This window comes from Pseudomonas sp. 86_A, assembly GCF_017491705.1.
Taxonomy (GTDB): domain Bacteria; phylum Pseudomonadota; class Gammaproteobacteria; order Pseudomonadales; family Pseudomonadaceae; genus Aquipseudomonas; species Aquipseudomonas koreensis.
Genome location: NZ_JAFGYS010000011.1, coordinates 111,281 through 168,693, shown reverse-complemented (window position 1 = coordinate 168,693; position 57,413 = coordinate 111,281). Strand labels below are relative to the sequence as shown.

Genomic DNA, 57,413 nt, shown 5'->3' with positions numbered 1-57,413 from the left:
AACGCGTGCTCGACCTCTACAGCTACATCGGTGGCTGGGGCGTGCAAGCGGCAGCGTTTGGCGCCAGTGAAGTGTTCTGCGTCGATGCCTCGGGCTTCGCGCTGGACGGCGTTGAGCGCAACGCTGCGCTGAACGGCTTCGCCGACAAGATGACCTGCATCGAAGGCGACGTCTTCGAAGCCCTGAAAGAACTCAAGGCCAGCGAAGAGCGATTCGACGTGATCGTTGCCGACCCGCCCGCGTTCATCAAGCGCAAGAAAGACATGAAAAACGGTGAAGGCGCCTACCGTCGCCTGAACGAGCAAGCCATGCGCCTGCTCACCAAGGACGGCATCCTGGTCAGCGCGTCGTGCTCGATGCACCTGCCGGAAGATGATCTGCAGAACATCCTGCTGACCAGCGCCCGCCACCTGGATCGCAACATCCAGTTGCTGGAGCGCGGCGGTCAGGGCCCGGACCACCCGGTGCACCCGGCCATCGCCGAAACCCGCTACATCAAGAGCATCACCTGCCGCCTCCTGCCTAACAGCTGATTGGCAGCCAAAAACGGGGAGCTCAAGGGCTCCCCGCTTGCTGTCTGGCGATGCAACGTCGCCGATGATCCGTTCTCCCTGTCTGCCGTCCTACATATAACTTCCTAAACCAGTGCAGGAAATTTCCCTGCACATTTGATTTAACACCCAATAACTTACAAATATGTTCTAGCCGCGCGACCACTCCGACAAAATTACTGGAATTTTCCTACTTAATAATCACTTGCCATAAACTCATTACAAACTATGATTAAGTTGTCACCACGAGGTGGCACTCACTATCACTGAACATGGAGTTCACACTATGAAAGCAATTACTCTGGAAGCTAACAAAATCGCAAACCTGGCTTTTCTGGTTGCCCCTAAAGCCCGTTAAGTAAAGGTGGACGCTGGGGAGTGCCGGCACTCCAGCGTCCTTTCGACTTTATCCAGAGCGAAGAGCCCACATGCACATCAATCCTTATTTATTCATACTGCCGCGCACGCCCGGACTTATTGTCTGGAACTACAAAGAACACATTCAACACGAACTCGATATCGATTATTCATCGAGACTTGCCAAACTAATTCACGACCCCAACCTGTTTGACAGCCACAACATAATAGACACCCAACTATTAAACGCCAAAATACTGACCCCCACTAAAATAGACAGTCCCATATGGGGCTGGGACGAACTATCGAAGATTTACCATATCGGCACACAGAACATTCCCTGTGAACAAGTGCCGCAGAATATCCATGAGTGGTCCCGACAATACTTGGACCACTGCAATGAAGTACTGGCCGCAGAGGCTCCTGAAATGGGACGCCTGGTGCAACATGTCGAGCGGCGCATCATGCTGCCCGCCCCCGTCGCCCTGACTGACAGCAGCCTGGGCGATGCGCTGCTGCAGCGAAAGACCTGTCGCTCCTTCACCGGTGAAGCAATCACCCTCAAGACCGTTGCCACGCTGCTGTATCTCTCCTTGGGTTATCTCGACGAACGCGACCCTGATCGCGACGCCAGCATCGCCCAAGGCTTGGGCGCGCGACGCAGCAGCCCTTCGGGTGGAGGACTCAACGCCTGCGAAGGATTTGTTCTGGCGCAAAACATCAGCGGCCTGGAACCCGGCATTTACGCCTATCACCCGGCCGAGCACGCCTTGAGTCCGGTCGGCCCTCTGCCCGAACCCGCGCTGGGCCACCTGCTGGCCGGGCAACACTTCATCAACAACTTGCCGTTGGGGCTGTTCATCACTGCGCGCTTCGACAAGCTCTGGTGGAAGTACCAACACTCGCGGGCCTATCGCATGGCCTTCGTCGAAGCCGGCCACCTGTCACAGTCATTCCAGCTGGTGGCTACGGCCCTGGGACTCAATACCTGGCTGACAGGGGCCTTCGGCGATCATCAGGTCGAAACCCTGCTCGGAATCGAAGGCAGTGCCGAGCAACCGCTGTTCTTCGTCGGCTGCGGCGCGAGCGACGGCCAGGCAATGTGTCAGGAAATGCAGGATCTGCTCCGGGAGACGCAAGCATGACGGCACCCCTGGCAGATCCGCCCCTGGCGCCCGAGTCCTGGTCACAGCGGTTTACCCTCGGCGACTGGAACAGCCACGCCTCGGTACGCAACAGCCGTCACGACTACCTGTTGCCACCCGATGTACAGGAACAACTGCAAACCCGTTTCTGGTTCCCGCCAGCCTTCCTGCCATACCTGGCGCACCCCGCCATCCAGGCCGCAGGCGCTGCCGTCATGCACCGCCTGACCGCCAATCATCTGGTGCACTTTCTCGACTACACCACCGTACTCGAGCACCGCATCGTCAACCGGGCAGTGGAAACCATCGTCCACGGCGAGTTGCCTGCCTATGTCCCGCCACGGATGAAAACCGCGGCGCTGCAGCTCTATACGGACGAGGGCTACCACGCACTGTTCTCCGATCGGCTCGCCAGTCAGATCGCTGAGTTGCATGGTTTCAACGCACGCCCGGTGATGCCTTTGCGAATCACCCGAATGAACGCCCTGATTGCCCGCACCGCCGAAAACAATCGCCCGCTGGCGTGGTTCCTGCTTGGCTTTGTCTCGGAAACCATCATTGCCCGGGAGCTACTGGAGGTCTGCCGCGAAACGCTGGTCACCAGCGTGAACGACATGCTGCGCGATCACCTGAGCGACGAGGCTCGCCACAGTCGCTACTTTTGCGAGGTGTTCCATTACCTGTGGCTGACCCTTAACAGCCGCCAGCGCACCTTCACCGCCAGAACCCTGCTGGACGTCATTGGCATCTTCTTCGAAGTCGATGAACGCTGGCTGCGGCAGAGCCTGCGAGGCGCCGGCATTGCCGAAACCGACGTGGCGCAGATTATCGGCAGCCTGGCCAACGCCCAGGCCAACCGGCAACGAGCGCGATCAGGCGCCGGCGCGACACTGCAGGCATTGGAGCAGGCAGGTTTCTTTGCGCTGCCCCACCACCGAAAACTTTTTGCCAAGGCAGGACTGATCGATGAATAACGAAGCACACGCAGGCACTGCCCGACAACGACGCGGCGCCGTCAGTCTTCTGCTGGCCATGGTCCTGCTTGGGGTGTTTCCGCTGGACGTGCTGCTGCCCTCGTTTCCCGCACTGGCCGAGCACTTTCGCAGCACCCCCGCGGACATTGCGCTGTCGATCAGCCTGTTCGCCGTAGGGATTGCGTTTGCGCAGTTGTTGATCGGGCCACTCTCCGACGTGATCGGTCGTAAAGGCCTGCTGCTCGCAGGCATGGGGGTGTCGATGCTGGGTGCGCTTGGCTGCGCCATGACCGCCGACTATACGTTCTTTCTGGCCTTCCGGTTGCTGCAGGCAGTGGGTTGCGGATGCTTTGTGCTGTCCCAGGCACTGGTGCAGGATCTGTTCGAGGGCGAGGAGCGCGATCGCTTGCGCATCCTGATGGTGACCGCGACGGGGATCTTCATTTCGGTGTCGCCGCTGGCCGGCACCTTTCTGCAAGCCACCCTCGGCTGGCGTGGCAGTTTCTGGGTGTTCACCGCACTGGCAGCGGTGGTGCTGATCAAGGCCTGGTTTTTTCTGGACAACAGCCGACCGAGCAGCCGAAGCACGCCTTTGACTTTTCTCAATGCCTATCGCCGGGTGATGGGCGATTTCGAATTTGTCGGCTACTGGCTCATTTCTGCGTTTGCGTTTGCCTGCCACTTCTCGTTCATCGTCATCTCACCGCTGATTTTCATGGATCAACTGCACCTGTCGGCCTATGAGTTCTCGCTGATCCTGCTGGTCTACGGTGCGGCCTATATCGTCGGCGGGATTGCCGCCGCGCTGTTGAGTCGGCGTATCAGCTCTGCGCAACAGATCATTGCCGGGTTGAGCCTGATCCTGCTGGCAGGGCTGGTGATGCTGTTCCTGTCGCAGCACTTCGGGCTCTCGCCCGCCACCGTGCTGATTCCGATGCTGATCTGCACCGCCGGCACCACCATTGCGCGCCCGGCGGCCACCTCACGGGCGATGAGCCTGTTCCCGGAGAACGTCGGCACCTCGGCCTCGGCCGGCAGCACGATCATCTTCATCTGCGGCGGCTTGATCAGCGCGTTGATCAGCCTGAGCCCGAGCAACCTGCAAACGACCCTCGGCTACTGTTTTGTCCTGCTCAGTGGCATTGCACTGGCGTTGAACAAGCGAATCGGCCATCGCGCCAGAGTCCTCGACAACAGCGCCATCGCCCCCACCAGCGGCGATTGAGCCTGCCGGTCGTCATGCCACACGCACCGTCGGCACTGGAACAATGCTTTGCGCCATTCCCTCCAGACGCCAGCGGTGTAGAATCGGCTGATTCATCGCCATTCATCCCCCGGCGGGTTTATGAGCTCAGGCTGAGGCAAGCGGCGATCCCGCAAAGTCATCGGCAACATCCAGGACACACGGCCATTTCTGAGTGTTCCAGACGTCAATAGAAGCTCACTTCCCTTTTGATACCTGATTAGCCGCCCGGAGTGCTCCATGCCAGATTACCGCTCGAAAACATCCACCCACGGCCGCAACATGGCCGGCGCCCGCGCACTGTGGCGCGCCACCGGGATGAAAGATGACGACTTCAAGAAGCCGATCATCGCCATTGCCAACTCCTTCACCCAGTTCGTGCCTGGCCACGTGCACCTCAAAGACCTCGGTCAACTGGTGGCCCGTGAAATCGAACGCGCGGGTGGCGTCGCGAAAGAATTCAACACCATCGCCGTGGACGACGGCATCGCCATGGGCCACGACGGCATGCTCTATTCGCTGCCAAGCCGCGAGATCATCGCCGACTCCGTCGAGTACATGGTCAACGCCCACTGTGCCGACGCCATCGTCTGCATCTCCAACTGCGACAAGATCACCCCGGGCATGCTGATGGCGGCCTTGCGCCTGAACATCCCGGTGATCTTCGTGTCCGGCGGCCCGATGGAAGCCGGCAAAACCAAACTCGCGTCCCACGGCCTCGACCTCGTCGACGCCATGGTGATCGCCGCCGACTCCAGCGCTTCTGACGAGAAAGTCGCTGAATACGAGCGCAGCGCCTGCCCGACCTGCGGTTCCTGCTCCGGCATGTTCACCGCCAACTCGATGAACTGCCTGACCGAAGCCCTGGGCCTCGCGCTGCCGGGCAACGGTTCGACCCTCGCTACCCACAGCGACCGCGAACAGCTGTTCCTGCAGGCCGGCCGCACCATCGTCGAACTGTGCAAGCGTTACTATGGCGAAAACGACGAGTCGGTGCTGCCGCGTAACATCGCCAACTTCAAGGCGTTCGAGAACGCGATGATGCTCGACATCGCCATGGGCGGTTCGACCAACACCATCCTGCACTTGCTGGCTGCGGCCCAGGAAGCCGAGATCGATTTCGACCTGCGCGACATCGACCGTCTCTCGCGCAGCGTGCCGCAACTGTGCAAAGTCGCGCCGAACATCCAGAAATACCACATGGAAGACGTGCACCGCGCCGGCGGTATCTTCAGCATCCTCGGTTCGCTGGCCCGTGGCGGTCTGCTGCACACCGACCTGCCGACCGTGCACAGCCGCAGCATGGAAGAAGCGATCGCCAAGTGGGACATCACCCAGACCACCGATGAAGCGGTGCACCACTTCTTCAAGGCCGGTCCTGCCGGTATCCCGACGCAAACGGCGTTCAGCCAGTCGACCCGTTGGGAAACCCTCGACGACGACCGTGAAAACGGCTGCATCCGCAGCTTCGAACACGCCTACTCGCAAGAAGGCGGCCTGGCCGTGTTGTACGGCAACATTGCCCTCGACGGCTGCGTGGTGAAAACCGCCGGTGTCGACGAGTCGATCCACGTCTTCGAAGGCAACGCGAAGATCTTCGAAAGCCAGGACAGCGCGGTGCGCGGCATCCTCGCCGACGAAGTGAAGGAAGGCGACATCGTCATCATTCGCTACGAAGGCCCGAAAGGCGGCCCGGGCATGCAGGAAATGCTTTACCCGACCTCGTACCTGAAATCCAAAGGTCTGGGCAAAGCCTGTGCGCTGCTCACCGATGGCCGCTTCTCCGGCGGCACCTCGGGTCTGTCCATCGGCCACGCTTCGCCAGAGGCTGCGGCCGGTGGCGCGATCGGTCTGGTGCAGGACGGCGACAAAGTGCTGATCGACATTCCGAACCGCTCGATCAATCTGTTGGTCAGCGACGAAGAACTGGCTGCACGCCGGGTCGAGCAGGACAAGAAAGGCTGGAAACCGGTCGAGCAGCGTCCACGCAAAGTGACCACCGCGCTCAAGGCCTACGCCCTGCTGGCGACCAGCGCCGACAAGGGTGCCGTGCGTAACAAGGCGATGCTCGACGGGTTGTAAGTTTTAGCCGCCGAATAAAAATGCCCCGCCAAGTGCGGGGCATTTTTTTGCTTGGCTGAATTGTTGGTGAGTATGAGGACCCCATCGCGAGCAGGCTCACTCCTACAATTGAAATGCGTTCCCCTGTAGGAGTGAGCCTGCTCGCGATGGGAGCGACTCGGTCTTACTGAATCTCTTCAGGCTTGACGATCACCCAGTTCTTGTCCGCCGTCACCGGCAACCCTTCCTTGGCCTGCGCCGCTGCGTGCTTGGCCATCATGCCGTTGAGCTGCGTCATGTATTTGTCCTTGCGGTTGACCCACAAGTGAATACCACCCTTGGCCACATCCACATCGTGGAACAGCATGTAGCCGTCGCTGCTCGGGGTGTCGCCGCCCACCAATACCGGTTTTTTCCACTCGTCGATGTAGGTCAGGATCGCCGCATGCTTGCCGGCCATCCATGTTGCCGGGGTCCACAGGTACGGGGTCAACTCAAGGCCGAGGTTGGCCTTCTCGTCATACTTGCCGGCGGTGATCTGTTTGCGCGCCGTGGTCAGCTCGCCGGTTTCGCGGTTCTTCAGCAACGTGGTCACGCCGATCACGTTCTGCGGTTTGACGTTGTAGCCGTACTTCGGATCGGCCGCGACCATGCGCACCAGCTCTTCGGAGGCGGCGGTCATCACGTAGACCTCGATGCCGTTCTCCATCAGCTTGTTGTACAGCTCGGCCTGGCCGGTGAAGACTTTCGGCGGCTGCACGTCGAGGTTCTTCACCACGTCACCGTCGTAATACGTGGTCGGCACCGGTTTGCCCGAGGCCATCAGCTCATCAACGTAACCTTTGAGTTCCTTGAGAGTGAAGCCGGAAAACACCTGCGCCACCCATGGGTAGCAGACCATGTCGTCGACTTCGCACAGGCGATAGTAGTAACTGAACAGGCTTTCCTTGTGGTCGGCGGTGTCCTTGAACGGCATCAGTTTCAGGGAGGGGTCGAGCTTGTCGCGGGTGATCAGGCCCTTGTTTTCCATGAACGGCAGCAACGACTCCTCGAGGTCGTAGCGGTAACTGGTGTTGTCCATGTCGAACACCGCGTAGTTACCCTTGTTGGCGTTGGCCGCGATCATCGCATCCAGTGCCTTGGCCTGATCTGCCGGCCAGTGTTTAAGATCGGTGGCGAATGCGTGAGCGGCCAACCCCAAACCCAGAACCACAGCGAGCATTTTCGGTGCGAACTTCATCGGCGTTTTCTCCCTGACTGAAAGACATCGACGCTAACAAATAAGTGTGACAGTCCTCGTCTGTCAGCGACCGCTTACGTCTCCTCAACGCCAATTGCATTGCCGAGAGCGACAAGTGCTTATTCCAAAAACGACGGACGACCTGCGATTTCGGTATTAATTCATTGGAAATCAACCTGTTAGGCTTGCCGGTTCGCAGTTGCCCAAGAATGCGACTGGCACAAGTCTTATCGGAGTCTTCATGAATCTGCCGCTGATCCTCAATCTGCTGGTGTTCCTCGTCCTGCTCTTCGGTCTGGCGCAAACCCGCCATACCACTTGGAGCCTGGCGAAAAAAGTCCTGCTCGCGCTGGCTCTGGGCGTGGCGTTCGGTGTCGCCCTGCACAGCATTTACGGTGCCGGCAACCCGGTGCTGAAAGCCTCGATCGGCTGGTTCGATCTGGTCGGCAACGGTTACGTGCAGTTGCTGCAAATGATCGTCATCCCGCTGGTATTTGCCTCGATCCTCAGCGCGGTCGCCCGTCTGCACAACGCGTCGTCGTTGGGCAAGATCAGCTTCCTGACCATCGGCACCTTGCTATTCACCACCGCAATTGCGGCGCTGATCGGTATCGGCCTGACCAACCTGTTCGGCCTCACCGCTGAAGGTCTGGTCGCCGGCACCCAGGAAATGGCCCGTCTGCAAACCATTCAGACCGACTACGCCGGCAAGGTTGCCGACCTGAACGTGCCGCAGCTATTGCTCTCGTTCATTCCGCAGAACCCGTTCGCCGACCTGGCCCGGGCCAAGCCGACCTCGATCATCAGCGTGGTGATTTTCGCCGCGTTCCTGGGGGTTGCCGCACTGCAGCTGCTCAAGGATGACGTGGAAAAAGGTCAGAAAGTGATCAACGCCATCGACACCCTGCAAGCCTGGGTGATGCGTCTGGTGCGTCTGGTGATGAAACTGACCCCGTACGGCGTACTGGCGCTGATGACCAAAGTGGTCGCCGGCTCCAACCTGCAGGACATCATCAAGCTCGGCAGTTTCGTCGTGGTCTCGTACCTCGGCCTGGGCCTGATGTTCGTGGTGCATGGCCTGCTGGTGTCGGCCGCCGGGATCAACCCGCTGCGCTTCTTCCGCAAGATCTGGCCAGTGCTGACGTTCGCGTTCACCAGCCGTTCCAGCGCCGCCAGCATTCCGCTGAGCATTGAAGCGCAGACCCGTCGCCTGGGGATTCCGCAGTCGGTGGCGAGTTTCGCCGCTTCGTTTGGCGCGACTATCGGCCAGAACGGCTGCGCCGGCCTGTACCCGGCAATGCTGGCGGTGATGGTTGCGCCAACGGTGGGCATCAACCCGCTGGATCCGCTGTGGATCGCGACGCTGGTGGCGATTGTGACCCTGAGTTCGGCCGGTGTGGCCGGTGTCGGTGGCGGCGCGACGTTTGCCGCGCTGATCGTGCTGCCGGCGATGGGCTTGCCGGTGTCACTGGTGGCGCTGCTGATTTCGGTGGAGCCGCTGATCGACATGGGCCGTACGGCGTTGAACGTGAGTGGTTCGATCACGGCCGGTGCGATTACCAGTCAGGTGATGCAGCAGACGGATAAAGCACTGCTGGATGCCGATGAGCATGCGGAGCTTGCTCAGGCTTAACCGCAACAAAATCTTGTGGCGAGGGAGCTTGCTCCCGCTGGGTCGCGAAGCGACCCCAACATATTGGGCCTGCTGCGCACGCCGTCGGGAGCAAGCTCCCTCGCCACAATTTAGGCTTTTTCCCAAACTTCGAAGTTGTACGCCGGCTTATCGCCTTCCGCCGGATTCGGCAAATTCGACACCAGCTTCCACTGGTTCAGATCGAACTCCGGAAACCACGCATCGCCGTCCGGGCTCAGCGCCACACGGGTCAGATACAGACGATCGGCCTGCGCCAGCCCTTGCGCATACAACTGCGCCCCGCCAATCAGCATCAACTCATCGACGCCCTGCGCTTTCGCCCACTCCTCGGCGCGAACCACCGCAGCTTCCAGCGACGGATAGACCTCTGCCCCTTCCAGCACCAGATCGGCCTGACGGCTGACCACGATGTTCAACCGGCCCGGCAGCGGACGGCCGAGGGAATCCCAGGTCTTGCGGCCCATGATGATCGGCTTGCCGAGGGTCGTGGCCTTGAAGTATTTGAAGTCCCCCGGCAGGTGCCAGGGCATGCTGTTGTCGACGCCGATCACACGGTTTTCACCGAGGGCTGCGATCAGGCTGAGGGGAAGTGATTTAGTCATGCCGGCGAGGATACCAGAGCCTCGCTTGACCCGATAAGCGCCACAGCGGTTATGCTCACGGCTCAATTGAGCGACGGGATGCCGCGTGACACAACTGACTCCACTGCAAAACCTCTGGCTGACCGAAACCATCCGCCTGCGCGAGGAACACGCAGGTCCCCTGGAGGATCTGGAAGCCAATCGTCTGGCCCGCGCGGCCGGTGGCGATCTGCCGAGCCGCATTCAACGCCGCGCGGCATGGCTGGCCGAGCGCGACGGACTGAGCGCTGCGCTCACTCACTGGCTGCAAGGCGCCCGTCTGGCGCTGGTGCTGCTGATGGTCTTCGCAGTGCTGAGCGGCGCCGGTCTGGCCTTCGCCGCGCTGAGCCAGATACCGGTCAATGTGTTCTGGGCGTTGGGCAGCCTGCTCGGGCTGAACCTGATTCTGCTGCTGAGCTGGGCGCTGGGGCTGATGTTTGCCGGCGAACACGGCGCCACCCTTGGCCGCTTGTGGCTGTGGCTCAGCGAAAAATTCGCCCGGGATGCCAAAGCCGCACAACTGGCGCCGGCCCTGCTGCTGATGCTGCAACGCAAAAAGCTCAATCGCTGGGCGCTCGGCACTCTGGTCAACGGCTTGTGGCTGCTGGCGATGCTCAGCGCGCTGGTGCTGTTGCTGACGCTGATGGCGACGCGGCGCTACGGCTTCGTCTGGGAAACCACCATTCTCAGCGCCGACACGTTTATCAACATGACCCAGGCCCTCGGCGCGCTGCCGGCGCTGCTCGGCTTCAACGTGCCGACCGTGGAGATGATCCGCGCCAGCGGCAATGGCGCGCTGGACATCGAAAGCGCGCGGCAGGCCTGGGCAACCTGGCTGGTCGGTGTGCTGGTGGTTTACGGCGTGTTGCCGCGCCTGCTGCTGGCCGTCTTTTGTTTCTGGCGCTGGCGTCGTGGCAAAGCAGCGCTGAGCCTGGACCTGAACCTGCCCGGCTACGCCCAGTTACGCGAACGGCTGATGCCGACCAGCGAACGCCTCGGCGTCAATGACGCGGCGCCGGAGCAACTGCATCGGGTCGAAAGCCACGTCAGCGCACACGCCAGCGACGGCGCCCTGCTGGTGGCCATCGAACTCGACGACCAGCGCCCGTGGCCACCGGCCCTGCCGAAAACCGTGAGTAACGCCGGCATCCTCGACAGCCGTGAATCGCGGCACAAACTGCTCGAACAACTCAGCCGCTTCCCCCCGGCGCGCCTGCTGATCGCCTGCGATCCACGGCGCTCGCCGGATCGCGGCAGCCTCGCGCTGATCGCCGAACTGGCGCGTAACGCCAGCGCCACCCGCGTCTGGCTGCTGCAGGCGCCACCCGGTGAGGCGCTGGACAGCGCCCGCCTCGGCGACTGGCATGTGGCGCTGCAACAGCTTGAGCTGGAGTTTGCCGATTGCGCACCGTTGAACTGGCTGGAGAGCGGTCATGACTGATGCCCGGAAAGCGCCGCTGAAACTCGCAGTGGTCGGCCACACCAACGTCGGCAAAACCTCGCTGCTGCGCACCCTGACCCGCGACGTCGGTTTCGGCGAAGTCTCGCACCGGCCGAGCACCACCCGGCATGTCGAAGGCGCGCGGTTATCGGTGGACGGCGAGCCGCTGCTCGATCTCTACGACACACCGGGGCTGGAAGACGCCATCGCCCTGCTGGATTTCCTTGAACGTCTGGAACGTCCCGGTGAACGCCTCGACGGCCCGGCGCGGCTGGCGCGGTTTCTCGACGGCAGCGAGGCGCGCCAGCGTTTCGAACAGGAAGCCAAGGTGCTGCGGCAACTGCTCGCCTCCGACGCGGGCCTGTATGTGATCGACGCCCGCGAGCCGGTGCTGGCCAAGTACCGTGACGAACTGGAAGTGCTCGCCAGTTGCGGCAAACCGCTGCTGCCGGTGCTGAATTTTGTCAGCAGCGCCAACCACCGCGAGCCGGACTGGCGTGAGGCGTTGGCGCGGTTGGGTCTGCACGCACTGGTACGTTTCGACAGCGTTGCACCGCCGGAGGATGGCGAGCGGCGGCTGTACGAAAGCCTCGCACTGCTGCTGGAAAACGCCCGGCCGCAACTGGAACGGCTGATCGCCGATCAACAGGCCCAGCGCTTGGCGCGCCAGCAAAGTGCGGCGCGCTTGATCGCCGAGTTACTGATCGATTGCGCCGCGTGTCGGCGCAGTGTGGTCAGCGAGGCCGAGCAGGAACAGCAAGCCATCAGCGAACTGCGCAAAGCCGTGCGTCAGCGTGAGCAGAAATGCGTCGAGGCGCTGCTCAAGCTCTACGCGTTTCGCCCGCAGGATGCGGCGGCCAGTGACTTGCCGTTGCTCGACGGGCGCTGGGGCGATGACTTGTTCAACCCGGAAACCTTGAAGCAACTCGGCGTGCGCGTCGGTGGCGGCATTGCTGCCGGCGCAGCGGCGGGAGCTGGCGTGGATTTGCTGGTGGGTGGGATTACCCTCGGCGCCGCCGCATTGGCCGGTGCGATTGCCGGCGGCGCCCTGCAAACCGCGCGCAGTTATGGCAGTCGCTTGCTGGGCAAGATCAAAGGGCAGCGGGAATTGACGGTGGATGACGGGGTGTTGCGGTTGTTGGCGTTGCGCCAACGGCAATTGCTTCAGGCATTGAATGCTCGCGGGCATGCGGCGATGGACGCGGTTCAGGTCGCAACACCACAGGACAAGACCTGGCGCGAGGGCAAGTTGCCCGAGGCGCTGAGCAAGGCGCGGGCGCATCCGCAGTGGTCTTCGCTCAATCCGCATCCGAAGTTGAATCAGGCGGAGCGGCAGGAGCAGATTGAGTCTTTGGCTGAAGATTTGTAGCGCTTGATCTGGCGCCATCGCGAGTAGGCTCACTCCTACAATGGATCGTGCTCATCTTGTAGGAGTGAGCCTGCTCGCGATAGCCGCAACTCAGTCCAGAGACTCAAACGTTCAGCAGCCGGGCCGCTTTCTCCTTCAGTAGCCCAAGGTCCATCACCGGCACCGCCCTCTCCTTCGCCAACTCATCCCACTGCCGCATCCGCAAACTCACGGCACACAGCGGATCACGCGCAAACGCATCCGCCTCGGCCTCGGTCATCACCCCGCCCTGATACGCCAGGGTCCGGCGACTCGCCTCACTCAAGCGCTCGAAATACCCCGGTTCACGTAGCGTCAGATAGCGCTTGGCCTGCACGTGATATTCCACCAACCGCGCCATGCGCTCGCTGAACCCGGCCTCACGCAAATAATCCGCGCCCAGCCGTTCATGGCTGACCACGCCATAACCGCCCATGTTCTCGGCACCTTCGGCACACAAATGGCCGATGTCGTGGAAAAACGCGGCGAGCACCACTTCATCATCAAAGCCTTCAGTCATCGCCAACTGCGCTGCCTGAGACATGTGTTCGATCTGCGACACCGGCTCGCCGATGTAATCACTGGCACCAAAGCGTTCATACAGCGCAAACACCCGGTCAACGACTTGCGCATGCCCCGCCATCACATTTCCTCCAGCAATTGCGCCACATTGCGTTCAGCCATGGCCGGGCCGACGCTCATGCCGACGCCGGTGTGCATCAGCGCCACACTCAAACCCGGTGCCGGGCGCAGGAACGAAAACGGCCCCGGCCCACGGGCACCGTAGACGCCCTGCCAGCGCTCAAGCACTTGCACTTTGCAGCCCAGCGTCTGCTCGGCCAGTTCCAGCATCCAGTCGTCCACTTGCTCGGCATTGAACGGCGACGGATCGCTGTCGTAATGGTGCGAGTCGCCGATGATCAGCTCGCCGTAAGGGATCGGGCTGATCAGCAGGTGAATGCCGTTGTCATGCAGGTGCGGTTGCTCGCGCAGGATCTGCGCCTGCACCGCTGCCGCTTGCGGTAAATCGGCGAAAGCGCCGTAGTGCACGCAGCTCAAACCGGTGAGCAAGGCGTGTTGCAGATTCAGTTCGATCTGCGGTTTGGCGCGGAGCATCTGCAGGCGGCAGATTTGCGGGTTGAGCGCGGCAATCGGCTCGGCCAGCAAGGTCTGATAATCGTGGCCGGAGCAGACGATGATCTGCTTCGCCGTGAAGCTGCCGGCGGTGCTTTGCAGGCGCCCCGGCTCGACGTCACGCACCAGCGTGGAGAAATGAAACTCCACACCGAGGTCACGGCGCAGGTAGTCGATCAGTGCCGGAATCGCTTCGCGCGAATACAACTGTTGATCGTCCATGCCGTGCAACGCGGCGCGGTGGTGGCTGAACTGGCCGTTGTACAGGTCGCGCAATGCGGCGCCGCGCAGCAAGTCGACGTTATAGCCGTGTTCCACGGCGCGACCGGCGCAGAAGGCTTCCAGCAAGTGCTCTTCAGCTTCGGTGCGGGCGAACAGGTAGGAGCCGTTGCGCTTGATCTGCAGACCGGCGAGTTGCGCCCAGTCACCCCAGATCTCGCGGCTGGCCTTGGCCAGCTCGAGCATCGGGCCGGGTGGCTGGCCGGTGACAAGCGCCTGGCCGAAGTTGCGCACCGAGGCGCCGAGGGGCGTGGCGGTGCGTTCGAAAACGCTGACCTTGAGGCCACGCTTGGCGGCGGCGTAGGCGTGGGACAGGCCGAGGATGCCGGCGCCGACGATGAGCAGGTCTTGGTGTTGTGTCATACAGGCAATCCCGTTTTTGTGGCGAGGGAGCTTGCTCCCGCCCGGCTGCGCAGCAGTCGTTAATTCAGCAGACGCGGAGTGCCTGACCCTACTCGTTTGCAGAATTCGGGACCGCTTCGCGCTCCAGCGGGAGCAAGCTCCCTCGCCACAGGATGTGTGAGTCAGTTATTTCGCGACCACTTTCTCGGACTTGCCGTCATAGCGCTTGCGCCACTCGGTGAGGATCTCGTCGCGGTTCTTCGAGGCCCAGGCGAAGTCGTTCTTGATCAGGCGCTGCTCGTAGTCGGCCGGCAGTTCGGTCTGCGGCTTGGCGATACCCGGCTGGGCGAGGACGGCGAAGTTTTCCTTGTACAGGTCCATCGCCTCGGCGCTGGCGGAGAAGTCCGCGAGTTTCTTCGCCGCGTCTTCATGCGGGGTGCCTTTGATCACGGCAGTGGCTTCGATCTCCCAGCCCAGGCCTTCCTTCGGCAGGATGATGTCCAGCGGCGCGCCCTGGCGTTTGAGCTGTACCGCCGGGTATTCAAAGGAAATGCCGATCGGGAATTCGCCCGCCGCCGCCAGTTTGCACGGCTTGGAGCCGGAGTGAACGTACTGGCCGATGTTCTGGTGCAGACCGTCCATGTAGGCCCAGCCCTGCTTCTCGCCGAAGGTTTGCAGCCAGGCGCTGACGTCGAGGAAACCGGTACCGGACGACGCCGGATTCGGCATGACGATCTTGCCTTTGTACTCAGGCTTGGTCAGGTCCTGCCAACTCACGGGCTTGGTCAAACCCTGCTTCTCGGCTTCCACGGTGTTGAAGCAAATGGTCGCGGCCCACACGTCCATGCCGACCCAGGCTGGCGGGTTGGCGGCGTCGCGGTAGTTGGCGCCGATCTTGCCCAGATCCTTCGGCGCGTAGCTCTGCAGCATGCCTTGCTGGTCGAGGATCGCCAGACTCGAAGCGGCCAGGCCCCACACCGCGTCAGCCTGCGGGCGGGCCTTTTCGGCCAGCAGTTTGGCGGTGATGATCCCGGTGGAATCACGCACCCACTTGATCTCGACGTCCGGATTGGCCTTTTCGAACGCAGCTTTGTAAGCGGTCAGTTGCTCAGCTTCGAGGGCGGTGTACACCGTCAACTCGGTTTTTGCCGCGAAGGCATTCAGGCTGAAAGTCGCGAGCACAGCAGCGGCCAGGGCCATAGGCTTGAACATGATCGTTTTCCTGTCTTTGAGTTGAGGGGCAATTGAAGGGGCAAATCAGTGACCCGGCGCGGTTTGCCGCCAGGCCTGAGAACGGCGCAGCAAGCCGCGCGAAGCCCACGCCAGCAGCAAGGACACGCCCGCCGAGGTGAACAGAATCAGGGTCGACATCGCCGCCGCGCCGCCGACGTTGCCGGCGTCATCCATGTTGAGCACCGCGACCGCCGCGAGGATGGTGTCGGGGCTGTAGAGGAAGATCGCTGCGGAAACCGTGGTCATCGCCGAGACGAACAGGTAGCGCACGATGTCCAGCAACGCCGGCAGGCAGATCGGCACGGTGACGCGCAGGTAATGGCGGTACAGCGGCGCCTTGAGCGACAGCGCGGCGGCTTCGAACTCGGCGTCGAGTTGGCGCAGTGCGGTGGTCGCGGTCATTTGCGCGGTGGTCAAATAGTGAGCAATGGTGCAGACGATCAGCAGCGTCATCGTCCCGTACAGCACGTGCAACGGGTTGCCGGTAAGGTTGAAGAAGAAGACGTAACCCAGACCGAGCACCAGCCCCGGCACCGCCATCGGGATGAAACTGAGCATGCGCAACGTCAGGTTGAGGCCGCGTTGGCTGCGGGTTTTCTCCATCAGGTAAGCGCCGGTGAAGATCAATACGCTGCCGATCAGCGCCGTGCCCAGCGCCATCTTCAAGCTGTTGCTGTAGGCCAGCCAGCCACCGCCGGCGGTTTCGTTGAACTGGTAGTGGTTGAGCGACAACGACAGGTTGTATGGCCAGAACTTCACCAGCGACGAGAACACCGCCATGCCGAACACCAACAACAGCGCCGCGCTGATCAGCAGGACAATCGCCAGGTAGCAGGCATCACGCCGTTTCGACGGTGCTGGTTTGAACACTTGCGCGCGGCCACTCATGGAGTCGCCATGCCGGCGGCGCAACCAGGCATCGACGCCGAAGCTGAACAGCGCCGGCAACAACAGCACCATGCCGATCAACGCCCCGCGACCGAACTGCTGCTGGCCGACCACGGCTTTGTAGGCTTCCAGCGCCAGCACTTGATAGTCGCCACCCACCACCACCGGCACGCCGAAATCGGTGATGGTCAGGGTGAACACCAGACAGAACGCGGCGAACACCGCCTGACGGGTCGCCGGCCAGGTGATGCTGCGGAACGCTTTGGCAGGGCTGGCGCCCATGCTCGATGCGGCATCGAACAGCCGCGCATCGGCCAGAGACAGCGCCGACAGCAGAATCATCAGCGCATGCGGAAAGGTGTAAATCACCTCACCCAGCACAATCCCCCAGAACCCGTAGATGTTGTCCGAGAGCAGCCCGCGCAGCATGCCCTGGTTGCCGAACAGATAGACCAGCGCGATCCCCGGCAGCATCGACGGCGCCATCAGCGGCAGCAGGGAAATCCCGCGCCAGATACCCTTGGCCGGAATCAGCGTGCGTTGCAAGGCGTAGGCAAACAGGTAGGCCAGCGGTACGACGATGGCCGCCACGCTGAGGGAAACTTTCAGGCTGTTGCCGAGCAGCCAGTGGAAATTGTCGCTACTCACCAACTCCTTCGCGGCGAGCCAGCCACCGCCCTGCCCAGCCTCGCTGCTGAAGCCGCGCCAGAAGATCGCCAGCAACGGCAGCAGCACGGCGACGCCAAGCAATACCAGCAGCAGGAGTTTGCCGCCGACCACAAAGATGCGGTCGCCAAGTTCGGCACGGGAAGTCTGCCGCACCTGCTTGTGCGGTAGCGGCAGCGCGAGGTTGCTGTTCATCAGGCAAACACCTGCAGGCTGCGCGGCGGCAAGGCGACCATGATCTGCTGCGCGCCGAGGCGCGGCATGGCTTCCGGCGCCAGTTCGGCGAGCAGTGCGTGGCCCGGCAGTTGATCGAGTTCGAAGCTCATGCGGCAGCGGTTGCCGAGGAAGGTGATCTCGCGAACCTTGGCCGGGAACAGGTTTTCTTCATGCACCACGGGATTGACGTTGATTGCTTCCGGGCGGCAGAACAGTCGGCCCGAGGCGCCGCTGACGCTGCCATCGGCCAGACGCACGTCCATCCCGCCAACCCGGGCGTGACTGGCGCTGCTGCGCTGGAACGGCAGCCAGTTACCCTGCCCGACAAACTCGGCCACGAACGGCGTGGCCGGGCGGTTGTAGATTTCCTGCGGGGTGGCGTACTGCTCGACGCGGCCGTTGTTCATCACGGCGATGCGGTCGGCCATCAGCATAGCTTCGTCCTGATTGTGGGTGACCATCAGGGTGGTGATGCCGAGGTTGCGTTGCAGTTGGCGCAGTTCGGTGCACAGATGCTCGCGCACTCGGGCGTCCAGCGCCGACATCGGCTCATCGAGCAACAGCAGCGACGGTGCCGGGGCCAGAGCTCGCGCCAGTGCCACCCGCTGCTGTTGGCCGCCGGACAATTGGCCGGGGTACTTTTTCTCACTGCCGGTGAGGCCGACCAGTTCCAGCATCTGACCGACGCGGCGGCGCACTTCGTCGCGACCGCTGCCGGCGAGGCCGTAGGCAATGTTCGCTTCGACGGTCAGATTGGGGAACAGCGCGTAGGACTGAAACAGAATGCCGTAGTCCCGGGCCTGCGGCGCCAGGTGCGAGACGTCGCGATCACCGAGGTACAACTCGCCGCTGTCCTGCTTCTCCAGCCCGGCGATGCAGCGCAGCAACGTAGTCTTGCCGCAGCCCGACGGGCCGAGCAGGCACACCAGTTCACCGGCGGCGACATCGAGAGAGACGTTATCCAGCGCGGTGAACGCGCCGAAGCGCTTCTGCACGCCGCGCACTTTCATCGGCGCACCGGGGTTGGTCAGGGCAGTTGCGATGGCAGGATTCATGGGACAGACCTCATCAAGCAGATGGGGTCAATCCTAGAGTTGTAATGCGTCCGTCATGTGGCAGTGAGGCAAAAACTGGTGATAGTGGTATTTGGGGATTTTGGTTGGAGATCAAAAGATCGCAGCCTTCGGCAGCTCCTACATTGGAATGCGTCCCCCTGTAGGAGCTGCCGAAGGCTGCGATCTTTTGATCTTCAAGCCGGGGACATCTCTTGGGCCAACCCCAGGAACGCCGCCGGCAACCGCGCGCCCTTCCTCTCCTTGAGGCAATACAGATACTCGGGAATCTGCGGCGCATTTTCGATGGTCAGCACCCGCAACTGCGGGTCATGCGGCACTTCCTGGCGGGCAATGATGCTGATGCCGATGTTGCGCAACACCGCCTCGCGGATCGACTCGCGGCTGCCGATCTCCAGCAACGGGCCGAAACTGACCCCGGCGCTGGCCAGCAGCTCTTCGGTGAGACGCCGGGTGGTCGAACCGGATTCGCGCATCAGCAAGGTATGCCCGGCCAGTGCGCTCAATGCCACATGCTCCTGCGCCGCCAGCGGATGATTGCGATGCACCGCCAGCACCAGCGGATCAGTGCCCAGCACCCGGCGAATCAGCCGCGAATCCTCAAGCAACTGCGACGAGGCGGCGACGTCCACCCGGTAATCCTCCAGCGCTTCGAGCACTTGCTGCGAGTTGCCGATTTCCACCGACACTTCCACCTGCGGCAGGCGCTCGCGGAAGGTCTTGACCAGATCGAGAATGTAATACGGCGCGGTGGCGGCGATGCGCAGCGTGCCCTGCACCTGACCGCTGTTGCGCAGGAAGAACTCGATGTCGGCCTCCTGCTGCAACAACGCCTTGACCATCGGCAGCAACCGCGCGCCCTCATCGCTGACGCTCAAGCGCCGACCGCCACGGTAGAACAGCTCCACCGAATACTGGCTTTCCAGATTACGGATCTGCGTGGTCACGGTGGGTTGGCTGAGGCCGAGTTTCTTCGCTGCCAGCGTGATGCTGCCCAGGCGGGCGACCATGTAAAACGCTTTCAGCTCGGCACTCAGCACAACCATCCCTCATCGTTTACTTGCGCAGCAGGCGCAAGCCGTTGAACACCACCAACAGGCTCACACCCATGTCAGCGAACACCGCCATCCACATGGTGGCGAGCCCGGCGAAGGTTACCCCAAGAAAGATAGCCTTGATCACCAGCGCCAACGCGATGTTCTGTTTCAGGATGCTGGCGGTGTCGCGCGACAGACTGATGAATGCCGGGATTTTGCGCAGATCGTCGTCCATCAGGGCGACATCGGCGGTTTCAATCGCGGTATCGGTACCGGCCGCCGCCATGGCGAAACCGATCTCGGCGCGGGCCAGTGCCGGGGCGTCGTTGATGCCGTCGCCGACCATGCCGACCCGATGGCCCTTGCCGTAAAGTTCTTCGATGGCCTGGAGTTTGTCAGTTGGCAACAAGTCACCCTTGGCCTGATCGATGCCGACCTGCGCCGCGATGGCCTGCGCGGTGTGCACGTTGTCGCCGGTGAGCATCAGGGTTTTCACGCCCAGCGCGTGCAACTGGCGGATCGCTTCGCGGCTGGTTTCCTTGACCGTGTCGGCCACGGCAAACAGCGCCAACGGGCCGGAGCTGTCGAGCAGCAGCACCACCGACTTGCCCTGCTTCTCCAGCGCGAACAGTTTTTCTTCCAGTTGCGGCGAGCACAGCCCCAGCTCTTCGACCAGACGGTGGTTGCCCAAGTGGTAGGTCTGGCCGTTGACCTGCCCCTTCACACCACGCCCGGCCAGCGCTTCGAAGTTATCCACACTCAGCGCCGCGAGGTTTTGATCCACCGCCGCATTGGCGATCGCCAGCGACACCGGGTGGTCGGAGCGACCGGCCAGCGCGGCGGCAATCGCCGGGGCTGTGGCGTCGGCGGTCGGATCCAGCGACAGGTAATCGGTCTGCACCGGTTTGCCGTGGGTGATGGTGCCGGTCTTGTCCAGCGCCAGGTAGTCGAGCTTGAAACCGCCCTCCAGATAAACGCCGCCCTTGACCAGAATGCCTTTGCGCGCCGCCGCCGCGAGGCCGCTGACGATGGTCACCGGGGTGGAAATCACCAGCGCACACGGGCACGCCACCACCAGCAACACCAGCGCGCGGTAGATCCAGTCGAACCACACCGCGCCCATGAACAGCGGCGGGATGATCGCCACGGCCAGCGCCAGGACGAACACCACTGGGGTATAGATTTTCGAGAATTGATCGACGAAGCGTTGGGTCGGAGCGCGCGCGCCTTGAGCCTGTTCGACGGCGTGAATAATACGCGCCAGGGTCGAGTTATTCGCCGCCGCAGTCACCGTGTATTCCAGCGAGCCGGCCTGGTTGATGGTGCCGGCGAAGACTTTGTCGCCCACCGTTTTTTCCACCGGCAGGCTTTCGCCGGTGATCGGCGCCTGGTCGATGGTCGAACTGCCGCTGACCACTTCGCCGTCCAGCGCAATGCGCTCACCGGGTTTTACCCGCACGCGGGCACCCAGTTCGACGCTTTTAACCTCCTGTTCGACCCAGTTGCCGTCGGCCTGCTGTACGGTGGCCTGTTCCGGCGTCATCTGCATCAGACCGCTGATGGCGTTGCGCGCACGATCCAGCGAGCGCGCTTCGATCAACTCAGCCACGGTGAACAGGAACATCACCATCGCCGCTTCCGGCCACTGGCCGATGAGGATGGCACCGGTCACGGCGATGCTCATCAGCGCGTTGATGTTGAGATTGAGGTTCTTCAGGGCGATCCAGCCCTTTTTGTAAGTGGTCAGGCCGCCGCTGAGAATCGACACCAGCGCAATGATCGCCACCACCCAGGTCGGCGCGGCGTTGGTGAAATGGATGACTTCGGCAGCCAGCGCACCGACACCGGACAGCGCCAATGGCCACCAGTGTTTTTTCACTGGCGCCGGGGCTGGCGCTTCGACGCCTGCCTCCAAAGGCTCGGCGTGCATGCCCAAGGACGTGATCGCCTCAGTGATCGGCGCGGTGTTCGACAGCGTGTGGGTCACGCCGAGCACGCGGTTGATCAGGTTGAATTCCAGCTGCTCCACGCCGGCCAGTTTGCTGAGCTTGTTCTGGATCAGCGTCTGCTCGGTCGGGCAGTCCATCGCCTCGATGCGGAAGCTGCTCAGCCGGGCGTCGGCGCTTTGCGCCTCGCTCAGTTGCACCCGTGCTGGTGCCGCAGCTTTCGATGCGCAGCAGGCATCGCCGCCGTGGTCGTGCTTATGCACGGGCTGCAATTTATGGCTGTGGCCATGATCGTGCCCGTCGCCGGGCTTGTGGATGTGCTGAGAATCGCTCATTGGTCGCGTCCATGAAGGTGCCTGTTGCCAAGTAAAGACCCTGTAGCCACTATAGGGTCAAGCACCTTTTGGAGATGGCGTTCATGAAGATCGGAGAACTGGCGAAACTCACCGACTGCGCGGTGGAAACCATCCGCTATTACGAGCGCGAAAACCTGCTGCCGGAACCTGCGCGCAGCGATGGCAACTACCGCGTCTACACCCAGGCCCACGCCGAACGCCTGACCTTCATTCGCAACTGCCGCACCCTCGACATGACCCTCGAAGAGATCCGCAGCCTGCTGACCTTGCGCGACAGCCCGCAGGACCAGTGCGAAAGCGTGAATGCGCTGATCGACGAGCACATCCAGCATGTGAAGGCACGAATTGACGGGTTGCTGGCGTTACAGACACAACTGCTCGAACTGCGCCAACGCTGTGGCGAAGGGCCGGGGGCGGATCAGTGCGGGATTTTGCAGCGGCTGGAGGTGAGTGGCGGGGTTGTGGCGACGGAAGTTGAGCATTCCCATGTAGGCCGTAGTCACGGTCATTGAGAACACTCCAAACCTGATGTAGGAGCTGCCGAAGGCTGCGATCTTTTGATCTTGCTGTTTATAAGATCAAAAGATCGCAGCCTTCGGCAGCTCCTACATAGGGGGACTGCGTATTGCTTGTCAGACCGCCATCGGCGCGGTCATCGGCGCGTGGTGCTCATAACCTTCCAGCGAGAAGTCGCTCGGCTCCACCAGCTCCAGCCATTCCGGCTGGTACACGCCCGTCTTGGCAAACTCCGGCACACGATCCGAGATTTTCAGCTTCGGCATGGCGAACGGCTCGCGCTTGAGCTGTTCGTTGAGCATGTCGAGGTGGTTCTCGTAGACGTGCGCATCACCGATGAAATAGGTGAACCAGCGCGGCGTGTAGCCGGTCAGGCGACCGATCAGGCTCAGCAGCGCGGCGCCTTCGGTGAGGTTGAACGGCGTGCCCAGACCCAGATCGTTGGAACGGATGTAGAGGGTCAGGGAGATCTCTTTGGTCTCGACGTTCGGGTGGAACTGGTACAGCAGATGGCACGGCGGCAGGGCCATTTCATCGAGTTGGGCGCAGTTCCAGCCGTGGAACAGGATACGGCGGCTGCCCGGGTCCTTGATGATCGTGTCGACACACTGGCGCACCTGATCGATGGCTTTGTACAGCACCACGTAGGCCTGGCCGTCTTCTTCGCCCTGAGCGATCTGCTTGTAGCCGTTGCTCAAGGTTTGTTCGATCGCGGCGGTGTTGCTCAACGGGATCTGCTTGTACGCCGGCCACTTGCGCCATTGCACGCCGTAGATTTCGCCGAGGTCATCGTCGCCCTGGCGGAACGGGTTGGCCAGCCACTGCGCGTTTTCGTTGGCGTTCTGGTCCCAGACCTTGCAGCCCAGCGCCCGGAATTCAGCGGCGTTGTTCACGCCACGCAGAAAGCCGCACATCTCGCCGATGGCCGACTTGAAGGCCATCTTGCGGGTGGTGATCGCCGGGAAACCTTCCTGCAGATCGAAACGCAGCATCGCCCCCGGGAAACTGATGGTGTTGATGCCGGTGCGGTTGGCCTGTTTGGTGCCGTTCTGGATGACGTGCGAGACCAGTTCGAGATATTGCTTCATGAGTTACCTGTGTCCTTGAACCCGGGGGCCGTCGCCCCCGGGATTCGAATTTATACGGCCGCCGCTGGCGCTGCCGGGGCGCGATGATAAGCCAGCCAGATCAAGTACAGACCGGCAAGCACCATCGGTACGCAAAGAACCTGACCCATGGTCAGCCAGCCCCAGGCCAGATAGCCCAGTTGCGCGTCCGGCACGCGGACGAACTCGACGATGAAACGGAAGATGCCGTAGAACAGCGCGAACATGCCCGATACCGCCATGGTCGGACGCGGCTTGCGCGAGAACAACCACAGGATCAGGAACAGCGCGACGCCTTCGAGCGCGAACTGGTACAGCTGCGACGGGTGGCGCGGCAACTGCGCCGGATCGCTGAACGGCGGGAAGATCATCGCCCACGGCACGTCGGTCGGCTTGCCCCACAGCTCGGCGTTGATGAAGTTGCCGATACGCCCGGCACCCAGGCCGATCGGCACCATCGGCGCGACGAAGTCCATCAGCTGGAAGAACGTCTTGCCGTTACGCTTGCCGAACCACAGCGCGGCGAGCATCACACCGATGAAACCGCCGTGGAACGACATGCCGCCCTTCCACACTTCGAAAATCAGCGTCGGGTTGGCGAGGTAGGCGCTCAGGTCGTAGAACAGCACATAGCCCAGACGTCCACCGACAATCACCCCCATCGACAGCCAGAACACCAGATCGGAGAGCTTCTCCTTGGTCCAGGTCGGGTCGAAACGGTTAAGCCGGCTCGACGCCAGCAGCCATGCGCCGCCGATGCCGACGAGGTACATCAGGCCGTACCAGTGGATTTTCAGCGGACCGATGGCCAGGGCCACCGGGTCGATCTGCGGGTAAGGCAGCATTGCGACTCCTCGTTAGAGTTGAAACCAAAATTCCCGGGCGACGCTGCCACCTCAGGATTAAGCCAGGATTGCGGCCTGTTCTGACCCAGACGATCAGAGCAGGAAATTCAGCCCCACGCAGAACAGCAAAGCGGCGAACAGCCGTTTCAGCAAGCGCGGCGACAACTTGTGCGCCAGACGCGCGCCGAGACGGGCGAAGACCATGCTGGTCAGGGCGATGCCCAGCAGCGCCGGCAAGTAGACAAAACCGAGACTATGCGGCGGCAACAACGGATCATGCCAGCCCAGAATCATGAAACTTAATGCACTGGCCACGGCGATCGGCAAACCGCAGGCCGACGACGTGGCCACCGCTTGCTGCATCGGCACGCTGCGCCAGGTCAGGAACGGCACGGTCAACGAACCGCCGCCAATGCCGAAAATTGCCGAGGCCCAGCCAATGACACTGCCGGCCACGGTCAGACCGAGTTTGCCCGGCACCGTTCGACTGGCCTTGGGTTTGACCTCCAGCGCCAGTTGCGCGGCGATTACCAGGGCGAACACACCGATGATCTTCTGCAGGTTGGGCCCGGAGATCGCTTCAGCCGTCAGCGCACCGAAACCGGCGCCCAGCAGAATGCCCACGGTCATCCACATGAAGATCGGCCAGCGCACCGCACCGCGTCGATGGTGCTCGCGCACGGCATTGACCGAGGTGAAGATGATGGTCGCCAGCGATGTCCCTACGGCCAGGTGCGTCAGAATCGACTGATCGAATCCCTGCAAGGTAAAACTGAACACCAGTACCGGGACAATAATGATCCCGCCACCGACACCGAACAGCCCGGCCAGCACGCCCGCACAGGCGCCCAACGCCAGATAGAGCAGAAATTCCACGGCCGTCTCCCCGACGTATCCCCAAAACCGGAGCGGCATGGTAACGGATGCATGCCCTCCGGCTCCACTTGCGATGGATGCACGGACGCCGACTGCGTAGAGTGAACAAAAAACACACAAGGACCACCTTATGTGCCTGATTGTCTTCGCCTGGCGCCCGGGTCATGCCCAGCCGCTGATCGTCGCGGCCAACCGTGACGAATTCTATGCCCGGCCCAGCCTGCCGCTGGCGCAATGGCCGCAAGCACCGCACGTGCACGCCGGACGTGATCTTGAGGCCGGCGGCACTTGGCTGGGGATTGGCGCCCACGGACGCTTTGCTGCGCTGACCAATATTCGCGATCCGCATCAACCGCCAGCGCGCAAGTCACGAGGTGAGCTGGTAGCGCGGTTTCTGACCGGTGATGCGTCGATTGATGATTATTTGAGCGATGTGGTCGGACGTGCGCCGGAATATGCCGGCTTCAACCTGCTGCTGGGCAACAGCCATGAGCTGTGGCACTTCAATGCGCGGAAGTCCGAGCCAGTGATGCTGGAACCGGGCGTTTACGGGCTGTCGAATGCCGGGCTGGACACGCCGTGGCCGAAACTGCTCAAGGCCAGGGCGGCATTAAGCGAGGTGCTGGATGATCCGCAGCCTGAGCGGTTGCTGGCGTTGCTGGGCGATGCGCAGACCGCGCCGTTTGCCGAGCTGCCGGACACCGGAGTCGGGTTGGCGACTGAATCATTGTTGTCGAGTGTGTTTATTGCCAGCCAGAATTACGGGACGCGCGCGAGTACGGCGTTGATTGTGCAGGCGGACGGCACGCGGCGGATGGTTGAGCGCAGTTTCGGGCCGTATGGCGGGCATCTTGGGGAAGTTGAGATCACTGCCTGAATGCGAGCAATCATTGTGGCGAGGGAGCTTGCTCCCTCGCCACAGAGCCAGCAGCTTTTAGAGGGCCTTGTTGACCGCCGGCGGATTCATCTTCGACAGCCCGAGATTCTTCAGCGCCAGTTGCAGCGAGCTGTGGATCACTTGCGGGTTGTCGATGGTCATCAGCTCCGCCAGCAGATCCTTGGCCTTGCTCAGGTTGATCTGGCGCAGCATCCACTTGACCTTCGGCAGGTTGGTTGCGTTCATCGACAGGCTGTCGAAGCCCATCGCCATCAACAGCACCGCCGCTGCCGGATCACCGGCCATTTCGCCGCAGATGCTCACCGGTTTGCCTTCGGCATGCGCGTCGCGCACCACGGTTTGCAGGGCCTGCAGCACCGCCGGGTGCAGGTAGTCGTAAAGATCGGCCACCCGCGGGTTGTTGCGGTCGACGGCCAGCAGGTACTGGGTCAGGTCGTTGGAGCCGACCGACAGGAAGTCCACCTGCCGCGCCAGTTCCTTGGTCTGGTAGACCGCGGCCGGAATCTCGATCATCACGCCGATGGGCGGCATCGGCACGTCGGTGCCTTCGTCGCGCACTTCGCCCCAGGCCCGGTGGATCAGGTGCAGGGCTTCTTCGAGTTCGTGGGTGCCGGAGATCATCGGCAGCAGGATCCGCAGGTTGTTCAGGCCTTCACTGGCCTTGAGCATGGCGCGGGTCTGCACCAGGAAGATTTCCGGGTGGTCGAGGGTGACGCGAATCCCGCGCCAGCCGAGGAACGGGTTGTCTTCCTTGATCGGGAAATACGACAGCGACTTGTCACCGCCGATGTCCAGGCTGCGCATGGTCACCGGTTGCGGGTGGAACGCGGCGAGCTGTTCGCGGTAGATCGCCAGCTGTTCCTTTTCACTCGGGAAGCGCTGGTTGATCATGAACGGCACTTCGGTGCGGTACAGGCCGACACCTTCGGCGCCGCGCTTCTGTGCCCGCGCCACATCGGCCAGCAGGCCGGTGTTGACCCACAGTGGCATGCGGTGACCGTCGAGGGTCACGCATGGCAGGTCGCGCAGGGTGTCGAGCCCCAGCGCCAGTTGTTTCTCTTCTTCGACCACCTCGGCGAACTGTTTGCGCAGGACGTCGCTGGGGTTGGTGTAGACCTCGCCGCGGGTGCCATCGACGATCACCTCGATACCGTCGACCTTGGCGTACGGCAGGTCGACCAGGCCCATCACCGTCGGAATGCCCATGGCCCGGGCCAGGATCGCGACGTGGGAGTTACCCGAACCGAGTACCGAGACCAGACCGACCAGCGTGCCTTCCGGCACCTCGCCGAGCATGGCCGGCGTCAGCTCTTCGCTGACCAGAATGGTTTTTTCCGGGTAGACCAGGTTCTGCTGACGCTCTTCCTGAAGGTAAGCGAGCAGGCGACGGCCGAGGTCTTTGACGTCCGAGGCACGCTCGCGCAGGTAGGCGTCGTCCATCAGTTCAAAGCGGTTGACGTGCTCAGTGACCACCTGACGCAGCGCGCCCTGAGCCCACTGGCCAGTCTTGATCACGGTAGTGATTTCGCTGCCCAGCGAGGCATCGTCGAGCATCATCAGGTAGACGTCGAATAGCGCGCGCTCTTCCGGACGCAGCTGGGTCGCCAGTTTGGCCGACAACGCGCGCATGTCGGCGCGCACGCCTTCGATGGCGGTCTTGAACAGCGCCAGTTCGGCGTCGATGTCGGTGATGGTCTTGTCCGGCACCACGTCCAGATCGGCGGGCGGCAACATGACCACCGCGGTACCGACGGCGGCACCGGGCGAACCCGGCACGCCGACGAACTTGGCTTCCTGAATGCCTTTGCCCTGACGGCCCAGGCCCCGGATCGACCCGGTGGCCTCGGCGTGGGCGATAACCCCGGCGAGCTGCGCGCTCATGGTCACGAGGAAGGCTTCTTCACCCTCATCGAACTGGCGGCGTTCTTTTTGCTGGATGACCAACACGCCGACGACGCGGCGGTGGTGAATGATCGGCGCCCCGAGGAAGGAGGCGTAGCGCTCCTCGCCGGTCTCGGCGAAGTAGCGGTAGCGCGGGTGATCCGCAGCGTTTTCGAGGTTCAGGGGTTCTTCACGCGTGCCGACCAGACCCACCAGACCTTCGTTGGGTGCCATGCTGACCTTGCCGATCGAGCGCTTGTTCAAGCCCTCGGTGGCCATCAGGACGAAGCGGTTGGTCTCGGGATCAAGCAGGTAGACCGAGCAGACCTGGCTGCCCATGGCCTCTTTGACGCGCAACACAATAATCCCCAACGCCGCCTTGAGATCCTTGGCGGAGTTAACTTCCTGGACGATCTTGCGCAGCGTATTGAGCATGGCTCGGGGTCGAACTCCGTCGTCAGTCGCGCGCTAAAAGGCGCGGGGCAAGCTCTTTGAGGGCGCGTCGATACACCTCGCGCTTGAATGTCACCACCTGGCCCAACGGATACCAATAGCTGACCCAGCGCCAGCCATCGAACTCCGGTTTACCGGTCAAATCCATCCGCACCCGCTGCTCGTTGGAGATCAGGCGCAGGAGAAACCATTTCTGCTTCTGGCCGATGCACAGCGGTTGGCTGTGGGTACGAACCAGACGTTGCGGCAAACGATAGCGCAACCAGCCCCGGGTACAGGCCAGTATTTCAACATCTTCACGTTCCAGGCCAACTTCTTCGTTCAGCTCGCGGTACAAGGCGTCCTCCGGCGTCTCCTCGGGGTTGATTCCCCCTTGCGGAAACTGCCAGGCATCTTGATTGATACGGCGAGCCCATAGCACCTGGCCGGCGTCATTCGTCAGAATGATCCCGACATTGGGGCGGAAACCATCGGGGTCGATCACGGCAACAACCTCGCAAACGCATGTCGCCGCATTGTTCCACAAAGCTTGATAAGGCGGCAACGAAGGTTCCTACCTTATGTGCACTCTTGTGAAAAGACCGTATTCTTGTCGCCTTTTTACTGACTTTTCAGCGGGTAACTGCAATGCGCCTGGCTCTATTCGATTTGGACAACACCCTTCTGGGCGGCGACAGCGATCACGCCTGGGGCGACTATCTGTGCGAACGCGGCTTCCTCGACCCGGTGGCGTACAAGCAGCGCAACGACGAGTTCTACCAGGATTACCTGGCCGGCAAGCTGGATAACGCCGCGTACCTGAACTTCTGCCTGGAAATCCTCGGCCGCACCGAAATGGCCGTGCTCGAGCAGTGGCACAACGACTATATGCGCGACTGCATCGAGCCGATCGTGCTGCCCAAGGCGCTGGAACTGCTGAAACAGCACCGCGACGCCGGCGACAAACTGATGATCATCACCGCCACCAACCGCTTCGTCACCGCACCGATTGCCGTGCGCCTGGGCGTCGACACCCTGATCGCCACCGAGTGCGAAATGATCGACGGCCGCTACACCGGGCGCAGCACCGACATTCCGTGCTTCCGCGAAGGCAAGGTGACACGCCTCAATCGCTGGCTGGCAGAGACCGGGTATTCGCTGGATGACAGCTATTTCTATAGCGACTCGATGAATGATTTGCCGCTGCTGGAGCAGGTGGCGAACCCGGTGGCCGTTGATCCGGATCCGAATCTGCGGGCCGAAGCCGAGAAGCGTGGCTGGCCGGTTATCTCGCTGCGGAGCTGATATCGCTATCGCGAGCAGGCTCACTCCTACAATTGACCGAGTTCCAACTCTGGAATGCGGTCAATTGTAGGAGTGAGCCTGCTCGCGATGGGGTCAACGCGGTCTCCAGCCTTAAACAGGCTTGGCACCCATCAACCCGGCAATGGCGATAAAGCAGACAAAGCTGAACAACGCCAGGGCAAAACTGAACTTGCCGACGCCACCCGGCGCCTTGCGCAAGCGATTCAACCGCACCAGCAGCCAGAACCACGCCAGCGCCGCCACGGTGTACAGCACGCTGGAGGCCAGCAGCCAGGTCTGCCCCAGTGGCCATCCCACCAGATGCACCATGCCCCACCCGGTGAACGGCATGCTCAACAGCGCCAGCCCCATCAACAGCCAGATGAACACCCGTGGCCGTTGCAGGGTACGGCTGCCCGCCGTTGCATCACCTTTGCGCTTCGCCAGAAAAACCCAGATGCCCAGACCCAGCGCACTGGCCAGCAACACCACGGTCGCCACCATGTGCGCCATCTTCAGGGCGGTTAACGTTTCCATTGTTCGATTTCCTTATGGCCTGCCCATCAGCGTAGCCGCTCAGCCAAGAAACAGCTTATAGGCCGGATTGTCGCTTTCGTCCCAGTACGGGTAGCCGATTTCCGCCAGCGCTGCCGGCACCAGATGACGTTCGTCATGCGGCACTTGCAGACCCGCGACCACCCGGCCATCCGCCGCGCCATGGTTGCGGTAATGGAACATCGAGATGTTCCAGCGCCCGCCGAGCTTGTTGAGGAAGTTGAACAGTGCGCCCGGGCGTTCCGGGAATTCGAAGCGCAGCACCACTTCATCGACCACCTGCGCCGCGCGCCCGCCGACCATGTGGCGGATGTGCAGCTTGGCCAGTTCGTTGTCGGTCAGGTCGAGCACCGGGAACCCCTGCTCGGTCAGGCTCGCCAGCAACGCACTGCGCGGGTCATTTTCCGGATGGGTCTGCACGCCGACGAAGATGTGCGCTTCGCTGCCGGTGTTGTAGCGGTAGTTGAATTCGGTGATCTGGCGCTTGCCGATGGCTTCGCAGAAAGCCTTGAAGCTGCCGGCCTGCTCCGGGATGGTCACGGCGATGATCGCCTCGCGACCTTCGCCCAGTTCGGCGCGCTCGGCGACGTGGCGCAAGCGGTCGAAGTTGACGTTGGCCCCGGAGTCGATGGCGACGAAGGTCTGGCCGCTGACGCCGCGCAACTCGACGTACTTCTTGATCCCGGCCACGCCCAGAGCGCCGGCAGGTTCGGTGATCGAGCGGGTATCGTCGTAGATATCCTTGATAGCCGCGCAGATCTCGTCAGTGCTGACGGTGATCACTTCATCGACATAGTCTTTGCAGATGTCGAAGGTGTGCTGGCCGATCTGCGCCACCGCCACGCCGTCGGCAAAGATGCCTACGCTCGGCAGCACCACGCGCTCACCGGCGGCCATGGCCGCTTGCAGGCAGTTGGAGTCGTCCGGCTCGACGCCGATGACCTTGATGTCCGGACGCAGGTATTTCACGTACGCCGCGATACCGGCGATCAGACCGCCGCCGCCGACCGGCACGAAGATCGCGTCCAGCGGCTGCGGATGCTGACGCAGAATTTCCATCGCCACGGTGCCCTGCCCGGCAATGGTATGCGGATCATCGTACGGGTGAATGTAGACGTAGCCCTTCTCGTCGACCAGTTTCAGCGAGTAGGCCAGTGCTTCCGGGAACGAATCGCCGTGCAGCACCACTTTGCCGCCGCGCGAGCGCACGCCTTCGACCTTGATTTCCGGGGTGGTCTTGGGCATCACGATGGTCGCCTTCACGCCCAGCACTTTCGCCGCCAAGGCCAGACCCTGCGCATGGTTGCCCGCTGACGCGGTGACCACGCCACGGGCGCGCTCTTCGTCGGTCAGCTGGGTCAATTTGTTGTAGGCGCCGCGAATCTTGAACGAGAACACCGGCTGCAAGTCTTCACGCTTGAGCCAGATGTCATTGCCCAGCCGCTCGGAGAGCTGGCGAGCGTTCTGCAGCGGGGTTTCTACGGCAACGTCATAAACGCGCGAGGTGAGGATCTTTTTGACGTACTGTTCGAGCATCGGAAAGCATCACTGAGCGGGTTGGGCAGGGCCAAGGAGTCTAACCCGGCTTTTGCTCGGGCGACCACACTAAACAGGTGGTTTTAGCCCGTGGAAAGCCATTGTGGCGAGGGAGCTTGCTCCCGCCCGGCTGCGCAGCAGTCGTAAAACCTGAGTACGCGATCTGTCAGAACGAATGCTGGGGGCCGCTTCGCGCTCCACCGGGAGCAAGCTCCCTCGCCACAAAAGCCGCACCCTCCGAAACAGTACTGTCTGCCAATCGGGCAATGACCTGCCTCGCCCCTCGGGCCTATAATGCCGGCCTTTCCGTTCTCCCCTTGCCCGTTTCCGGAGCCCGCATGACCCAGGATCAACTCAAACAGGCAGTGGCTCAGGCCGCCGTCGACTTCATCCTTCCGAAACTCGACGACAAGAGCATCGTCGGGGTCGGCACCGGCTCCACCGCCAACTGCTTCATCGATGCCCTGGCCCAGCACAAGGGCGCGTTCGATGGCGCCGTCGCCAGCTCCGAAGCCACTGCCGCGCGCCTCAAGGGCCACGGGATTCCGGTGTATGAGCTGAACACCGTCAGCGACCTGGAGTTCTACGTCGACGGCGCCGATGAGAGCGACGCACACCTGAACCTGATCAAGGGCGGCGGCGCGGCCCTGACCCGCGAGAAGATCGTCGCGGCCGTGGCCAAGACCTTCATCTGCATCGCCGACGCCAGCAAACTGGTGCCGGTGCTGGGCGAATTCCCGCTGCCAGTCGAAGTGATCCCGATGGCCCGCAGCCACGTCGCCCGCCAACTGGTGAAACTGGGCGGCGACCCGGTGTACCGCGAAGGCGTGCTGACCGACAACGGCAACATCATCCTCGACGTGTACAACCTGCAGATCACCAACCCGGTGGAGCTGGAAGCGCAGATCAACGCTATTGTCGGCGTGGTCACCAACGGCCTGTTCGCGGCGCGTCCGGCGGACCTGTTGCTGCTGGGCACCGCTGAAGGTGTGAAGACCCTGAAGGCTGAGTAAGCCAAGGCTGCCCAAGCTTTATGGGCAGATGCAAAACCTGTAGGAGTGAGCCTGCTCGCGATGGCGGTCGGTCAGTTGATATCAATGTCGACTGATTCACCGCTATCGCGAGCAGGCTCACTCCTACATTTGTTTTGGGGTGTCAGTCAGGGCTGTGCAGGTTTTTTGAAGACGTAAAACAAGTTCGGCTCACTCACCAGATACAACGTCCCGTCATCATCCATCGCAATGCCTTCAGCTTGCGGCACGCTCTTCTGCAAGCCTTGCCGTCCCTTGTTCAGCGACAAGGTGCTCAGCGGCCTGCCATCCACGTCCAGCTCCAGAATCAGCCCCGACTCATCGGACAGCGCCAGCAGATGGCCGCTGCGCTCGTCGTATTGCAGGCTCGACAGGTCGCGCACGAACATCCCGGCATCGCGCTTGGGGTTGTTGATCACGTGTACCGCGTAGGATTTTTCCGGATTGAAGTGCGGGAAACCGTGCACTTCGTAAATCAGCATCGGATCACGCTCCTTGGCCACGAACAGGCGCTTGCCCACCGAGTCATACGCCAGGCCTTCGAACCCTTTGTTGCCGCTCATGTGCACGCCGAGGGTCATCTGTTCGGCGTCCGCCGCATCGAGGAACGTGGTGTCCTGTTGCAGATGCACCTTGATCAGGCGCTGCTGGCGCTCGTCGGTGATCACATAAGTGTCGGCACTGATGAACTCCACCGCTTCCGCATCACCGAAGCCGATCAGCGCGATGCGGCGCAGGATCTTGCCTTCGAGCGACAATTCGACCAGTTCGGCATTCTTGTTGGTCACGGTGAACAGGCTGTTGCGCACCGGATCGTAGGTCAGCGCCGAGACATCGTCGTTCAGGCCGTCGATGACCCTGGCTTCGACCTCGACCCGGTATTGATCAAGGCCGATGGCCTGACTGCTCAACGGCTGCCACAGGCTGTGCAGGTTGAACCAGGCACGCTCGAACAGGCGCAGGTATTGGCCGATCGCGATCAACACGATCAGGACTATCACTGACAAGATGACAATCAGGGGCTTGGGACGGGCAAATCGACGCATTCGGGCAGGCTCGGGATCAAAACAGGCGGATGAAATATCACGCCTGTCTGAACTGAAGCTTAATGGCCACTTGCCCTTGGCCACAACAGAACCGTGTAGGAGCTGCCGAAGGCTGCGATCTTTTGACGTTGATTCTAAAAAACAAAATCAAAAGATCGCAGCCTGCGGCAGCTCCTGCATGAGGACCGGTGAAAGGCTGTTATTTCTGCTTTTCGAAGCGGTAGAACAGGTTCGGCTCGCTGACCATGTACAGCGTACCGGCGTCGTCCATGGTCACGCCTTCGGCGCGGGGAATGGTGTTCTTCAAACCGTTGAAGCCGCCGAGCAGGGTCATGAAGCTGACCTGATCGCCCTTCTCGTCCAGCTCCAGCAGCAGGTGCGAGTCGGCGGACAGCACCAGGGTGTGGCCGGTACGCGGGTCAATGGCCAGCGCCGAGAGATTCCGGATATCCAGCTCATTGCTGGCCAGCTTCTGCTTGTCGCCCTTGAGGAGCTGACTGCCGTCGCTTTTCCAGTTAAACAGCGCCGGCGGGCGCTCTTCGCCCAGCAACAGTTGCTGGTTGCGTGGATCCCAGGTGATCGCTTCGAACGCCTTGTTCTGGTTTTTCGACGGGCCGAGGTCGTATTTCGGGAAGTCGGCGATATTCAGCTCGCGGGTGTTGGCATCGACCTTGACGATGGTCAGCAGGTGTTCGCGCTCGTCGACGATCGCCATCAGGCCGTTTTCCATCACGGTCACGCCTTCCGGGTTGATCCAGCCTACCAACGGCATTTTGCGCAGCACATCACCCTGCAGGGTCAGTTCGACCAGGAACGGGTTCTTGCCCATCACCGAAAACAGGGTTTTGGTTTGTGGGTTGTAGGACAGGTCCGACGCCTCGTCCTTTTCCATGCCCGGCAGCAGTTTGCCGTCGATCACCGCCCGATAGTCCGGTAACCAGATGCTGGCTTTCTGCTCGGCCTGGCTCTCGAAACGCTCGCGCACCCACAGCAGCCCACGGTCGTCCCAATGCATGGCGAATGCCAGGCCATAAGCGACGGCGAGCACCAGCAACAGCCAGACATACCAGCGCAGGGCGAAACGTGAGCGACGAGGAGGATTGAGCTGAGTTTGAGCTGACATCAGGGACGCGTTCCGAAAATTCAGGCTATGGGTAATAGCATAAAGAGGCCGGCTCAGACGCCAGAATGAGAGGAATTATCCGGACAGAATGTGAAAAAAACGGCAAATGGCGGGATTGCCCTGCACCGTTGCGGGCCACGGCACATAACAAAGGATCAGTGGACACGTGTGGCGAGGGAGCTTGCTCCCGCCGGGGTGCGAAGCGACCCTGCTTTTCACTTCAAAAAGCACGGGCCTGCTGCGCAGTCCAGCGGGAGCAAGCTCCCTCGCCACAGTTGCTGTGTATCGGATGCGTTCGGTCAGCGCACGCTGCTGGTGAAGCGGCTCGCGCCAACCAGCTCCAGCACGATGTCGTCGCCGACATTCAGCGGGCCGACGCCCACCGGGGTGCCGGTGAGGATCACGTCGCCGGCCTGCAGCGAGAAGCAGCCGGCCATGTGCTGGATCATCGGCACGATCGGGTTGAGCATCGCGCTGCTGTTGCCGTCCTGACGCACTTCACCGTTGATGGTCAGGCGAATACCGATATCGGTCAGGTCAGCGAAGGTGCTGCCGACCACGAACGGGGCAATCACCGCGGCGCCGTCGAACGATTTGGCGATTTCCCACGGCAGGCCTTTGGACTTGAGCTCGGCCTGCTTGTCGCGCAGGGTCAGGTCCAGCGCCGGGGCGAAACCGGAGATCGCGTCCAGCACTTCTTCGCGGCTCGGCTTGGTCGACAACGGCTTGCCGATCAACACGGCGATTTCCGCTTCGTAGTGCACCGAACCGCGCTCGGTCGGAATGCTGAACCCGCCTTCCAGCGGCACCACACAACTGCCCGGCTTGATGAACAGCAACGGTTCGGTCGGGACCGGGTTGTCCAGTTCCTTGGCGTGTTCGGCGTAGTTACGCCCGATGCACACCACTTTCCCGATCGGGAAGTGAATGCGTGTGCCGTCGACATACTGGTGCTGATAGCTCATTTACCGACTCCTGCCTTCATTGATTCAAGGGATTGCCAATCAAACCGCGAAGATCTTGCCCGGGTTCATGATGCCGTTCGGATCGAACACCGCCTTGACCGCTTTCATGTACTCGATTTCGACCGGCGAACGGCTGTACGTCAAGTAGTCGCGCTTGGTCATGCCCACGCCGTGTTCAGCGGAAATCGAGCCGTTGTACTTCTCGACGGTTTCGAACACCCACTTGTTGACGGTCGCGCACTTGGCGAAGAACTCGTCCTTGCTCAGGTTATCCGGCTTGAGGATGTTCAGGTGCAGGTTGCCGTCGCCAATGTGGCCGAACCAGACAATTTCGAAATCCGGATAGTGTTCGCCGACGATCGCATCGATTTCCTGCAGGAAGGCCGGCACTTTCGACACGGTGACCGAAATGTCGTTCTTGTATGGGGTCCAGTGCGAGATGGTTTCGGAGATGTATTCGCGCAGCTTCCACAGGTTCTGCAACTGCGTTTCGCTCTGGCTCATCACGCCGTCCAGTACCCAGCCCTGCTCGACGCAGTGCTCGAAAGTTTCCAGCGCGGTGTTGGCCACTTCTTCGCTGGTCGCTTCGAATTCCAGCAATGCGTAGAACGGGCACTCGGTCTCGAACGGCGCCGGCACATCGCCACGGCCCAGCACTTTGGCCAAGGCCTTGTCGGAGAAGAATTCGAACGCGGTCAGGTCGAGCTTGCCCTGAAATGCGTGCAGCACCGGCATGATCGAGTCGAAGTCGGCGGTGCCGAGGACCATGGCGGTGAGGTTTTTCGGCGCGCGATCCAGGCGCATGGTCGCCTCGACCACAAAGCCGAGGGTGCCTTCGGCGCCGATGAACAGCTGGCGCAGGTCGTAACCGGTGGCGTTCTTGATCAGGTCCTTGTTCAGCTCCAGCACCTCGCCCTTGCCGGTCACCACTTTCAGGCCGGCGACCCAGTTGCGGGTCATACCGTAGCGAATCACCTTGATCCCGCCGGCATTGGTGCCGATATTGCCGCCAATCTGACTGGAACCAGCCGAAGCGAAGTCCACCGGGTAGTAAAGGCCGTTTTCTTCGGCGACATTCTGCAAGTGCTCGGTGACCACGCCGGGCTGGCACACGGCGGTACGGTCGGTGAGGTTCACGTCGAGAATCTGGTTCATGTAGTCGAACGACACCACCACTTCGCCATTGGCGGCGACGGCGGCGGCAGAAAGCCCGGTGCGCCCGCCCGACGGTACCAGCGCCACTTTGTGGACATTGGCCCAGCGGACAACAGCCTGCACCTGCTGGATGGTCTTGGGAAACACGATGGCGCTCGGCGCGGGGGCGAAGTGCTTGGTCCAATCCTTGCCGTACGTATTCAGGGAGTCGGCGTCGGTCAGGACCTTGCCAGGCTCGACCAGGGTCTTCAGTTCATCAATCAGGGCAGGATTGGTCATCGACAGAACTCTCGAACAATTCATGGTCATCCTGAAGACGCTTCACGTCGCAGGAATGAGTGTTTCGCGGGGTGGCTATGCTAGCATACCGACCCCGCAGGCCAGTGCCCAAGGCCAGTTCTGCGGTGACGGCTTTCTTGCCGTGCGGGTCAGCTCCAGGCTGCTCCCCTCCCTGCCATTTTTCTCCGGGATACAGGTTTACGCAGATGAGCAAGACTTCTCTCGATAAGAGCAAGATCAAGTTCCTTCTTCTCGAAGGCGTCCACCAATCGGCTGTCGACGTCCTCAAGGCGGCGGGCTACACCAGCATCGAATACCTGACAGGCTCCTTGCCGGAAGCCGAGCTCAAGGAAAAGATCGCTGACGCTCACTTCATCGGCATTCGTTCGCGCACCCAACTGACCGAAGAGATCTTCGATCACGCGAAGAAGCTGGTGGCGGTCGGCTGTTTCTGCATCGGCACCAACCAGGTTGACCTGAGTGCTGCCCGCGAGCGCGGTATCGCCGTGTTCAACGCGCCGTACTCCAACACCCGTTCCGTAGCGGAACTGGTGCTGGCCGAAGCCATCCTGCTGCTGCGCGGCATCCCTGAGAAAAACGCTTCCTGCCACCGTGGCGGCTGGATCAAATCCGCAGCCAACTCCTTCGAGATCCGTGGCAAGAAACTGGGCATCGTCGGCTACGGCTCGATCGGTACTCAGTTGTCGGTTCTGGCTGAAGGCCTGGGCATGCAGGTGTTCTTCTATGACACCGTAACCAAGCTGCCGCTGGGCAACGCCACTCAGGTCGGCAACCTGCACGAGCTGCTGGGCATGTCCGACATCGTCACCCTGCACGTTCCGGAAACCGCTGCGACCCAGTGGATGATCGGCGAGAAGGAAATCCGCGCGATCAAGAAGGGCGGCATCCTGATCAATGCCGCGCGCGGCACCGTGGTCGAGCTGGACGCCCTGGCGGACGCGATCAAGGACAAGCACCTGATCGGCGCAGCCATCGACGTATTCCCGGTGGAGCCACGCTCCAACGACGAAGAGTTCGAAAGCCCGCTGCGTGGCCTGGACAACGTGATCCTGACCCCGCACATCGGTGGTTCGACCGCCGAAGCGCAAGCCAACATCGGTCTGGAAGTGGCGGAAAAACTGGTCAAGTACAGCGACAACGGCACGTCCGTTTCGTCGGTGAACTTCCCGGAAGTGGCCCTGCCGGCTCACCCTGGCAAGCACCGCCTGCTGCACATCCACGAGAACATCCCGGGTGTGATGAGCGAGATCAACAAGGTCTTCGCCGAAAACGGCATCAACATCTCCGGTCAGTTCCTGCAGACCAACGAGAAGGTTGGCTACGTGGTGATCGACGTCGACGCCGAGTACTCGGAGCTGGCGCAAGAGAAGCTGCAACACGTCAACGGCACCATCCGTAGCCGCGTGCTGTTCTGATCGAACGCTGAGCGACAAAAAAAGGGAGCCTTCGGGCTCCCTTTTTCATGCACGACGAACAATCATTCGACGTTGACGGTGATTTTCTTCGAGACGATCGGCGGCTCGAACGGCATGTGGCCGCTGTCGCCCAGTTCCAGCTGCAGGGTGTGCTTGCCCGGTGCCAGTTTGATCGTGGCCTCGGTCTGCGCCTTGCCGAAGTGCATGTGGTTCGCGTCATTCGGAATCGGTGCGCCCGCCGCTGGCAGCTTGTCGACGTCGATCAGCAGATGGTGGTGACCGGTGTTTTTGGTGACATCACCGGCCGGGGCCAGCGCGATGTCCTTGACGCCGAACTTGACCTTGAACTCCTGAGACACCGTGGCTCCGTCCTCGGGAGAAACGATGAACACTTCGGCGCCTTTCGGGGCCGGGGTCGCTGCACTGGCCAGCACTGAAACACCCATCAACAGGCCAGCCAAGGCTGCTCGTGACATAAACGTTTTCATTCTCTTCTCCAGTTTTTCCGTAAAATCCGCACGGTCATGACAACTTCATGACCATTCGTTGTCGAAGGCACTCGACAACCATAGCAAAGCGAGCCTGAATCAGAGCATCGCGATAATGATTTCAAAGGAGTGACCATGCGTTTTCTGCCTGGCCTGATCTGCCTGCTACCCCTTCTGAGCCCTCTGGCTCACGCCGAACTGATTGATGACGTCAACGACCGTGGCGAGTTGCGCATAGCCCTTGAGGCTAATACACCGCCCTTCAATTTCAAGGACGGCGACACTCTCACGGGGTTCGAGGTCGAGCTGGGGCAACTGCTGGCCAACGAGCTGGATGTGCGCGCCGACTTCATCGTCACTGACGAAGCCGACCTGCTCCAGGGCGTTGAAAGCGGCAAGTACGACGTTGCGCTCAATCACATAGCAATGACACCTGAACTCAAGGATCGTTTCGACTTCAGCGAGTCCTACCGCCAGGTCGATTCGCAACTGCTGGCGAAGAAGGACGAGCAGCCACGGCCGATAGTGCTGGTGCAGGCGTTGACTGAAGAGAAACCGAAAGCGGCGACGCCCGTGCAGTTGGCGATTCCGTTCCAGAAGGGTAATCCGGCGTTTCAGGCCAGCCTTGCAGGTGCGATGCAGCGGATCAAGGCGGATGGGCGATTGGCGGCGTTGTCGCAGAAGTGGTTCACCGAGTCCAAATGAATACACAAACCCTGTAGGAGTGAGCCTGCTCGCGATAGCGGTCTGTCAGTCATTCATTTATGTGCTGATAGACCGCTATCGCGAGCAGGCTCACTCCTACAGGGGGTCTACGGTGGGCTTTCAGTCGAGTTGGGTCAGGGCGACTGCGGCCTCAGACAGGTCGAGCTCACTGAACACCTGCACCCCGTGCCGTTTGAGCAGCGCAGCCGTCACGCCTTCGCCGGAGACTTTGACGCCGCTGAACGTCCCGTCATAGGTCAGCAAATTCCCGCAAGAAGGACTGTTGGCCTTGAGCACCGCCACTCGGATGCCGTGTTTCTGCACCAACGCCAGCGCCTGTCGTGCGCCATCGAGAAACTGCGCGCTGACGTCCTCGCCTTCGGTGGTCATCACCGCCGCGATGCCATCGAGCACTTCACCACCCTGCCCTCCGGGAATCTCCGCCGCCGCCCGTGGCGTCGGCAAACCACCGGCGACTTCCGGACACAGCGGCACCACGCGCCCTTCGGCGATCCACTGTTCAAGCAGATCGAACGGCCCGCTGGCCCCGCCGTCGTAACGCACGCGATGGCCCAACAGGCAGCGGCTGACCAGAATCTTCTGCATATCAGAACGGCTCGTTGCCACGGCGGCGGAACCAACCGGTCAGCGACAGGCGCTCGCGGTGAGCCGGCAGCACTTCGTGCGGCACCTCGCCAGAGAGGAACACCACCAGACAGCCGCCAGTGGGTTGCACGTCATGCACCCGGTCTTCGCCCAGATACATGCGCAACTGACCGCCGTCTTCCGGCAGCCACGCGTCATTGAGATAGACCACCGCCGAGACCATGCGGCGGTCGTCATCGCGAAAACGGTCGACGTGCTTGCGGTAAAACGCACCCGGCGGATACAGGGCGAAATGGCACTCGAAATCCTCAAGCCCCAGGAACAACCCGCGATTGAGTGCTTCGCGCAGGCTGTCCATCAGGTTCAGATAATGGTCGCTAGACTCGGCCTGGCCCGGGTCGATCCACTGGATGTGGTCGCCACGAATCCCCTCGCGAATCTCCGAAAACGGCCCACGCCCCACCGCCGCCGGCGCCAGCTCGCCCTCGGCCTCACGTTTGCGGCACTCGGCCGCCAGCTCACGGGTCAAACCCGCGGGCAGGAAAATGTTCTGCTGCGACCAGCCGTGTTCGGCCAGGTCGTCGACGATGCGTAACAGCAGCGGGTGTTCGGAGGATATTTGCATGGCGCGCATAGTATGCCGGCGGCAAGAAATCCGACAGAGCCACGCAGCGGCTTGCTACGAATTCTCGACAAGTACCGGCACCGCACGGAGAATAGTCCGCTGCTGACAGGAGTCCCTATGCGCCGTTTGCTTTTTTCACTGTTGATGTTCTGCGTTTTGCCCGCCTGGGCGGACGGCCACGATCAGCTGTACAAGATCGCCGGCTGGCCAGATCAACGTGCGCATTTCAATGATGCCCTGAGTGCCGCGCAGCAGCGCTACCAGGGCAGTCTGCCGCCTGCGGTGTTTCAAGCCCTGGTCAACAACAGCAACCAGCGCTTTGCCCCTCAGGCCATGGACCAGCGTGCCGAAGCGCAACTGCGCCAGCACCTCGCCGATCCCCAACCGGCGCTGACCTTTTTTCAATCGCCGCTGGGCAAGAAAATCGTCGCCGCTGAATTGCTCGCGACCCGTCGCGATCAGTTGGCGAAAAACGCCAAGGGCCTGCCGAAGATGCAGGCCAGCGATAGCCGCCTGCTGATCATCGGCCATCTGGCCCAAGCGCTGCCGGCACGCGAGGCCGGCGCCGAAGTCAGCCTGGCGATTGCCGGGGTGGCGGCGGACAGTTTGAGTTCGATGATTCCCGGCCTGCTTGGCGGCGGTCAGGCGCAAGGCATGTTGAACGGTCAGCGCCAGCGCCTGATGGATCAGATCGGCGCCGACCTGAACAACACGCTGCTCTACGTTTATCGCGATCTGTCGGATGACGAACTGGAGCAGTTCGCGACCTTTGCCGAATCCAGCGAGGGCAAGGCTTACTATCAAGCGGCGCTGGCGGCGATTCGGGCGGGGCTGGCGGTGGGGCAAAGCTCCTCGAACCTTGGCCAGTGATCTTCATCAACTGTCAGACCGTCATCGCGAGCAGGCTCACTCCTACAGGAGACCGCGATCAATTGTAGGAGCGAGCCTGCTCGCGAAGAGGCCCTCAAAGGCACTAGAGATTCCGCCCCCTGATCCGCTTGTTCAGAAACTCGAAATACTCCTCGCGCATCTCCAGCGTCTCATTCGCCAGATGATGCCGCGCCTCCGGCAGCAGCAGAATCTGCGGCCGATCGAACTTCCATTTCATCACCTGCAAGTTGTGCTGCCAGTCCACAGTCATGTCCGCCTGCCCCTGAATGATCAGCGGCCGCCGCGGACTTTTTTTCGCATGTTCGACACGGATGATCCAGCGCGACAGTGCGCCGACCCACGCTGTCGGCAAGCGTTTGGGCTGCAACGGATCGGCCTGCAGGAACGGCAGAAAGGCCGGGTCGTTGGAGTTCTCGCTGAAGCGCCGGGTGACGCCGCGGACGAAAGGCCTGAGCAGGTAGTAACTGAGCTGCGACCAGCCCCAGGCGCGCGGACGCACCAGCGGCGCCAACAGGATCAACTGCCCCTGCGCCGGGCTGTTCTCGCCATGGTTGAGTACGTGGTCGACGACAATCGCGGCGCCAGTGCTTTGTCCGCACAGGTGCCACGGCTGCGGCAACGCAATCGAATTGGCTTCGGCGAACAACGCCTGCAATGTGTCCTGATATTCGGAGAAATCGCGAATGCTCGCTCGCGGCCCGCTCGACAGGCCGTGCCCCGGCAGGTCACAGGCGATCACGGCGAAATCCTGGTCCAGCGCCCACTCGATCACATGCCGATAGAGCCCTGTGTGGTCGTAAAAACCGTGCAGCAGAAACAGCGTGCCCTTGACCTTCTCCGGCCACCAGCAATGGCTGACCAGTTCATAGCCATCGACGTCGAACCGACCCATGCCACGCCAGACATCACGTTCGCAGAAGTCGGTTTTATAGAACCGCTGATACGCCTTGGCCTCGTCCGACAACGGCTGCCACTGGGCCAAAGGCTTGAGGCTGGCGCGTAAATGATCGGCATCGAAAGTGTCAGGCATGCGGGTATTCCAAAGCGGTAAACAGACTTTATCGGCCTGCGATATTCATCTGTTGCGGCAAGCATGGCAAGCTAGCCCCCCTTCGAGGATCGAAAAACCATGCGCTCGCCCTACCGCACCGCACTGTTTGCCAGCCTGCTCGCGCTTGTGTGTGCCGGGGTGCTGTGGGCGGCGTACGACTGGTTTCAAGGACGCTATCTGCGCGCATTCAGTCAGCACACGGCAGTGTTTTCCGGTGATTCGCTGCGCTTGCCCGATGAGTTGGCAGGTCCCGGCAAAGTCCGCCTCGTGCACTTCTGGGACCCGGCCTGCCCGTGCAACGTTGGCAATCAACAGCACCTGACGGAAATGGTCGAACAGTTCGGCCCGCGCGGCGTGGAATTCTTCGCCGTGCAGAAGGCTGGCAGCCACGGCCAGTTGCCGGCCACCCTGAGCAACCTGAAAACCATCGCGGTGCTGCCCGGCTCCGAACAGGTCCCGGCCAGCCCCGCCGTGGCGATCTGGGACCGCAGCGGCAAACTGGCGTACTTCGGCCCGTACAGCGAAGGCCTGACCTGCAACTCCAGCAACAGCTTTATCGAACCGATCCTCAACGCGCTGATGGCTGATCGACCGGTCAACGCCACGCATACCCTGGCAGTCGGTTGTTATTGCCCGTGGCCGGTGGTGGTGCAGTAAGGCATTCCGGACTTTTCAAGGACAGCGATGCACGGCACGGAAGGTCTGTGCTAATTGTTTGCAGCCCGATGGGCGGCAATCCCGCATGCACAAGGAGTCACCATGAAACGCGTTTTCACCGTTCTTGCCTTGCTCATCGTTGTCCTGTTCGCCGGTGTCGGCGGGTACGTCTATAGCAAGCAGCCGACGCGTCAGGGCCAGGTGGAGCTGCGCAATCTGCAAGGTTCGGTGACCGTGCGTTACGACGAGCGTGGCGTGCCGCACATCCGCGCCGAAAACGAAACCGATCTGTATCGTGCCCTCGGCTACGTGCATGCCCAGGACCGCCTGTTCCAGATGGAAGCCATGCGCCGCCTGGCGCGCGGCGAGCTGGCCGAAGTGCTCGGGCCGAAGCTGCTCGACACCGACAAACTGTTCCGCAGCCTGCGGATCCGCGAACGCGCCGCCAGTTATGTCGCCAGCCTCGATAAGCAGTCCCCTGCGTGGAAGGCCCTGCAAGCCTATCTGGACGGCATCAACCAATATCAGGACAGCCACGCCGCGCCAGTCGAGTTCGACGTGCTGGGCATCCCCAAGCGGCCGTTCACGGCCGAAGACAGCATCAGCGTCGCCGGTTACATGGCCTACAGCTTTGCGGCGGCGTTTCGCACCGAACCGCTGTTGACCTACGTGCGCGATCAACTCGGCGCCGACTACCTCAACGTCTTCGACCTCGACTGGCAGCCCAAGGGCGTGCTCGCCAAAGGTCGCCCCCATCCGACCCCGGCCTTGGCTGCCGGCGACTGGAAAGACCTCAACGCCCTCGCCCGGCTCAGCGAACAGGCACTGATCGAAAACGGCCTGCCGCAATTCGAAGGCAGCAACGCCTGGGTGATTGCCGGCAGCCGCAGCCAGAGCGGCAAACCGTTGCTGGCCGGCGACCCGCACATTCGTTTCTCGGTGCCGTCGGTGTGGTACGAGGCGCAACTGTCGGCACCGGGCTTTGAGCTCTACGGCCACCATCAGGCGCTGGTGCCGTTCGCGTTCCTCGGCCACAACCTGGATTTCGGCTGGAGCCTGACCATGTTCCAGAACGATGATCTGGATCTGATCGCCGAGAAGGTCAACCCGGACAACTCGAATCAGGTCTGGTACCACGGTCAGTGGACCGATCTGGTCAGCAGCGAGCAGCAGATCGCGGTGAAGGGACAGGCACCGGTAACGCTGACCCTGCGCCAGTCGCCCCACGGCCCGATCGTCAACGACGCCCTCGGCAGCGCTGCCGGCAAGACCCCGATCGCCATGTGGTGGGCGTTCCTCGAAACGCCGAATCCGATCCTCGAAGGTTTCTACCAGCTCAACCGCGCCGACACCCTGACCAAGGCCCGCGCGGCGGCAGCCAAGGTGCAGGCACCGGGACTGAATATCGTCTACGCCAACGCCAAGGGCGACATCGCCTGGTGGGCCTCGGCGCTGTTGCCCAAGCGCCCGGCCGGGGTGAAGCCGGAGTTCATTCTCGACGGCAGCAGCAATCAGGCGGACAAGGACGGCTACTACCCATTCAGCGCCAACCCACAGGAAGAAAACCCGCCGCGCGGCTACATCGTCTCGGCCAACTTCCAGCCCCTGTCGCCGACCGCAATGGAGATCCCCGGTTACTACAACCTGGCCGATCGCGGGCAACAGCTCAACCGTCAGCTCAGCGACAAGAACGTGAAGTGGAGCAACGAGGCCAACCAGAAGTTGCAACTGGGCACCACCACCGCTTACGGCCCGCGCACCCTGGCGCCGTTGCTGCCGGTGTTGCGCGAAGTGGTGAGCGATCCGGCGCAGTTGAAACTGGTCGAGCAACTGGCGCAGTGGCCAGGCGACTATCCGCTGGATTCGGTCAACGCGACGGTCTTCAACCAGTTCCTCTACGACTTGGCCGATGCGGCGATGCGCGATGAACTGGGTAACGATTTCTTCGAAACGTTGCTGTCGACCCGGGTCATCGATGCCGCCCTGCCGCGCCTGGCGGCGAACGCGGATTCGCCGTGGTGGGACAACCGCAACACGCCGGCCAAGGAGACCCGCGCCGACATCGTGAAGGTGGCGTGGCAGGCGAGCATGGCGCATCTGAAACAGACCCTCGGCGACAATCCGTCCGATTGGCAATGGGGCACCGCGCACACCCTGACCCACGGCCACCCATTGGGGCAGCAGAAGCCGCTGGACCGCATCGTCAATGTCGGGCCATTCGCCGCGCCCGGCAGTCATGAAGTGCCGAACAATCTCTCGGCCAAACTCGGCCCGGCGCCATGGCCAGTGACTTACGGGCCTTCAACGCGGCGCCTGGTGGACTTCGCCGACCCGGCGCACAGCCTGACCATCAACCCGGTCGGCCAGAGCGGCGTGCCGTTCGACAGCCACTATGACGATCAGGCCGAAGAGTACGTCGAGGGCATGTATGTGCAGGCGCACTTCAGCGAGGAAGAGGTGACGGCCAATACCCGCAGTACGTTGAAGCTGTTGCCGGCGCGGGCTGCGCAATAGTTTTTGGTTTTCAGGGCTGACGTCTTCGCGAGCAGGCTCGCTCCCACATTTGGAATGCATTCCCCTGTGGGAGCGAGCCTGCTCGCGAAAGGGCCATCAGCAACACCTTAAATCTCAGAGCATCGCCGCAAAATTCAACCGAAACTGCTGCGGCGTCACGCCCAACCTTCGATTGAACACACTGCGCATATGCTGCGCGTCACGAAACCCGCACTGATAGGCCACGGTCTTCAGCGGTGCCGTGGTGCTTTCCAGCATCACCCGCGCCGCATCCACCCGCGCCCGCTCGACGAACTCCGCCGGAGTGACCCAGGCTTCGCGGGCGAACACCCGGGAGAAGTTACGCGCGCTCATGTTCGCCGCATTCGCCAGATCGGCAATCGTCAGATCGCCGGTGAGATTGGCCAGCACATACAACTGCACCATCGCCACCGCCGAGGTCGGCTCCGCATGCGGCGTGAGAAACGGGCTGAACTGCGACTGCCCGCCCGAGCGCTGCGTGAACACCACCAGCCGCTTGGCCACGCTCAGTGCCACTTCAGCGCCGTGATCGCGGGCCAGCAGGTAGAGCGACAGATCGATCCCCGCCGTGACCCCGGCCGAGGTGTAGAGCACACCGTCCTCGACATACAGGCGATCGGCCTCGACCCGGGTCGACGGACACAACTGCGCCAAGGCTTCGGCATCGTTCCAGTGGGTGGTCACGGTGCGCCCTTCCAGCAGCCCCGCACGCGCCAGCATGAACGCACCGTTGCAGATCGAACCGAAACGCCGCGCGCGGGCGCTGGCTTCGCGCAGCCAAGTGTCGAACGCGGGGCCAAAATCCATGAACGGCAGCTGTGGACCACCGGCCACCAGCAGCAGGTCATAAGCATCGTGCGCTTCGCTGAACTGCCGGTGAGCGCTGAGGTTCAGGCCATTGGAGCAAGCCATCGGTCCGCGTTCGAGGCCGATCACCTCCAACTGGTAGTGTTCCTCTGGCGGCAGAAACCGGTTGGCCTCGGCGAACACATCCATCGGCCCGCTGACATCCAGCGCCTGCACGCCGGGGAATACCACGATGGCGATGGTTTTGTTCATAAGCCTCCTGGGGATCTTGTGGCGAGGGAGCTTGCTCCCGCTGGGCGGCGAAGCGGCCCCAATACCATTGAGCCGGATTGTGTCAGTCAAAACGCGAACGTCGGATTACGACTGCTGCGCAGCCGATCGGGAGCAAGCTCCCTCGCCACAATGGATCGCGATAAGCGCTCAAGCAGTGAGTTGGCACGATTTGCCGGTCGATTGGCAAGGATCGCAGCCATGCGTTGATTGTCCGTTTACCGGCTCGGGGAACAGACTTTGTCCATCGGCGCCACAACGGCGTTTTCGACGAGGACTCTCAGATGAGCAGCACCATTGCCGGCATCAAAATCCCTGACAGCGCGTTGGCCCGGGCCACCACCGAATACATTCGCGACATCGAATCCGACCTGCTCTACCACCACTCGCGCCGGGTGTTTCTGTTCGGTGCGTTGAGCGGCGAGCGCCAGCAACTGCCGTACAACCCGGAGTTGCTGTACGTCGGCGCGATGTTCCACGACCTCGGGCTGGTCGAAGGCTATCGCAGTGATGACGAACGATTTGAAGTGGATGGCGCCAACGCGGCGGCAGCGTTTCTCAAGCCGTACGGGCTGAGCGATGACGATATCGAACAAGTCTGGCTGTCGATTGCCCTGCACACCACGCCAGGCGTGCCCAAGCATCTGCGCCCGACCGTGGCACTGGTCACCGCTGGTGTGGAAATGGACGTGCTGGGCATGGACTACGCGGCGTTCAGCAGCACCCAGCGCGAAGCCGTGGTGCATGCACATCCACGCGGGGAAGGTTTCAAGGAATGCATCATCTGCGCGTTTGCCGACGGCTTGCGCCATCGTCCGCAGACCACGTTTGGCAACGTAAAGACCGACGTGCTGGTGGATCAGGAGCCGGGGTTCAAGCCGATGAACTTCGTCGAGGTCATCCGCAAGTCCCCTTGGAACGCCTGAAACCAATCGGCAGGCTGAACATAAATCTGTGGCGAGGGAGCTTGCTCCCGCTCGGCTGCGCAGCAGTCGCAAAATCAGCGACTGCGCTGTATCTGATTGCACGATCAGGGAGGCTTCGCCACCCGGCGGGAGCAAGCTCCCTCGCCACAAAAGCCTGGATTCAAGCAAAAAAACCTCACCACCTTCGCAGGGAGTGAGGTTTTTTGCTGCGCGGTTTAAGCCGCTTCCGGTGCAGGCGCGCGGCGTACGTCCGGTTGCTTCCACGAATCGGCAGCGCCTTCTTCGATGGCTTGCTGGATGGCTTTCTTGCGCGCTTCTTCGGCACGGCGGCTGAAGAACCACACCAGGAACGTCACCAGCGACACCGCCAGCAGAATCAGACTCGCCACGGCGTTGATCTCCGGCTTCACGCCCAGACGCACCGCCGAGAACACTTCCATCGGCAGGGTGGTCGAACCCGGCCCGGAAACGAAGCTCGCCAGCACCAGGTCGTCCAGCGACAGGGCGAACGACATCATGCCGCCCGCTGCCAGCGATGGCGCGATCATCGGGATGGTGATCAGGAAGAACACCTTCCACGGCCGTGCGCCGAGGTCCATGGCTGCCTCTTCAATCGACAGGTCCAGCTCACGCAGACGCGCCGACACCACCACCGCCACATACGCCGCACAGAACGTCGTGTGGGCGATCCAGATGGTGACGATGCCACGTTCCTGCGGCCAGCCGATCATCTGCGCCATCGCCACGAACAGCAGCAACAGCGACAGACCGGTGATCACTTCCGGCATCACCAGCGGCGCGGTGACCAGGCCACCGAACAGCGTGCGGCCCTTGAAGTGGGTGATGCGGGTCAGCACGAAGGCCGCCAGCGTACCCAGCGCCACTGCGGCAACCGCGGTGTAGCAGGCGATTTCCAGCGAGCGCACCACCGAACCCATCAGTTGCGTGTTGTCGAGCAGGCCGACGTACCACTTGATCGACCAGCCGCCCCACACCGTCACCAGTTTCGAGGCGTTGAACGAGTAGATCACCAGGATCAACATCGGCAGATAGATAAACAACAAACCGAGGACCAGCATCAGGCTGGAGAAACGGAAGCGCTTCATTCTTTACCCTCCATTTCCTTGGCCTGACTGCGGTTGAACAGGATGATCGGCACAATCAGGATCGCCAGCATCACCACCGCCAGGGCGGACGCCACCGGCCAGTCACGGTTGTTGAAGAACTCTTGCCAGAGCACTTTACCGATCATCAGGGTTTCCGGACCGCCGAGCAGTTCCGGGATCACGAATTCACCCACCACCGGGATGAATACCAGCATGCAGCCGGCAATGATCCCGTTCTTGGACAGCGGAATGGTGATTTTCCAGAAGCTGTTGAAGGTGCTCGAACCGAGGTCGGAGGCTGCTTCCAACAGGCTTTGATCATGCTTCACCAGGTTGGCGTACAGCGGCAGGATCATGAACGGCAGGTACGAGTAGACCACGCCGATGTAAACAGCCAGGTTGGTGTTGAGGATCTGCAGCGGCTCGTCGATGAAACCCATGCTCATCAGGAAGCCGTTGAGCAGGCCGTTGTTGCTGAGGATGCCCATCCACGCATACACGCGGATCAGGATCGCGGTCCAGGTCGGCATCATGATCAGCAGCACCAGCACCGTCTGCAGCTCTTTACGGGCACTGGCGATGGCATAGGCCATCGGGTAGCCGATCAGCAGGCACAGCAGCGTGCTGAAGAACGCCATCTTCAGCGAGCCGAGGTAGGCGGCGATGTACAACTCGTCGTCACCCAGCATCGCGTAGTTGCCGAGGTTCAGCAGCAGTTGCAGCTTCTGCTCGGCGAAGGTGTAGATCTCGGTGTACGGCGGGATGGCCACGTCGGCTTCAGCGAAGCTGATCTTCAGGACGATGAAGAACGGCAGCATGAAGAACAGGAACAGCCAGATGAACGGAACCCCGATGACCAGTTGGCGGCCATTGGGAATTATTCGGTTGAGCCGTCGTTTGAACTTGCGCATGTTCATGAGCGAAGTACCACGCCGCTGTCGTCTTCCCACCACACGTAAACCTGATCGCCCCAGGTCGGACGCTGGCCGCGACGCTCGGCGTTGGCGACGAACGACTGCACCAGCTTGCCGCTCGGCAGTTCGACGTAGAACACCGAGTGACCGCCGAGGTAGGCGATGTCATGCACCTTGCCGCTCGACCAGTTGTACTCGCAGGTCGGCATGTCGGCGGTGACCAGCAGCTTCTCCGGACGGATCGCGTAGGTGACCGATTTGTCCTGCACCGAGGTGCTGATGCCGTGGCCGACGTAGATCTGCCGGTCGAGGTCCTTGCAGGTAATGGTCGCGTGGCCTTCGGCGTCGTCGATCACTTCGCCTTCGAAGATGTTGACGTTGCCGATGAATTCGCAGACCAGTCGGCTGGTCGGGGTTTCGTAGATGTCGATCGGGCTGCCGATCTGGGCGATCCAGCCCAGGTGCATGATCGCGATGCGTTCGGCCATGGTCATTGCCTCTTCCTGGTCGTGGGTCACCATCACGCAAGTTACGCCAACGCGCTCGATGATCTCTACCAGCTCAAGCTGCATCTGCGAACGCAGTTTCTTGTCCAGGGCGCCCATCGGCTCGTCGAGCAGCAGCAGTTTCGGCCGCTTGGCCAGCGAGCGCGCCAGCGCCACACGCTGACGCTGACCGCCGGACAGTTGATGCGGCTTGCGCTTGGCGTACTGGCTCATCTGTACCAGCTTGAGCATCTCGGCCACGCGCGCGTCGATCTCGGCGTTGGGGATCTTGTCCTGCTTGAGGCCGAAGGCGATGTTCTGCGCCACGGTCATGTGCGGGAACAGGGCGTACGACTGGAACATCATGTTGATCGGTCGCTCGTACGGCGGCATGTCGGTGATGTCGACGCCGTCGAGGAAAATGCGCCCCTCCGTGGGCCGTTCGAACCCTGCCAGCATCCGCAGCAGAGTGGATTTGCCCGATCCCGAACCGCCGAGCAGGGCGAAGATCTCGCCCTTCTTGATTTCCAGGGACACATCGTCCACGGCAATCGTCTCGTCGAACTTCTTCGTGACCCGGTCGATTTTGACCAACACCTGCTTAGGTGTCTGGTCGCCCTCGAGGGCTTTCTTATAGGCGCCGGAGGCAACTGCCATTTACGAAACTCCCAGAAAAAAACAGTGCAGTTCGCCCAATGCGGACGAACCCAGGATATTTTGTGCCTTACTTGCCCGACTTGACCTTGGTCCAGCTGCGGGTCATCAAACGTTGAATTTTGGGCGGCAACTCGGTCGACACGTACGTCTTGTCGAGGACTGCTTGCGGTGGATAAACCGCTTCATCGGTGCGGATGGACTGTTCCATCAGCTTGTCCGAACCCGGGTTGGGGTTGGCGTAACCGACGTAATCACTGACCTGGGCGATAACCTCAGGTTTCAGCAAATAGTTGATGAAGGCGTGCGCTTCCTTGACGTTGGACGAGTCCTTCGGAATCGCCAGCATGTCGAACCACAGTGCGCCGCCCTCTTTTGGAATCGAGTAGGCGATGTTCACGCCCTTCTTGGCTTCCTCGGCACGGTGTTTGGCCTGGAAGATATCGCCGGAGAAGCCGATGGCTACGCAGATATCGCCGTTGGCCAGATCGCCGATGTATTTCGAAGAGTGGAAGTAGGTCACGTACGGGCGCACGGCGAGCAATTTGTCGGTGGCCTTCTCGTAGTCCTTGGTGTTGGTGCTGTTGGCGTTCAGTCCCATGTAGTTGAGCACGGTCGGCATCATTTCATCCGCCGAGTCGAGGAACGCCACGCCGCAGCTGTGCAGCTTCTTGATGTTCTCCGGTTCGAACAGCACGCTCCAGGAATCGATCTTGTCGACACCGAGCACAGCCTTGACCTTGTCGACGTTGTAGCCGATGCCGTTGGTGCCCCACAGGTACGGCACGGCGTACTGGTTGCCCGGATCGTTCTGTTCAAGACGTTTGAGCAGCACCGGGTCGAGGTTCGAGTAGTTCGGCAGCTGCGACTTGTCGAGCTTCTGGAACGCGCCCGCCTTGATCTGCTTGCCGAGGAAGTGGTTCGACGGCACGACCACGTCGTAACCGGTGCGCCCGGCCAGCAGTTTGCCTTCCAGGGTTTCGTTGGAATCGAACACGTCGTACACCGGTTTGATCCCGGTGGCTTTCTCGAAGTCGGCCAGGGTGGTCTCGCCGATGTAATCCGACCAGTTATAAATATGCACCGTACCGGCGGCCTGGGCTCCGACAGCGATCGTCAGGCCGGCAGTGGCCAGCAGGGCTTTGCGCAAAGAAGAAAAAATAGGCAAGTGGAGGTCCTCTAAATTAGTTGGGCCCAAGTTGCCCCGCGTTACATGACAGCCATGGCTGCCCGGCAACCAAACCGGCGCGCAACTTACCCTCGAAAAACCGTTCCTGCAAAACTTCCTGTCATTTAATTGATCCGCTGGCCGCCGTCGCGGCGACGACGGCCAGCGGTTACTGCTTCAAACCGGCTTATTTACCGGATTTGATCTTGGTCCAGCTGCGCGTCAGTTCACGCTGGGTAGCGGCCGGCAAATCGGCGATCGCATACAGCTTGGCCTGCACGTCGGCTGGCGGGTAGATGCCTGGATCGGAGGTAATGTCCTTGTTCACGTACTGGGTCGCTTCGGCGTTACCGTTAGGGAAGCGCACCGCGTTGGTGATCTCGGCCATCACTTTCGGTTGCAGCAGGTAGTTCATGAACTTGTAGGCGCCGTCGATGTTTTCCGCATCTTTCGGAATCGCGACCATGTCATAGAAGCTGCCAGCGCCTTCTTTCGGAATGGCATAGCTGACTTTGACCTTGTCACCGGCCTCGGCGGCACGGGACTTGGCCTGCTGCACGTCACCCGAGTAGCCGACCGCTACGCAGATGTTGCCGTTGGCCAGGTCCGAGATGTACTTGGAGGAGTGGAAGTAGGTGACCGAAGGACGAATCTTGAGGAACAGCTCTTCGGCTTTCTTGATGTCTTCTTTCTTCTGGCTGTCGGTTGGCAGACCCAGGTAGTGCAGAGCGACCGGGAGCATTTCGGTCGGCGAGTCGAGGAAGCTCACACCGCAGCCCTTGAGCTTGGCGATGTTCTCCGGTTTGAACAGAATGTCCCAGGAATCGATGGTGTCGACGCCCAGCGCAGCCTTGACCTTCTCCGGGTTGTAACCGATGCCGATCGAGCCCCACATGTACGGGAAGGCGTGCTTGTTGTCCGGGTCACTGACCGAAACCGCCTTGAGCAGCGACTTGTTCAGGTTGCCGTAGTTGGACAGCTTGGACTTGTCCAGCTCCTGATAAACGCCAGCCTTGATCTGCTTGGCCAGGAAGTTGTTCGATGGCACAACCACGTCGTAACCGGACTTGCCCGCCAGCAGCTTGGCTTCCAGGGTTTCGTTGCTGTCGAACACGTCGTAGACGACTTTGATCCCCGACTCTTTCTCGAAGTTGGCGATGGTGTCTGGCGCAATGTAGTCAGACCAGTTGTAGACGTGCAGCACTTTGTCGTCCGCGTGAACCGCACCCGCCATCATGCCCGCCACGGACAGCGCGAGAAGAGTCTTGCCAGCAAGCTTTTTACCTAATGCCTTCATGCGTCATGCTCCAAATTTTTCTTTTTTGAACCACTTTGTTCAGCGGCCGAACCCGGACAACTGGAACCGCGGCTAGTCTGGCAAGATCGGAGGCGGTCTTTCAAGAAAAGGCCAACCTTTCTTATACCTTCGAGCGAGAGCGCCGCAGCTCCCCCGCTCGAAGCCTAGCACTCAGGCTTGCAATGCATTGAGGGTCAGGTCCAGACACTTGCGTGCCTTTGTAACCAGCTCATCGATCTCCGCCTTGCTGATCACCAGCGGCGGCGCAATGATCATGGTGTCGCCCACGGCGCGCATGATCAGGCCGTTATCGAAGCAGAACTGCCGGCAGATCATGCCTACACCCCGGCCTTCATAACGCTTGCGAGTGGCCTTGTCCTGCACCAGCTCGATCGCCCCCAGCAGGCCAACCCCGCGTACTTCGCCCACCAACGGGTGATCGTTGAGTTCGCGCAGACGTTTCTGCAAATACGGTGCCGTTTCGTTGTGCGCGTTCTCGATAATTTTCTCGTCGCGCAGAATCCGGATGTTTTCCAGCCCCACCGCTGCCGCCACCGGGTGCCCGGAGTAGGTGAAGCCGTGGTTGAAGTCGCCGCCTTCGTTGAGCACCTTCACCACGTCGTCGCGAACGATCAGGCCACCCATAGGGATATAACCGGAGGTCAGGCCTTTGGCGATGGTCATCATGTCCGGCTTCAGGTCGTAGAAATCCGAACCGAACCATTGGCCGGTACGACCGAATCCGCAGATCACTTCGTCCGCCACGAACAGGATGTCGTACTTGGCGAGGATTTCCTTGATGCGCGGCCAGTAGGTGTCGGGCGGAATGATCACGCCGCCGGCGCCCTGGATCGGCTCGGCAATAAAGGCACCGACGTTGTCCACGCCGACTTCGAGAATCTTCTCTTCAAGCTGATTGGCCGCCCAGATGCCGAATTCTTCCGGCGACATGTCGCCGCCCTCGGCGAACCAGTACGGCTGCGCGATGTGGACGATGCCCGGAATCGGCAAGTCGCCCTGTTCGTGCATATAGGTCATGCCACCCAGGCTCGCGCCGGCCACGGTGGAACCGTGATAACCGTTCTTGCGGCTGATGATGACTTTCTTGTTCGGCTGGCCCTTGATCGCCCAGTAGTGGCGGACCATGCGCAGCATGGTGTCGTTACCTTCGGAACCGGAGCCGGTGAAGAACACGTGGTTCATGCCTTGTGGCGCCACGTCGGCAATGGCCTTGGCCAGTTCCAGTGCCGGCGGGTGCGCGGTCTGGAAGAACAGGTTGTAGTAAGGCAGCTCGCGCATCTGCTTGGCAGCCGCGTCAGCCAGCTCATCGCGGCCATAACCGATCGCCACGCACCACAGACCCGCCATGCCATCGAGGATCTTGTTGCCCTCGCTGTCCCACAGGTACACGCCCTTGGCGTTGGTGATGATCCGTGGACCCTTCTCTTTCAGCTGCTTGAAATCGCTGAACGGGGCCAGGTGGTGATCGCTGCTCAGGGCTTGCCACTCACGGGTTTGCGGGTTGTTGCTGGTCATGCCAATTCTCCTTGTTATCGGTGAAGGCGCGGCTGCTGCCAGCCGCGCCCGGCGTATCAGACGGCGAAGAGCAGGTACTCACGCTCCCAGGAACTGATCACGCGCTTGAAGTTTTCGTGCTCGGCCCGCTTGACCGCGACGTAGCCGGTGATGAAGGTCTTGCCCAGGTATTTCTCGATGGTCGCGCTGTTTTCCATGCGCTCCAGTGCGTCCTCGATGGTCAGCGGCAGGCGCAGGTTGCGGCGTTCATAACCACGACCGACCACCGGCGCGCTCGGGTTGAGACCCTCGACCATGCCGATGTAGCCGCACAGCAGGCTCGCGGCAATCGCCAGGTACGGGTTGGCGTCGGCGCCCGGCAGGCGGTTTTCCACGCGGCGGTTCTGCGGGCCGGCATCCGGGACACGCAGGCCCACGGTGCGGTTCTCTTCGCCCCACTCCACGTTCACCGGCGCCGAGGTGTCCGGCAGGAAGCGGCGGAACGAGTTGACGTTCGGTGCGAACAGCGGCAGCAATTCCGGGATGAGTTTCTGCAGGCCACCGATGTGGTGCAGGAACAGCTGGCTCATGGTCCCGTCTTCATTGGAGAACACGTTCTTGCCGGTCTCGATGTCGATGATGCTCTGGTGCAGGTGCATGGCACTGCCCGGCTCACCGGTCATTGGCTTGGCCATGAAGGTCGCGGCCACGTCGTGCTTGAGCGCGGCTTCGCGCATGGTGCGCTTGAACACCAGGATCTGGTCGGCCAGCGACAGTGCGTCGCCGTGACGGAAGTTGATTTCCATCTGCGCCGTGCCGTCTTCGTGGATCAGCGTGTCGAGGTCCAGCTCCTGCAGTTCGCACCAGTCGTAGACGTCTTCGAACAGCGGGTCAAATTCGTTCGCCGCTTCGATGGAGAACGACTGACGACCGATTTCCGGACGCCCGGAGCGGCCGATTGGCGGCTGCAACGGATAGTCAGGGTCGTCGCTGCGCTTGGTCAGGTAGAACTCCATTTCGGGCGCCACGATCGGCTGCCAGCCCTTGTCGGCGTAGAGTTTCAGGACTTTCTTGAGGACGTTGCGCGGCGACAGCTCGATCGGGTTGCCTTGCTTGTCGTAGGTGTCGTGGATCACCTGGGCGGTGGGTTCGATGGCCCAAGGCACCAGGTACACGGCGTTCTGGTCGGGACGGCAGATCATGTCGATGTCGGCCGGGTCGAGCAGTTCGTAATAGATGTCGTCTTCGACGTAGTCGCCGGTCACGGTCTGCAGCAATACGCTCTCTGGCAGGCGCATGCCCTTTTCGGCGATGAACTTGTTGGTCGGCGAGATCTTGCCCCGGGTGATACCGGTCAAGTCGCCGATCATGCATTCGACTTCTGTGATCTTGTGGTCTTTCAACCAATCGGTGAGCTGGTCGAGGTTGTTACTCATAAATGCCTCTGGGCTGAGTCTCCTGACATCGTGTCAGGCAAAGTTTGACGCCGTGGCGTCGCGTTAAAGGGGGCTTGCTTGCGCGCAGTGCCGGCTTACGCCTGGCACCGCGCATAGACAATGAAAGAGGAGCTTACCTGCCCTTTACGCTGGCGTTGCATTTCCTGTGCACATTCAAGGCGTGCAGAATCATGAGCACGGCTCGAAGAGCGGCACAGGCTTTGGGACTCAAAGAGATCTATATTGGAGGGGGACGCCATAAACAGGATGCTTTGCCGTACGTCCAGAATAACGGACGCTGCCATTCTGGCTGCTGCCGACGAGAACATCGTCGACAGACTGCGAGCCTTGCAGGCTGCGCCACGGACGGATTTGTCGCCACTGATGTGTTGAGCATGCAGACCGGACTGTTGCGAGCAGTCGGTGATGCCGATTAACGGCAGGCGAGA

At 61.5% G+C, this 57,413-nt stretch carries 50 protein-coding genes (1 of these 50 cut by a window edge); 18 read left to right on the top strand and 32 right to left on the bottom strand.

The genetic code is table 11. From position 1 onward, the window contains the following. From J5M57_RS18270 to ilvD, 5 genes are all read left to right on the top strand, one after another. Positions 1–533: the final stretch of a class I SAM-dependent rRNA methyltransferase gene (locus J5M57_RS18270; protein WP_064589673.1), read on the top strand. It extends 664 nt beyond the left edge of the window; only the last 533 of its 1,197 coding nucleotides appear in the window; its start codon lies beyond the left edge, outside the window; the stop codon is at positions 531–533. A 446-nt stretch (positions 534–979) separates the two neighbouring features. Then, a complete protein-coding gene (locus tag J5M57_RS18265) occupies positions 980–2,053 on the top strand; it encodes a SagB family peptide dehydrogenase (protein ID WP_207848374.1) in 1,074 nt (357 codons plus the stop codon). Beyond that, entirely contained in the window at positions 2,050–3,027 is a 978-nt protein-coding gene (locus tag J5M57_RS18260) for a diiron oxygenase (RefSeq protein WP_207848373.1), read from the top strand. The genes J5M57_RS18265 and J5M57_RS18260 overlap by 4 nt, the downstream gene beginning before the upstream one ends. After that, positions 3,020–4,252, top strand: a complete 1,233-nt coding sequence (locus tag J5M57_RS18255; protein WP_207848372.1) for a multidrug effflux MFS transporter — start codon at positions 3,020–3,022, stop codon at positions 4,250–4,252. Before J5M57_RS18260 ends, J5M57_RS18255 begins: the two co-directional genes overlap by 8 nt. A gap of 258 nt (positions 4,253–4,510) precedes the next feature. After that, entirely contained in the window at positions 4,511–6,352 is a 1,842-nt protein-coding gene (gene ilvD, locus J5M57_RS18250) for a dihydroxy-acid dehydratase (protein WP_169843392.1), read from the top strand. Positions 6,353–6,515: 163 nt separating this feature from the next. On the opposite strand, the gene J5M57_RS18245 is transcribed toward ilvD, so the two are convergent. Continuing rightward, positions 6,516–7,571, bottom strand: a complete 1,056-nt coding sequence (locus J5M57_RS18245; protein WP_047297167.1) for a hypothetical protein — start codon at positions 7,569–7,571, stop codon at positions 6,516–6,518. Positions 7,572–7,812: 241 nt separating this feature from the next. Here J5M57_RS18245 and J5M57_RS18240 point away from each other — a divergent pair, with 241 nt between their 5' ends. After that, positions 7,813–9,204, top strand: a complete 1,392-nt coding sequence (locus J5M57_RS18240) for an L-cystine transporter (protein WP_207848371.1) — start codon at positions 7,813–7,815, stop codon at positions 9,202–9,204. Positions 9,205–9,314: 110 nt separating this feature from the next. On the opposite strand, the gene J5M57_RS18235 is transcribed toward J5M57_RS18240, so the two are convergent. Beyond that, positions 9,315–9,827 (bottom strand): dihydrofolate reductase, encoded by a 513-nt coding sequence (locus J5M57_RS18235; RefSeq protein ID WP_207848370.1) that lies wholly within the window; start codon positions 9,825–9,827, stop codon positions 9,315–9,317. 85 nt (positions 9,828–9,912) lie between these two features. Here J5M57_RS18235 and J5M57_RS18230 point away from each other — a divergent pair, with 85 nt between their 5' ends. Then, positions 9,913–11,286 (top strand): DUF2868 domain-containing protein, encoded by a 1,374-nt coding sequence (locus J5M57_RS18230; protein ID WP_169843390.1) that lies wholly within the window; start codon positions 9,913–9,915, stop codon positions 11,284–11,286. Further along, complete coding sequence (locus tag J5M57_RS18225) at positions 11,279–12,655, top strand: GTPase/DUF3482 domain-containing protein (protein WP_169843389.1); 1,377 nt, start codon at positions 11,279–11,281, stop codon at positions 12,653–12,655. Before J5M57_RS18230 ends, J5M57_RS18225 begins: the two co-directional genes overlap by 8 nt. A gap of 103 nt (positions 12,656–12,758) precedes the next feature. Here J5M57_RS18225 and J5M57_RS18220 read toward each other — a convergent pair whose 3' ends face one another. From J5M57_RS18220 to J5M57_RS18190, 7 genes are all read right to left on the bottom strand, one after another. Beyond that, positions 12,759–13,316, bottom strand: a complete 558-nt coding sequence (locus tag J5M57_RS18220) for a phosphonate degradation HD-domain oxygenase (RefSeq protein WP_207848369.1) — start codon at positions 13,314–13,316, stop codon at positions 12,759–12,761. Continuing rightward, the gene (locus tag J5M57_RS18215; protein WP_207848368.1) at positions 13,316–14,449 is read right to left on the bottom strand and encodes a TIGR03364 family FAD-dependent oxidoreductase; all 1,134 of its coding nucleotides are present in this window, start codon (positions 14,447–14,449) and stop codon (positions 13,316–13,318) included. The genes J5M57_RS18220 and J5M57_RS18215 overlap by 1 nt, the downstream gene beginning before the upstream one ends. A gap of 165 nt (positions 14,450–14,614) precedes the next feature. After that, positions 14,615–15,640 carry a putative 2-aminoethylphosphonate ABC transporter substrate-binding protein gene (locus J5M57_RS18210; RefSeq protein WP_207848367.1) on the bottom strand — a complete coding sequence of 342 codons (1,026 nt, stop codon included), beginning with the start codon at positions 15,638–15,640 and terminating at the stop codon, positions 14,615–14,617. 45 nt (positions 15,641–15,685) lie between these two features. Further along, positions 15,686–17,410: a putative 2-aminoethylphosphonate ABC transporter permease subunit gene (locus tag J5M57_RS18205; RefSeq protein WP_207848366.1), complete on the bottom strand. Its 1,725-nt coding sequence runs from the start codon at positions 17,408–17,410 to the stop codon at positions 15,686–15,688. After that, positions 17,410–18,486, bottom strand: coding sequence for a putative 2-aminoethylphosphonate ABC transporter ATP-binding protein (locus tag J5M57_RS18200; RefSeq protein WP_064589684.1), 1,077 nt, complete (start codon positions 18,484–18,486; stop codon positions 17,410–17,412). The genes J5M57_RS18205 and J5M57_RS18200 overlap by 1 nt, the downstream gene beginning before the upstream one ends. Positions 18,487–18,680: 194 nt before the next feature. Then, positions 18,681–19,544 (bottom strand): LysR family transcriptional regulator, encoded by an 864-nt coding sequence (locus tag J5M57_RS18195; RefSeq protein WP_207848439.1) that lies wholly within the window; start codon positions 19,542–19,544, stop codon positions 18,681–18,683. A gap of 16 nt (positions 19,545–19,560) precedes the next feature. Continuing rightward, positions 19,561–21,822 (bottom strand): heavy metal translocating P-type ATPase, encoded by a 2,262-nt coding sequence (locus J5M57_RS18190; RefSeq protein ID WP_207848365.1) that lies wholly within the window; start codon positions 21,820–21,822, stop codon positions 19,561–19,563. Positions 21,823–21,905: 83 nt separating this feature from the next. On the opposite strand from J5M57_RS18190, the gene cadR reads away from it, so the two are divergent. Beyond that, on the top strand, positions 21,906–22,355 hold the full coding sequence (gene cadR, locus J5M57_RS18185; RefSeq protein ID WP_207848364.1) for a Cd(II)/Pb(II)-responsive transcriptional regulator: 450 nt from the start codon (positions 21,906–21,908) through the stop codon (positions 22,353–22,355). A 120-nt stretch (positions 22,356–22,475) separates the two neighbouring features. Here cadR and J5M57_RS18180 read toward each other — a convergent pair whose 3' ends face one another. The 3 genes from J5M57_RS18180 to J5M57_RS18170 all read right to left on the bottom strand — a co-directional run bounded on the left by J5M57_RS18180 (position 22,476) and on the right by J5M57_RS18170 (position 25,186). Beyond that, positions 22,476–23,447 (bottom strand): thymidylate synthase, encoded by a 972-nt coding sequence (locus tag J5M57_RS18180; RefSeq protein WP_064589686.1) that lies wholly within the window; start codon positions 23,445–23,447, stop codon positions 22,476–22,478. Positions 23,448–23,497: 50 nt separating this feature from the next. Then, the gene (gene lgt, locus J5M57_RS18175) at positions 23,498–24,310 is read right to left on the bottom strand and encodes a prolipoprotein diacylglyceryl transferase (RefSeq protein ID WP_064589687.1); all 813 of its coding nucleotides are present in this window, start codon (positions 24,308–24,310) and stop codon (positions 23,498–23,500) included. Positions 24,311–24,403: 93 nt separating this feature from the next. After that, a complete protein-coding gene (locus tag J5M57_RS18170) occupies positions 24,404–25,186 on the bottom strand; it encodes a sulfite exporter TauE/SafE family protein (protein ID WP_064589688.1) in 783 nt (260 codons plus the stop codon). Positions 25,187–25,316: 130 nt separating this feature from the next. Between J5M57_RS18170 and J5M57_RS18165 the strand changes: the two genes are divergently transcribed. Next, positions 25,317–26,063, top strand: a complete 747-nt coding sequence (locus tag J5M57_RS18165) for an NRDE family protein (protein WP_207848363.1) — start codon at positions 25,317–25,319, stop codon at positions 26,061–26,063. Between the two features lie 57 nt (positions 26,064–26,120). On the opposite strand, the gene ptsP is transcribed toward J5M57_RS18165, so the two are convergent. Both ptsP and J5M57_RS18155 read right to left on the bottom strand, forming a co-directional pair. Continuing rightward, positions 26,121–28,400 carry a phosphoenolpyruvate--protein phosphotransferase gene (gene ptsP, locus J5M57_RS18160; RefSeq protein WP_064589690.1) on the bottom strand — a complete coding sequence of 760 codons (2,280 nt, stop codon included), beginning with the start codon at positions 28,398–28,400 and terminating at the stop codon, positions 26,121–26,123. 22 nt (positions 28,401–28,422) lie between these two features. Beyond that, positions 28,423–28,902 (bottom strand): RNA pyrophosphohydrolase, encoded by a 480-nt coding sequence (locus J5M57_RS18155; protein ID WP_003229203.1) that lies wholly within the window; start codon positions 28,900–28,902, stop codon positions 28,423–28,425. Positions 28,903–29,045: 143 nt separating this feature from the next. On the opposite strand from J5M57_RS18155, the gene J5M57_RS18150 reads away from it, so the two are divergent. Next, positions 29,046–29,702 (top strand): HAD family hydrolase, encoded by a 657-nt coding sequence (locus J5M57_RS18150; protein WP_207848362.1) that lies wholly within the window; start codon positions 29,046–29,048, stop codon positions 29,700–29,702. Between the two features lie 111 nt (positions 29,703–29,813). On the opposite strand, the gene J5M57_RS18145 is transcribed toward J5M57_RS18150, so the two are convergent. Beyond that, positions 29,814–30,239 carry a DUF2269 domain-containing protein gene (locus J5M57_RS18145; RefSeq protein WP_169843381.1) on the bottom strand — a complete coding sequence of 142 codons (426 nt, stop codon included), beginning with the start codon at positions 30,237–30,239 and terminating at the stop codon, positions 29,814–29,816. 39 nt (positions 30,240–30,278) lie between these two features. Beyond that, the gene (gene ilvA / locus J5M57_RS18140; protein ID WP_064589693.1) at positions 30,279–31,793 is read right to left on the bottom strand and encodes a threonine ammonia-lyase, biosynthetic; all 1,515 of its coding nucleotides are present in this window, start codon (positions 31,791–31,793) and stop codon (positions 30,279–30,281) included. Positions 31,794–32,131: 338 nt separating this feature from the next. On the opposite strand from ilvA, the gene rpiA reads away from it, so the two are divergent. Further along, positions 32,132–32,806: a ribose-5-phosphate isomerase RpiA gene (rpiA, locus tag J5M57_RS18135; protein ID WP_169843380.1), complete on the top strand. Its 675-nt coding sequence runs from the start codon at positions 32,132–32,134 to the stop codon at positions 32,804–32,806. A 146-nt stretch (positions 32,807–32,952) separates the two neighbouring features. On the opposite strand, the gene J5M57_RS18130 is transcribed toward rpiA, so the two are convergent. The 4 genes from J5M57_RS18130 to J5M57_RS18115 all read right to left on the bottom strand — a co-directional run bounded on the left by J5M57_RS18130 (position 32,953) and on the right by J5M57_RS18115 (position 37,392). Then, positions 32,953–33,870 (bottom strand): SdiA-regulated domain-containing protein, encoded by a 918-nt coding sequence (locus tag J5M57_RS18130; RefSeq protein ID WP_064589695.1) that lies wholly within the window; start codon positions 33,868–33,870, stop codon positions 32,953–32,955. A 199-nt stretch (positions 33,871–34,069) separates the two neighbouring features. Continuing rightward, positions 34,070–34,993 (bottom strand): SdiA-regulated domain-containing protein, encoded by a 924-nt coding sequence (locus tag J5M57_RS18125; protein ID WP_207848361.1) that lies wholly within the window; start codon positions 34,991–34,993, stop codon positions 34,070–34,072. Positions 34,994–35,292: 299 nt separating this feature from the next. Then, the gene (locus tag J5M57_RS18120; RefSeq protein WP_064589697.1) at positions 35,293–35,958 is read right to left on the bottom strand and encodes a fumarylacetoacetate hydrolase family protein; all 666 of its coding nucleotides are present in this window, start codon (positions 35,956–35,958) and stop codon (positions 35,293–35,295) included. Between the two features lie 39 nt (positions 35,959–35,997). Continuing rightward, positions 35,998–37,392: an FAD-binding oxidoreductase gene (locus J5M57_RS18115; RefSeq protein ID WP_207848360.1), complete on the bottom strand. Its 1,395-nt coding sequence runs from the start codon at positions 37,390–37,392 to the stop codon at positions 35,998–36,000. A 206-nt stretch (positions 37,393–37,598) separates the two neighbouring features. On the opposite strand from J5M57_RS18115, the gene serA reads away from it, so the two are divergent. Continuing rightward, on the top strand, positions 37,599–38,828 hold the full coding sequence (gene serA, locus J5M57_RS18110) for a phosphoglycerate dehydrogenase (RefSeq protein WP_003229219.1): 1,230 nt from the start codon (positions 37,599–37,601) through the stop codon (positions 38,826–38,828). A 62-nt stretch (positions 38,829–38,890) separates the two neighbouring features. Here the strand turns inward: serA and J5M57_RS18105 are convergent, their stop codons facing one another. Continuing rightward, positions 38,891–39,316 (bottom strand): DUF4399 domain-containing protein, encoded by a 426-nt coding sequence (locus tag J5M57_RS18105; RefSeq protein ID WP_064589699.1) that lies wholly within the window; start codon positions 39,314–39,316, stop codon positions 38,891–38,893. Positions 39,317–39,451: 135 nt separating this feature from the next. On the opposite strand from J5M57_RS18105, the gene J5M57_RS18100 reads away from it, so the two are divergent. Continuing rightward, the gene (locus tag J5M57_RS18100) at positions 39,452–40,021 is read left to right on the top strand and encodes a transporter substrate-binding domain-containing protein (protein WP_207848359.1); all 570 of its coding nucleotides are present in this window, start codon (positions 39,452–39,454) and stop codon (positions 40,019–40,021) included. A gap of 120 nt (positions 40,022–40,141) precedes the next feature. On the opposite strand, the gene J5M57_RS18095 is transcribed toward J5M57_RS18100, so the two are convergent. Together J5M57_RS18095 and J5M57_RS18090 are read right to left on the bottom strand one after the other, a co-directional pair. Then, positions 40,142–40,627: a DUF523 domain-containing protein gene (locus J5M57_RS18095; protein WP_207848358.1), complete on the bottom strand. Its 486-nt coding sequence runs from the start codon at positions 40,625–40,627 to the stop codon at positions 40,142–40,144. A 1-nt stretch (position 40,628) separates the two neighbouring features. Further along, positions 40,629–41,261 (bottom strand): 2OG-Fe(II) oxygenase, encoded by a 633-nt coding sequence (locus tag J5M57_RS18090; protein ID WP_169843374.1) that lies wholly within the window; start codon positions 41,259–41,261, stop codon positions 40,629–40,631. A gap of 108 nt (positions 41,262–41,369) precedes the next feature. Here J5M57_RS18090 and J5M57_RS18085 point away from each other — a divergent pair, with 108 nt between their 5' ends. After that, complete coding sequence (locus J5M57_RS18085; RefSeq protein WP_207848357.1) at positions 41,370–42,122, top strand: DUF2059 domain-containing protein; 753 nt, start codon at positions 41,370–41,372, stop codon at positions 42,120–42,122. Between the two features lie 103 nt (positions 42,123–42,225). Here J5M57_RS18085 and J5M57_RS18080 read toward each other — a convergent pair whose 3' ends face one another. After that, positions 42,226–43,173, bottom strand: coding sequence for an alpha/beta hydrolase (locus tag J5M57_RS18080; RefSeq protein WP_207848356.1), 948 nt, complete (start codon positions 43,171–43,173; stop codon positions 42,226–42,228). Between the two features lie 99 nt (positions 43,174–43,272). Here J5M57_RS18080 and J5M57_RS18075 point away from each other — a divergent pair, with 99 nt between their 5' ends. Then, positions 43,273–43,851 (top strand): DUF6436 domain-containing protein, encoded by a 579-nt coding sequence (locus J5M57_RS18075; protein WP_064589705.1) that lies wholly within the window; start codon positions 43,273–43,275, stop codon positions 43,849–43,851. A 102-nt stretch (positions 43,852–43,953) separates the two neighbouring features. Further along, complete coding sequence (locus J5M57_RS18070; RefSeq protein ID WP_207848355.1) at positions 43,954–46,365, top strand: penicillin acylase family protein; 2,412 nt, start codon at positions 43,954–43,956, stop codon at positions 46,363–46,365. Between the two features lie 114 nt (positions 46,366–46,479). Here J5M57_RS18070 and J5M57_RS18065 read toward each other — a convergent pair whose 3' ends face one another. Continuing rightward, positions 46,480–47,445 carry a GlxA family transcriptional regulator gene (locus J5M57_RS18065; RefSeq protein WP_207848354.1) on the bottom strand — a complete coding sequence of 322 codons (966 nt, stop codon included), beginning with the start codon at positions 47,443–47,445 and terminating at the stop codon, positions 46,480–46,482. Positions 47,446–47,747: 302 nt separating this feature from the next. Between J5M57_RS18065 and J5M57_RS18060 the strand changes: the two genes are divergently transcribed. Then, positions 47,748–48,389: an HD domain-containing protein gene (locus tag J5M57_RS18060; RefSeq protein WP_207848353.1), complete on the top strand. Its 642-nt coding sequence runs from the start codon at positions 47,748–47,750 to the stop codon at positions 48,387–48,389. Between the two features lie 215 nt (positions 48,390–48,604). Here J5M57_RS18060 and J5M57_RS18055 read toward each other — a convergent pair whose 3' ends face one another. From J5M57_RS18055 to J5M57_RS18025, 7 genes are all read right to left on the bottom strand, one after another. Further along, on the bottom strand, positions 48,605–49,495 hold the full coding sequence (locus J5M57_RS18055; protein WP_041072127.1) for an ABC transporter permease subunit: 891 nt from the start codon (positions 49,493–49,495) through the stop codon (positions 48,605–48,607). Continuing rightward, a complete protein-coding gene (locus J5M57_RS18050) occupies positions 49,492–50,373 on the bottom strand; it encodes an ABC transporter permease subunit (protein WP_171061891.1) in 882 nt (293 codons plus the stop codon). Before J5M57_RS18050 ends, J5M57_RS18055 begins: the two co-directional genes overlap by 4 nt. A gap of 35 nt (positions 50,374–50,408) precedes the next feature. Further along, positions 50,409–51,551, bottom strand: coding sequence for a polyamine ABC transporter ATP-binding protein (gene potA, locus J5M57_RS18045; protein ID WP_207848352.1), 1,143 nt, complete (start codon positions 51,549–51,551; stop codon positions 50,409–50,411). 67 nt (positions 51,552–51,618) lie between these two features. Further along, entirely contained in the window at positions 51,619–52,716 is a 1,098-nt protein-coding gene (locus J5M57_RS18040) for a polyamine ABC transporter substrate-binding protein (protein WP_169843008.1), read from the bottom strand. 187 nt (positions 52,717–52,903) lie between these two features. After that, the gene (locus tag J5M57_RS18035; RefSeq protein WP_207848351.1) at positions 52,904–54,013 is read right to left on the bottom strand and encodes a polyamine ABC transporter substrate-binding protein; all 1,110 of its coding nucleotides are present in this window, start codon (positions 54,011–54,013) and stop codon (positions 52,904–52,906) included. 171 nt (positions 54,014–54,184) lie between these two features. After that, positions 54,185–55,549, bottom strand: coding sequence for an aspartate aminotransferase family protein (locus tag J5M57_RS18030; RefSeq protein WP_169843006.1), 1,365 nt, complete (start codon positions 55,547–55,549; stop codon positions 54,185–54,187). Between the two features lie 56 nt (positions 55,550–55,605). Then, positions 55,606–56,964, bottom strand: coding sequence for a glutamine synthetase family protein (locus J5M57_RS18025; RefSeq protein WP_007967993.1), 1,359 nt, complete (start codon positions 56,962–56,964; stop codon positions 55,606–55,608). Positions 56,965–57,413 lie beyond the last annotated feature (449 nt).

Excerpts from the sequence above, each read along its gene's own strand:
- J5M57_RS18075 (WP_064589705.1), top strand. The coding sequence starts at position 43,273 with ATGCGCTCGCCCTACCGCACCGCACTGTTTGCCAGCCTGCTCGCGCTT.
- J5M57_RS18130 (WP_064589695.1), bottom strand. The coding sequence starts at position 33,870 with ATGCGTCGATTTGCCCGTCCCAAGCCCCTGATTGTCATCTTGTCAGTG.
- J5M57_RS18265 (WP_207848374.1), top strand. The coding sequence starts at position 980 with ATGCACATCAATCCTTATTTATTCATACTGCCGCGCACGCCCGGACTT.
- J5M57_RS18215 (WP_207848368.1), bottom strand. The coding sequence starts at position 14,449 with ATGACACAACACCAAGACCTGCTCATCGTCGGCGCCGGCATCCTCGGC.
- J5M57_RS18095 (WP_207848358.1), bottom strand. The coding sequence starts at position 40,627 with ATGCAGAAGATTCTGGTCAGCCGCTGCCTGTTGGGCCATCGCGTGCGT.
- J5M57_RS18070 (WP_207848355.1), top strand. The coding sequence starts at position 43,954 with ATGAAACGCGTTTTCACCGTTCTTGCCTTGCTCATCGTTGTCCTGTTC.
- J5M57_RS18025 (WP_007967993.1), bottom strand. The coding sequence starts at position 56,964 with ATGAGTAACAACCTCGACCAGCTCACCGATTGGTTGAAAGACCACAAG.
- ilvA (WP_064589693.1), bottom strand. The coding sequence starts at position 31,793 with ATGCTCGAACAGTACGTCAAAAAGATCCTCACCTCGCGCGTTTATGAC.
- J5M57_RS18090 (WP_169843374.1), bottom strand. The coding sequence starts at position 41,261 with ATGCGCGCCATGCAAATATCCTCCGAACACCCGCTGCTGTTACGCATC.
- J5M57_RS18240 (WP_207848371.1), top strand. The coding sequence starts at position 7,813 with ATGAATCTGCCGCTGATCCTCAATCTGCTGGTGTTCCTCGTCCTGCTC.
- J5M57_RS18145 (WP_169843381.1), bottom strand. The coding sequence starts at position 30,239 with ATGGAAACGTTAACCGCCCTGAAGATGGCGCACATGGTGGCGACCGTG.
- J5M57_RS18100 (WP_207848359.1), top strand. The coding sequence starts at position 39,452 with ATGCGTTTTCTGCCTGGCCTGATCTGCCTGCTACCCCTTCTGAGCCCT.
- J5M57_RS18255 (WP_207848372.1), top strand. The coding sequence starts at position 3,020 with ATGAATAACGAAGCACACGCAGGCACTGCCCGACAACGACGCGGCGCC.
- cadR (WP_207848364.1), top strand. The coding sequence starts at position 21,906 with ATGAAGATCGGAGAACTGGCGAAACTCACCGACTGCGCGGTGGAAACC.
- J5M57_RS18235 (WP_207848370.1), bottom strand. The coding sequence starts at position 9,827 with ATGACTAAATCACTTCCCCTCAGCCTGATCGCAGCCCTCGGTGAAAAC.
- J5M57_RS18115 (WP_207848360.1), bottom strand. The coding sequence starts at position 37,392 with ATGACCAATCCTGCCCTGATTGATGAACTGAAGACCCTGGTCGAGCCT.
- J5M57_RS18245 (WP_047297167.1), bottom strand. The coding sequence starts at position 7,571 with ATGAAGTTCGCACCGAAAATGCTCGCTGTGGTTCTGGGTTTGGGGTTG.
- J5M57_RS18105 (WP_064589699.1), bottom strand. The coding sequence starts at position 39,316 with ATGAAAACGTTTATGTCACGAGCAGCCTTGGCTGGCCTGTTGATGGGT.
- J5M57_RS18035 (WP_207848351.1), bottom strand. The coding sequence starts at position 54,013 with ATGAAGGCATTAGGTAAAAAGCTTGCTGGCAAGACTCTTCTCGCGCTG.
- J5M57_RS18060 (WP_207848353.1), top strand. The coding sequence starts at position 47,748 with ATGAGCAGCACCATTGCCGGCATCAAAATCCCTGACAGCGCGTTGGCC.
- J5M57_RS18065 (WP_207848354.1), bottom strand. The coding sequence starts at position 47,445 with ATGAACAAAACCATCGCCATCGTGGTATTCCCCGGCGTGCAGGCGCTG.
- ptsP (WP_064589690.1), bottom strand. The coding sequence starts at position 28,400 with ATGCTCAATACGCTGCGCAAGATCGTCCAGGAAGTTAACTCCGCCAAG.
- J5M57_RS18225 (WP_169843389.1), top strand. The coding sequence starts at position 11,279 with ATGACTGATGCCCGGAAAGCGCCGCTGAAACTCGCAGTGGTCGGCCAC.
- lgt (WP_064589687.1), bottom strand. The coding sequence starts at position 24,310 with ATGCTGCCTTACCCGCAGATCGACCCGGTGGCCCTGGCCATCGGTCCG.
- J5M57_RS18205 (WP_207848366.1), bottom strand. The coding sequence starts at position 17,410 with ATGAACAGCAACCTCGCGCTGCCGCTACCGCACAAGCAGGTGCGGCAG.
- J5M57_RS18055 (WP_041072127.1), bottom strand. The coding sequence starts at position 49,495 with ATGAAGCGCTTCCGTTTCTCCAGCCTGATGCTGGTCCTCGGTTTGTTG.
- J5M57_RS18210 (WP_207848367.1), bottom strand. The coding sequence starts at position 15,640 with ATGTTCAAGCCTATGGCCCTGGCCGCTGCTGTGCTCGCGACTTTCAGC.
- rpiA (WP_169843380.1), top strand. The coding sequence starts at position 32,132 with ATGACCCAGGATCAACTCAAACAGGCAGTGGCTCAGGCCGCCGTCGAC.
- ilvD (WP_169843392.1), top strand. The coding sequence starts at position 4,511 with ATGCCAGATTACCGCTCGAAAACATCCACCCACGGCCGCAACATGGCC.
- J5M57_RS18125 (WP_207848361.1), bottom strand. The coding sequence starts at position 34,993 with ATGTCAGCTCAAACTCAGCTCAATCCTCCTCGTCGCTCACGTTTCGCC.
- J5M57_RS18165 (WP_207848363.1), top strand. The coding sequence starts at position 25,317 with ATGTGCCTGATTGTCTTCGCCTGGCGCCCGGGTCATGCCCAGCCGCTG.
- J5M57_RS18220 (WP_207848369.1), bottom strand. The coding sequence starts at position 13,316 with ATGGCGGGGCATGCGCAAGTCGTTGACCGGGTGTTTGCGCTGTATGAA.
- J5M57_RS18150 (WP_207848362.1), top strand. The coding sequence starts at position 29,046 with ATGCGCCTGGCTCTATTCGATTTGGACAACACCCTTCTGGGCGGCGAC.
- potA (WP_207848352.1), bottom strand. The coding sequence starts at position 51,551 with ATGGCAGTTGCCTCCGGCGCCTATAAGAAAGCCCTCGAGGGCGACCAG.
- J5M57_RS18085 (WP_207848357.1), top strand. The coding sequence starts at position 41,370 with ATGCGCCGTTTGCTTTTTTCACTGTTGATGTTCTGCGTTTTGCCCGCC.
- J5M57_RS18080 (WP_207848356.1), bottom strand. The coding sequence starts at position 43,173 with ATGCCTGACACTTTCGATGCCGATCATTTACGCGCCAGCCTCAAGCCT.
- J5M57_RS18180 (WP_064589686.1), bottom strand. The coding sequence starts at position 23,447 with ATGAAGCAATATCTCGAACTGGTCTCGCACGTCATCCAGAACGGCACC.
- J5M57_RS18190 (WP_207848365.1), bottom strand. The coding sequence starts at position 21,822 with ATGAGCGATTCTCAGCACATCCACAAGCCCGGCGACGGGCACGATCAT.
- J5M57_RS18260 (WP_207848373.1), top strand. The coding sequence starts at position 2,050 with ATGACGGCACCCCTGGCAGATCCGCCCCTGGCGCCCGAGTCCTGGTCA.
- J5M57_RS18200 (WP_064589684.1), bottom strand. The coding sequence starts at position 18,486 with ATGAATCCTGCCATCGCAACTGCCCTGACCAACCCCGGTGCGCCGATG.
- serA (WP_003229219.1), top strand. The coding sequence starts at position 37,599 with ATGAGCAAGACTTCTCTCGATAAGAGCAAGATCAAGTTCCTTCTTCTC.
- J5M57_RS18120 (WP_064589697.1), bottom strand. The coding sequence starts at position 35,958 with ATGAGCTATCAGCACCAGTATGTCGACGGCACACGCATTCACTTCCCG.
- J5M57_RS18030 (WP_169843006.1), bottom strand. The coding sequence starts at position 55,549 with ATGACCAGCAACAACCCGCAAACCCGTGAGTGGCAAGCCCTGAGCAGC.